Here is a 57671-nt window from a genome sequence, read left to right as displayed (position 1 = left end):
CTGAAGGTAGACCAGCACCCGTGATTGAGAAATTAGCTAATTATAGTAATGTGATTTTAGCCACTGGTCATTATCGCAACGGTGTTTTACTCGCACCTGCTACAGCTTCAATTGTGCAGAATATGATTATGGATCAAGGTTCTTAATATTAGGTGACAGGTGACAGGTGACAGGTGACAGGTGACAGATTAATTAATCAATTTTTCCATCCTGATTTAATCCTGTAAATCCTTAAATCCTGGACATCCTGATTCTGACAAATAATATTTAATTAATTATTTACTGACGTTAATCATCAAGTTCATCAGGATTAACGCCTAATTGACGCAACCTTTGGGCTAGTATTTCCGCTTTTCTTTTTGCTTGAGTTGCTTCTTGTTCAGCAACAATAGCTCTTTCTTTAGCAGCAGCAGCTTCTTCTTTAGCATTAGCAGCTTCTTCCGCAGCAACAGTAGCTTCTTCTGTAGGTTCAGGAATTAATTCTCCATCAAGAGTAAACCACCTTAACCACAACTTAGAAATACCACGAAATGAACCTGACCATAATCCTAAACTTAAACCTAACTCTGGCATTGGTAAAAGTCCATCAATTAAATTCATTGGTTCATAATGACCACCCACTAAATGAAATGCGCGGAGTTCATTGGTATAACGACTAAAAACAATATAGTAAGGAATCCGCAGAATGCGTTCATAAACTTCCCATTTTGTAGGAGGTTTATCTTTTTGACTTTGCTTGTTACCTAAATCTTCATCTTCTGTCCCAGGAGATAATAATTCCACTACCACAAAAGGATTTGCTGTTTCTTGCCAAGTCACATAACTTAAACGTAAATCTTCACCTTTATATAACCTAGAAACACCAACTACACCAAACCAATCTGGCCGTTTATACCATAAAGGATGCTCTAAATCATAATAAAGATTCAGGTCAGCAGCACTATAAACAAGTTCTGGAGACCAGTTTATAGGTTGAAAAGTTAGATATAAAAGTAATGGTTGTAAAAAATGAAATTCGTCTGGCAAACCTTTTTCCTCTGGGTTCTCACTAGGTAAATCATACATTGTGGGGAGGCTTTCCCAAGGAGGAAGGGGTGGATCTGATTGAGAAGTTAGGGGAGGGGATAAAGTCATAAATAGATGAAATAACCCACGTTGCTAGTTAGGAATAGGAGTCAGGAGTCACGAGTCAGGAGAAAGAATCAATTGCCATTTTCTAGCCTTTCTTGCATAACTGGCAAATTACGTTAATAGGTAATCGCTTATAAGTATTTAGTGATTAAATTCCTTTTTTCATCCTGTAAATCCTAAAATCCTGGACATCCTGATTCTGACAAATAATATTTAATTAATTATTTACTGACGTTAATCATCAAGTTCATCAGGATTAACACCTAACTGACGCAATTTTTCTGCTAGTATTTCCGCTGTTCTTTTTGCTTGAGTTGCTTCTTGTTCAGCAACAATAGCTCTTTCTTGAGCAACAGCAGCTTCTTCTGTAGGTTCAGGAATTAATTCTCCATCAAGAGTAAACCACCTTAACCATAACTTAGAAATACCACGAAATGAACCTGACCATAATCCTAAACTTAAACCTAACTCTGGCATTGGTAAAAGTCCATCAATTAAATTCATTGGTTCATAATGACCACCCACTAAATGAAATGCGTGGAGTTCATTGGTATAACGACTAAAAACAATATAATAAGGAATCCGCAAAATACGTTCATAAACTTCCCATTTTGTAGGAGGTTTATTTGTAGACGGTTTATCTTTTTGACTTTGCTTGTTACCTAAATCTTCATCTTCTGTCCCAGGAGATAATAATTCCACTACCACAAAAGGATTTGCTGTTTCTTGCCAAGTCACATAACTTAAACGTAAATCTTCACCTTTATATAACCTAGAAACACCAACTACACCAAACCAATCTGGCCGTTTATACCATAAAGGATGCTCTAAATCATAATAAAGATTTAGATCAGCAGCACTATAAACCAATTCTGGAAGCCAGTTTATAGGTTGAAAAGTCAGGTATAAAAGTAATGGTTGTAAAAAATGAAATTCGTCTGGCAAACCTTTTTCCTCTGGGTTCTCACTAGGTAAATCATACATTGTGGGGAGGCTTTCCCAAGGGGGAAGAGGAGGATCTGATTGAGAAGTAAGGTAAGGGGATAAAGTCATAAATAAATTAAATAACCCAAGTTGCTAGTTAGGAATAGGAGTCAGGAGTCGTAGGGGCGAAGCACTGGGAAAATAACCTGTTCATAAAATTGATAATTGGTCGCCCGAATGCTTCGCCCTTAGAGGAAAATTTGCTACTTTAATGTAGTCACTCAATGTAGTAACTCCTCTACTTGATGCTGACTCCACAATTTTTGATATAATCCTGACTGTTCCACAAGTTCTGAATGTTTACCAATTTGCACAATTTTACCATGATCCATGACCATGATTCTATCAGCAGTCGCCGCTGCTGAAAGTTGATGAGTAATGAAAATCACGGTTTTTTGTTGTGTACCGCTAGAGAGATTTTTCAGAATTTGGGTAGCAGTTTGATTATCAACGCTGGAAAGAGCATCATCTAAAATTAAAACTGGAGCATCAATTAACATGGCTCTAGCTAAAGATGTACGTTGTCGCTGACCACCGGAAAGGGTAATTCCTCTTTCACCGACAATTGTTTCATATTCCTGGGGAAAATGATTAATTTCGGCAGCTATTTGAGCGAGATTAGCAACAGCTTCTACCCTTTCTTGTTCACTAATGGGGTCGCCATAACGGATATTATTTTTAATGGTGGTACTAAACAAAAAACTATCTTGAGGAACGTAGGCGATCGCACCTCGTAAATCATTTAATGCTATTTTTGTAATATCCAAACCATCTAAAAATAACTGTCCTTCCTGAATATCCAACAACCGGGGTAAAGCATTAGCCAAAGTAGATTTTCCGCAACCGATAGCCCCGACAATTGCTACCACTTCCCCTCGTTTAATAGTAAAGTTAATATCATCTAAAGCCGGGATATTAGCACCAGGGTAGGTGTAACTAAAATTTTTGGCTGTAACTTCACCTTTAACTGTATTTGTGGGTAGAGAAATAGCATCAGGTGGATCTTGAATTTTGGGAGTGATGCTAAAAATTGATTCTAACCGATCAATACTCACCTCACCTCTTTGGTAAGCAGTAATGGTAAAACCTAATAAAGCCGTGGGGAAAACTAAACGCTCTACATAAATCAATAAAGCCAAAAAATCACCCACAGCCAGATTACCAGAAGATATCCGCATAGTTCCCAACCAAATAATAATTAGGGAACTAATATTAGCTAAACCACCAACGAGGGGAAATAGAGTACTGCGCGTTTTAGCTAATGTCAAATTAGCTGTTAATAAAGCCTGATTTTTCTTTTGAAAAGCTCGACGCTCATTTTCTTCTTGAGCGTAAATTTTAATCAAAGAAATACCACTGATATCTTCTTGGATCAGTTCGCTAATATCCGAAAGTTGTTCTTGGACAGCAGCTTGTTGTGTGCGTAGGCGATCGCTAAAAAAATGCACCAACAAAAACATAAACGGATAAACTGCCAGAGAAGCTAAAGTCAGATCCACACTAATTGATAGCATTACTGGCAGCGTCAGAGTATAAGCAAAAAAAGTATTTGCTAAACTCAATACCGCAAAACCCAACAACCTCCTGATATTGTCCACATCGCTAGTAGCCCGACTAATAAGATCACCAGAAGTATTACTAGCAAAATAAAACGGTTCTAGTTGGAGTAAATGCTCAAAAATTCGCTGTTTCAGTTCAAATTCTACCTGACGACCCACACCAAAAATCCAGATGCGAGAAGCCATCCGCATCATCCACATTGCGGAACTGAGGGCGATAATTATCACTACATAACGTAGTACCTGATCCAAGCTAAAAGTTGTGGAAAGTGTATCTACCCCAGAGCGAATCAGCAAAGGGATATAAACGCCCAACCCATTGACAGACAATAAAGCAATAATGCCCAAAGCAGTCTCTCGCCAATGGGGACGTAAGTAACTACCGAGTTTAGCAAGCCGTCGAGATTGTGCCATTTAAGCAATTGTACACTTTGTGATCCTAACTGGCAAAAGGCATGGGGCAAGATCAAATCAAAAGTCAAAATTGAAAACAGGGAACAGGGAACAGGGAATAGAAGGCAAAAGGCACTCATGCAAAAGGCAAAAGATAAATATTCTCCCCCTGCGCCCTGCCCCCTTGCCTCTTCTGCCTACTGATCATGAGCGCCCACGTAAGAAAACGTAAATTTGATTAAGATAACTTTCCCAAACTTGGGTTGTGAGTTGCAGAGTTTCCGCATTAGGTACAAAGTCTTCTACACGCAACCCTCTTGTACTGATAGCTTGAGGATTTTGTAGTAGATAAGATGGGATGTTCACATCACCCACAGGTAAGATGCCAGCAGTCATCACATCGGAGATGGTATTGGCACTGTTAATAGCTAGGTTAATAGCTGGTACTGTTGCCACCAATGCAGGAGGAGGCAATATAGCTGCAACCGGTGATCTAACTAAAAAGTAAGCAATAGCGGGTGTACTCGACAATAACAAAATTGTCAGCGCCCAACCCAACAAGTATCCCCCTGGTTTTTCTATGCCACCACCTTTAATTTTTTGGGCAGCAAGCATCAACATTAAAGCGGCTGCGCCCAGAGGTTTGAGAGGAAACGAGATAAACCGCCACAGGGAAGCCACCGCAGGTTCACCAGGATTAAAAAATGCCAAAGCTAAAACAACCAGCACAATCCCTAACACAAATCGGCCAACAAAGCTTACTGTTGGGTAGAATCTTTGGAACAAAGAATAGGCAACAACGCCAATTAATAGCCACAGTAAGACCCGGCTGAGTAATTGAAACATAGATTAACTCTCTAATTTTCTTGTGCGGCTAGTCTATGAGAATAAGATAAGTGGGTTTATTTTATCGTCAAACTGCAATTTATCACTGACTTAAAAATAACTCTCACCTCACGCACACAGACTACCGTCGTAGTGATTTTAGAGCAAATTTTTGACACTGAGTGTATTATTTGGAATTTTTCAAAAGACTAACCTAACACCAGTGGCATAAATTAATTGAGTAGTCGTCGTCAACTCGTTGAAAGGAAAAATTATGTCAACGCAAAACCCCACCATCCTAGTCACAGGGGGAGCAGGATACATCGGTTCTCATGCTGTGAAAGCCTTACTGCAAGAGGGTTATCAGGTATTAATCTTGGATAATCTGGTCTATGGCCATCGAGATTTGGTAGAACAGGTTTTGCAGGTAAAACTCATTGAAGGTGATATAGAAGATCGTCCCCTGTTGGATCATCTGTTTCAAACTCACAACATTGAAGCAGTTATGCACTTTTCTGCTTATGCCTATGTGGGTGAATCCGTAACTGACCCGGATAAATATTACCGTAATAATGTTGTGGCAACTTTGACGTTATTGGAAGCGATGCTGGCAGCGTCTATTAAAAAATTTGTCTTTTCTTCTACCTGTGCTACTTACGGAGTCCCAAAATTTATCCCTATTACTGAAAATCATCCCCAAAATCCCATTAACCCCTATGGTGCTACTAAGTTAATGGTAGAAAGGATACTCTCGGATTTTGATGTCGCTTACGGTTTAAAATCTGTATGTTTCCGTTATTTTAATGCTGCTGGTGCTGATCCTAGTGGTTTATTAGGAGAGGATCATAATCCCGAAACTCATTTAATTCCTTTGGTATTACAAACAGCTTTAGGTAAACGCCAATCAATTTCTATTTTTGGTACTGATTATTCCACTCCTGATGGTACTTGTATTCGTGATTATATTCACGTTTCTGATTTAGCTGATGCCCATATTTTAGGTTTGGAATATTTGCTTCAAGGTGGTGAAAGTAATGTTTTCAATTTAGGTAATGGTAATGGTTTTTCTGTGAAAGAAGTTATTGCTGCTGCCCAGGAAGTGACAGGAATAAATATATCAGTTCAAGAATGCGATCGCCGTCCTGGTGATCCTCCTTCTCTCATTGGTAGCAGTGAAAAAGCCAGAAAAATCTTAGGTTGGCAACCTATATATCCTGATATCAAAAATATTGTCACTCACGCCTGGAACTGGCATCAAAAAAGGCATAAGTAGGTGATTGGTGATTGGTGATTGGTGACAGAAAAAGGCAAAAGGCAAAAGGCAAGAGTTTATTCTTACCAATTATCAATTATCAATTATCAATTATCAATTATCAATTACCCATTACCCTCTTTTCAGTGTTTTTACTACAAAAACTACAATCCCTATAGATAAAAGTAAAATTGCTACGATAATTATAGGTTGTACAAAACCTATAACCGCATTTTGTTGTTGATTATTCTGTTGATTATCTTCAATTACATTTTCTACTACTTGTGGTGTTGCTATTGCTTTACCTGCTGCCACAGTAACTTGAAAATTTAACTCAAAAGGTCGAAAACTCTCTGCTGTTGCTGGTTTCCCTCTCAGTTGCAGTTCATAAACTCCTGGTTTGGGAAAAGTTATTTCTGCTCCTGGTATGCCTTGATAACGTTCAGCATCAACGGGTTTTAAAGGAGGTTCAAGCAGCGCCGGTTCTCCTGGTGTATGGGGTTCTGCATAAATAGCCAACTGACAATCACAGTCTTTTAAAGGTAAGACTTTACCACCTTTACGAGTCAAAGCAAACCAAGTTGCCGCAGGTTCACCAGCACGGGGATTATCATTAGGTTCAATGTGGATAGTACCACCAATATCACCGGATATTTTTACAGTATGAGCAGAAGCAACAGGAAGAGATGTAAATGTTATAAATAACAAAAGTAGGAATAATTTGTAATTCATAATTGAAGGCAGGAGTTTTCAATTTTCAATTTTCAATTTTCAATTGATTTATCACCTTTTTTTGGGGTAACATATAATTTTTCTAATCTTAAAATTGACCAAAACCAGCGCGATCGCACTAACAAAACACCCAAAGTAATTATTACCAATAACAACGCTGCTAATCTATTACCCCAAGTTAATCTTAAAGCCCCCAAATAATGAGAACCAATTAATACTACATGAATAGTAGCCAACAGCAAAGCCGGAACACTCAAAAGATGGATTTGTCGCCAACGCTTACCTAATGACTTTTGCAGAAAATCAAAACTTGTGCAAGCTGCTGGACTCATCAATACTAAAGCTACAGCACCCGCACCCATCGCCCATTGAAATTCTAGCGGTAAGAACCAAACAGCAGCAAAATTCCATTCTAAAGAGTGTTCTATATTATGAATGGTATGTACCACCGATAGCACAAACGCCCCTACTCCTAAAGCACGACGGTAGCGCATGGGTGATGGCCACAAACTACTGAGAGGACGAGCAACTAAGGCCAAAATTAAGCAAATTAGGGCAGCGTGTCCACTGTAGTCTACCATTGTATCACCCGTTCGCAATAGGGTAAGGATGCCAATGATTAATGTCACCCAACCACCTAAGCGAAATAACTGACTGCGCCTATCTTTACTCATTAAGGAAGTGGAAACACCTACTCCTAACATCGTCGGCAAAGTTCCCACACCAAAAGCTAACATGGTAATTGCACCTTGCCATAAATTACCCGTAGCAGCAGCTTTGATTTGAGCAGCGTATAAAAAGCCACAAGGCATTAAACCCCAGGTCATACCCAAAAGTGCTGGTGTCCACCATTTTGTATGTAAAGATAGTTTCACCATTCCCGCACTTAAACGGTTATGTAAATTACCTTTTAACAAAGGGTGTAATAAGGGAATATGCGGTATTAAGTCTGGTCTAACTTGTCCTAAACCAAACCAAATTAACATAATACCAGTAATTATAGCTATCCAGCGGCGTAAATCACTACCCACACCTGCTAATTGTCCACCTTCAACCAGTGCCGAACCAAGAGCGCCAATACCTGCACCTACTAGGGTATAGCTTAACAGTCTTCCTAAATTTAACAGAGTATGAAATTTTACTTGCTGTTGCCAATTTTGGGTTTTTTGTTGATGGGAAAGGGAAAAAGCAACTGCTAAAGGTCCACACATCCCAAAGCAATGTCCAAAACTTCCCAAAAAACCCAGGAGCGATATAAGTAGTAAATCTAACATCATCTGATGATATATTATATGTTTTCAAAAATCAAATAGGAGTCCTATATTAATTAAGAGTTATTAATTCATAATTCATAATTGTAAAGGTTTGATTCCCCTACCTTGGTAGACAGATCGGTTTCATCTGGGGTTGAAATCCTCATTTGAAACCTAATTATCAATTATCAATTATCAATTATCATTGATGTTGTTTACTGGAAAAACTTAATGTATATTGACAAATTTGTCAAAAGACAAGCTGTCAAACTTGCCTTTATTGGCTATTGGCTGATTACCGATAACTGAATAATTACTTTTTAGGAAAAGTTAAAGTCCAGTTTTGGGGATTATTTAGTTGAAAATATAAACCTTGAAATATCATTTTCACAGCAATGCGAGTTCTGATATATCTTCTAATTAAATGTGTTCCTGGTTCGGCAAAAACATCATCATAATTTTGGCGATGTCCAAAAGGACGAGAACAGTATTTGCGATCGCCTGGAATTGATAACATAAAAAATTGGCTTTCTTTGTATTCATCAGGAACTTGAAATATACCATATACATTATGTTCACCCAGCCAAGGTTTAACCATCACCTGTTTAGCTTGCACTTGGAAATTTTGTTTTTTTAATTTGAGTACAGTTACAAGTCCGCAATTAGAATCATTAACAGGCCACCAAATAATAATCATGATCAATGAAAACAAAAAAAGTAAACTATAGATCAAGGGAGGACGCATAAATTAACTACATCATTCAAGAAAAACAAAAGCCACCTATTTACCAGAAATTTGGTTATAATTACTATTAATCTATTCAACTTAAATTATTATTCACCCGGCTATTTTAAGTAGGGCTTGCTGATAGCGTAGCGTGGCGTTAGCCATATAAATCTGAAAACTTTACAGGTAAAGGGTTTTAGCTATTTTGACTTTCAAAAAGTGCAAGCTTTTATGAGGTGGCAATTGAAAAACCTTGCACTTAATTCCTACTTAAAGAAAAAATCGTTCGTATCCAACTCTTGAAACTGTCACCTGTCACCTGTCACCTGTCACCTGTCACCTTGACTCCTGACTAAATAAATACAAAAAAGGCTTGGAAGGGAACCCAAGCCCAGACTTCACTCAGGGTAAAATATGTAATTAATATATAGATTTTCAGTAATTTAAGCATCCATCTAAAGGAATAAACTTGAACGAAGTCAGTATTTCTCCCGTTAAAAATATGCTACCTCAACAGTTGATCCCGTAATAACTCATCTGCCCAAGCTGCATCTGCTTTTGCAAGTGCTGGTACTGGTTCTTGACTATAATCTATGACCAAATCATAATCATAAATCTCATAGACCTGATTTAACAAGGCTTTCAAATCTATTACTGGTTCACTATCACCTACACGCAAAGGTAAAGAAAAAACTGGAATTATATCTTGTATATTAAAAGCATATAAATCTGCTTGAGGACGGCGATTTCCACGACACACTAAAATTCGATAATCACTTTCAATATTATCACCAAACATGGGCATGGGTTCGCCTTTGCTTAGTAAATCAATTTCTACTAAATTACTACGACTACCTAATACTTGTTGCCGTTTTTCTTGATATGCTTCTCTTCCTTTACCTGAACGTTTATTAGTAGGATAAAGAATTTCAATTGTGGTAATTAATTTCTCTGTTCCAACTTCTTTAACTTCTAAATATCCTTCTTTAATATTAATTGGCATTGGTACGGTAACTGTTACAGATTTTGGTGCAGGTGCAGCAACAGCAACATTTGTATTTTTGGTTTCACTGACATTTTGCCGACTTTTCACGATCACATCAGGAATACCTACTAATAACGAACTATCATCTATGGTTTCATAGGTTCTCACTTCTACGGCAACTCGATATTTAGGACGCAGTTGAGGTGATAAAAATCTGGCAATTTCGCTAATTAATAAGTGATGTAGTCCAGGAAATAAGTCTGGGTGTTCTAAATATGGGTTCATTCCGGGAAAGATAGAAGTCATTTTTTGAACTCCTTTGACAATTTTAGATTTTGGATTTTAGATTTTAGATTGGGAAATTATTTCTCTATCAGCTTGTGCTTTTCATCTACATTAAGAAACTTCTGTTCCAAAGGCTATCCTCAATCCCCAAAATACAATTAAAATTCCTATAGCTACCCAATCACCTGTTTTTAATTTTAATTCTTGCCATTTGACTTGATGTTCGTTAGGACTGGTAAAACCTCTTACCATCATAGCATTTGCCATTTGTTCGGCTCTTAATAACAAATTTTCTAATAGTCTTTCTATCACTATTAACCAAACTTTTGCACCTCCTTTTAATCCTAGCTTTTTCCAGTTAATTGCTCTTGTCATTACAGAACGTACTAGGTTTTGAATCTCTTCTAAAACTAAGGGAATAAACCGCAAAGATAAAGTTAAAGTGAGGGTTATTTCTGTAACTGGAATTTTGAATTTTCTCAGCGGTTGCATTAAGCTTTCCATCCCAGATGTAATTTCTTCTGGTGCGGTTGTCAGTAAATATAAATTAGTGCTGTAAATTAAACTAAATACTATTGTACTCAAGCTAATTGCTAAATCCAAAGAACGACGATTTACTTTTATTGGTCCTTGATGAAATAGCACATAACTATATTCTTTGTTACTATCTACTATTTCTGAACGCGCTTTGTTTTCTTTAGCAGTTGGTCGTTGAGTTAAAATTTGTTCATTGGCTGGTAGGCGTGGTTGATAATTTATACTGTATCCGTCAGGGCTGATCGAACCGATCGCCAATACCATAAATGATAGCACTAGCAACCAGCCCATTTGTTGCCGCCATACTCTTAGGGGAATTTTGGCAAATAGGGTAAAAATAATTAACATTATTACCAGTAGTACCCGCCAATAGTTGTTAGCAACTACATAGCTGGTGAGAAAGCTTAACAACCAAACTAACTTAACTCGTGGGTCTAATTTATGTAGCCAAGTTTGCGGTTCTTCTAAATATAATCCGAGTGGGAGCGATCGCAATAAGTCCATATTTAGTCATTAGTCATTGGTCATTAGTCATTAGTCATTGCTGAGAATGACCTCTGAATAATGACTACTATTACACGCGAGTTGCGCGGTTGACACTACCAACTTCCATTTCCCGGACTTTTTTACTCCGCCATAATACGCGAATTGGTGTACCTTCAAAACCCAATTGTTTGCGAAACTGTCTTTCTATGTACCGTCGATAATTGTCATTGAAGCGTTTAGCATCGTTGACAAATAAGGCAAATGTGGGCGGTTGGGTACTCACTTGCGTACCATAATAGATTTTACCTTGTTTACCGCTGCGTGACGCTGGTGGGGAATGCCAACTCACTGCGTCTGTGAGAACTTCATTCACTACGGAAGTGCTAACACGGCGTTTGTGTGACTCAGCAGCTTTATTCACCAATTCTAAAATCTTTTCTACCCTTTGACCTGTCATGGCACTAACAAAAATTGTATCTGCCCATTCGGTAAAGTGCAAACGTGCTTCTAAACTCTTTTCATAATCATAGATAGTGTAAGAGTCTTTTTCTACCGCATCCCACTTGTTAACGACGATGATGCAAGCGCGTCCATCTTCAATAATGCGCCCAGCTAGTTTTTGATCTTGTTCTGTGACTCCATCTAAAGCATCTAAAACCAATAAAACCACATCGGAGCGACGAATGGCTTTAAAAGCGCGGTTAATACTGAAAAATTCAGTACCGTAATCTATGTGTTTCTTTTTACGGATTCCCGCAGTATCAATTAAGCGGTAAGTTTGTCCATCCCGTTCGACTAAAGTATCAATTGTGTCGCGGGTAGTTCCTGAAATGGGGCTAACTATTGCCCGTTCTTCACCCACAAAAGCATTTAATAAACTCGATTTTCCAACGTTGGGACGGCCAATAATGGCAACTTTAATTTCTGTATTTTCCTCTAGGTCTTGAACTTGGGGAATGTATTTGATTAACTCATCAAGAATATCACCAGTACCACTACCATGAATGGCAGAAATCGGGTAAGGTTCTCCTAATCCTAATTCCCAAAATTCACTGGCTTGAATCATACCTTGTTCTGGTGATTCACATTTATTCACAGCCAGTAATACGGGTACTTTTTGTTGCCGTAACCATAGCGCAATTTCCTCATCTGCTGGTGTTAAACCTGTTTGCCCATCAACTACAAATATTGCTGCACAAGCTTCTGAAAGTGCTGTCATTGCTTGTTGACGAATCAAAGGCAGAAATTCGGTATCATCGTTAAATACTAAACCGCCTGTATCAACTACGACAAATTCCCGATCTTGCCAAAATGCTGGTCGATAAGTGCGATCGCGTGTTACACCAGGTTCATCATGAACTATTGCCGTTTGATCTCCGGCTAAACGATTTACAAAAGTGGATTTGCCCACATTGGGGCGACCGATAATTGCTACAATTGGCAATGCCATAAACTAAACTTTGTTGTGCTGAGTGTGTAGATGTGCTGAGTTTTCTATCTACGTTCTTCACCCAGCACGGTTTTCGAGAACTACTTATCGTATCATATTTATTAGATTATAGCAAATTTGGGACTGGGGACTGGGGACTGGGAAGAGAGCAAAAAATGATTTATGAAAACTGCGAATATTCTTTTTTTTCAATTTGTCTTAAATTAATTTAACCAATTTAACTCTTGACAATAACCTTTTTGCATAAATATACTGAATGAATAGTATTATTATTCAGAATAATGAGCAAACGTCAATGGCTAGAAATTAGCGCGTATGTTTATTTGGGTTTAGTAGTGTTGGGAACTATCGCTGCAACTTTCACTCAACAAGTGGTTTATGCAGTCATTCCCTTAATTTTAATTATAGCAAATATAGCAACTCGTTCCCAGTTTAATTATTCTCAATCACAACAACAAATTGCAGAATTACAAACAAGTCTGGAAAATATCACAGATAAAACAGATCAATTTTACCAACTAAATGAAACTATGAATACATCCATAAACTCATCCAATGATCGGTTACAAAAAATAGAAGCTTGGAAACAACAGATAAACCAACTTATTGACAAAAAAATTGAAGCATTAATCCAAAAATTACTCACAGAAATTAACAATTTTCCTCAACAAATTCAAAATCTTAATCATCGTTTAAATCAATTAGATAATTCTCTGCAAAATTTACATGAACAGATTCAGCAACAAGGTGTAAAATTAGAGATTGTCCAAGAAATCCAATCGGAAGTTTTGCAGATTAATGAAAAAATGCAAAACATTGAAGTTGTTAATTCGCAATTAATTCAGATTGAACAAATTGAGACATCTTTGAAAAATTGGAGTGAAATTAATCAACAAGAATTAGCAGAATTAAGAGAAAATCAAAAACATCAAAGTTTAGAATTTACCCAACTTAGTCACCAACTTACTGATATTAATTCTCGCTGTGAAAATATGGCTAATTCCATTCAGCAATTAAATCAAGCTTTTGCTACACAAGTTGAAGATTTTGATCAAGTTAAACAAAATCAAAACAGTGAAAATTCTAGATTCAATGATATTTTTGATTCTGTACATGAATCCTTAAAAGTATTAGATACTTCATTTGATGCTTTAATCACATTTGATTCTTTATTTGATTCTTTAATCAGACCGCTGGAGAAACCAAATCAATCAAATGTTCAATCAGATGTTCAAACAGGACAAAATTCTCCCGTCAACATCGAATTTAATCAAGCAATTACTACTACATCTGCATCATCAGAAAACACCGACAAATTATTATTTGTAGGAACTTTAAAAGGTCATGAATATAAAGTTTCTTCAGTTGCTTTTAGTCCTGATGGTAAGAGTTTAGCTAGTGGAAGTGATGACAAAACTATCAAAATTTGGGATTTAACAACTCAACAACATCGTACTTTTGCAGGACATAAAGATTCTGCTTGGACTGGAGGTATTAACTCAGTTGCTTTTAGTCCCGATGGTAAAATATTAGCAAGTGTAAGTAATGATAAAACTATTAAATTGTGGGATGTAAATACAGGAATAGAACTTTTCACTTTTATAGGACATGAAGAGAAGGTTAACTCAGTTGTATTTAGTCCCTTGGGCAAAATTTTAGCTAGTGGTAGTAAAGATAAAACAGTCAAACTTTGGTCTTTAGAACAAGGAAAAGAAATTTACTCTTTTAAAGGTCATACAGATGATGTTTTGTGTGTAGCTTTTAGTCCAGATGGAAAAATTTTAGCGAGTGGGGGAGGTAATAATGATAGAACAATTAGGATTGTACAATTAGCTGAAAACAAAGTGAAAACTTTAACGGTAAGTTCTGATTGGTTTACTGGTGCGATTAATGCTTTAGCTTTTAGTTGTGATGGTAAGATTTTAGCAAGTGCTGGTAATGATAAAACTGTGAAATTGTGGAATGTAGAAACTGGTGAGGAACTTAAAACTTTAACAGGACATTCTGAAGCTGTTTATTCTGTTGCTTTTAGTCCCAATGGTCAGATTTTAGCTAGTTCCAGTCAAGATAAAACTGTGAAGTTATGGGTTGTAGATAGTGGGGTGGAAATTTCCAGTGTCAAATGTGCTGATGATGGAGTTTACTCTGTTGCTTTTAGTCCCGATGGTAAAGTTTTAGCTGCTGGAAGTGCAGATAAAACCATTACTCTGTTTCCTTGTAAATGATTTGATCCCCCCAACCCCCCTTAAAAAGGGGGGCTTTAGGTTCATTGTGTATCTAATAAATGGGGTTATTTAATAGGGAAAGATTACTCTGCCACCTGGTCTGATGTCAGCATGGAAAAATCCCTTATTTCTACCCATAAAAACAGCATCTCCTAAACCAGAAAATTGAGAAGCTTTTAGCACATCCCAAAGTTTTCTAAAATCTCTGTTCATTGGTATCATATCTATGGCACGGAAGTAGAGATGCTGACTATTACGAGCGCCTCCAACTGCTCTATTGACAGCGGGTGGACGATAACCAGATGTAATACTAATAGGTGAACCAAATTTTTCTCTCACTGGTCCCCAAGTTCTTGCGACTTTAATTGCATTTGCTACATATTCAGAACTGGTAGGAACACGAGTACAATTTTTGGTAACTTCACCCCAGGTTAAAGGAACACCCTCAACAATATATTGGTTGGCATAGACTATTTCACCTCCAGGAAGTTTCATAGTCGCGCCTGTACGTGATCCGGCATTGGTATTAACTTTGATTTCTGAGGTATTAGTTTCTTCTTTGTCTCCTGCTGTTTCTTCTTTATCTTTTAGTTCCAGTAATTCCTTAGCGGTGCTGACTCCTAAACCCAAGGGATATTCTAATTGTTGTAATGCTTTAAATTCAGAAAATGCTTGTTTGGTGATTGGTCCGACTTTTCCATCTGCTTCTATTTTCAGGAGTTGCTGTATTTCTTTCACCAAGTCTGGATGAGCATCAGTGATAAATATAGCTGGAGAGTTAAGTTTTACAAACTCAGTGAGAGATGTGATATTTGCGGGATTGGATGTCATAAGTTTTTGTCAGTAGATTTCGGTAGTTTTCTACATTATTCCTATCCAACTTTAATCTACACATAAAATAAGCGTGATTACTGTGGTCAATTCTTAATTTGAAATTAAAATTTACTAAATTTTACTAAATTTTACTAAATTTTACAGATTGCTGATAGCTTCACTGATTTTGATAGATTTACCACCTTGCTGGAGGGATGTAGTTAACGCACTCAGAATTTCTACTAACTCTCTTTACTGTCACCTGTCACCTGTCACCTGTCACCTCTTCAGTAATTGCTAAATAAGCTACTTTAGCCGCAGCTTGTTCAGCAGCTTTAATAGAGCGTCCCTTACCTTGTCCTAACATTTTCTCATGTAACCAAACTTCAGCTACAAAACGTTCATGACTACGGTGGGGTTGATTAACTTCTATCACTCGATACTCTGGTAAAACTTTAAATTGTGCCTGTGTCCATTCTTGTAGAGCCGCTTTATAGTTTAATCTAGCCGGATCAAGGCGAATTTCTCTTGCTAGGTCTTGAAAGTGAGGATCTAACCAAGGACGAATGAGGTCTAAATTATGAGTGCTGAGGTAAAGCGCCCCCAGAACAGCTTCAAAAGCATCTGCTAGACGTGACTCTTGACCAACAAGATCAGCAGTAGCACTACCAGCAACTAATAAGTATAATTCTAAACCATATTCTCTGGCTAATTTAGCGAGAATGCGATCGCTCACCAACACCGAACGAATAGCCGCAAAATCTCCCACAGCACAGTCGGGATAATTTTCCCATAACACCACAGCGGACACCAGGCGCACAACTGCATCACCGACAAATTCCAACTGTTCATAATTTGCTGACTCAGAAACAGTGGCGTGAGTTAGCGCCAAGTCCAGTAACGGCCACTTGATGGGGCTATCTGGTGATAAACCTAACTTTTGGACTAAACTTTCAAGTTGCCGTTGACGGCGAGGATAAACGCGGGACATTAAAACAAGATAGTAAATATGTGCAACTAACTAGATCGGCGTTAAAAATTGTCGTTATGACAGGCAAGAGGCAAGAGGGTTTGGGTGAATTTACTTTTTTGTACTTGGGTTGGTTTTTTCCCACCTATGTACTTAAATCATTAATAACTAATGACTAATAACCAATACCTAATGACTAAAAAAGAGAGAGTAGGACATAAGCCGGATTCTGTTCTCTTGCGAGGGTGGTTATCTATCTGGGATGTTTGTTACCAAACACCTCTAGCGGCGCTCATTTCCCGGAACTGGTAAAAGACCAACCGTAGTTCCTCCGGCCTTGCTCCCAACCGGGGTTTACCGAGCCAACGCCTCTCGACGTTGCTGGTGCGCTCTTACCGCACCTTTGCACCCTTACCAACTAATTTTTGATTTTGGATTTTGGATTTTAGATTTTCAATTCAATCCAAAATCTAAAATCTACAATCTAAAATTGGTTGGCGGTATCTTTCTGTGGCACTATCCTCACGATCGCTCGCACTGGACGTTATCCAGCAAGTTTGGTCTTTCGGGAGTCCGGACTTTCCTCAAACCAATCTTAATGACTGATCCGCAACCACCTGCGCCTACTCTCTCCCATATCTAGTTTAAGCTTTAATCGCCCGTTCTGTGTTATTCAGTTATCAAGGAATAGGGAACAGGGAACAGGGAACAGGGAGTAGGTAAAGAAGTAAGTATTCGGCTATCAGTAATCAGTAATCACTAATCAGCTTTCAGATGTAAGTAGACTAGCTGCTAATAAAATCAGAATTTTACTAGATTACATAGGCTTTAAGCAGAGAAATTTACAGGCTGAGATTTGTGTTTTTTGTGAGTTTTGCCGATAGCTGACGGCTGAATGCCTACGTAAAGAATTTTTTCCCCATTTCCTCATCTTCATCACCGTGTCTTGTTCCAGGGTAGAGCATAGGTCCAAGGAAGTTTCTCGATAGTGAAAGGACAATTGATAATGGAGATAGGAGGAACATTCACACCCGGAGCTAAACCCACACGCAATTCTGATATTCTTAATACCAGTTGAAAAGAAAATTCTACTTTCTTTTTACCATCCATAAAATCTTTATACAAACCCTTAAAAGGCTTTTGATCTTTCATGGCAACTATATCAATTAAAGGTTCTCCAGGTTGATATGTTCCTGTTTCTTTGTCTCTTTTTAAAATATCTTCTGCTGTCACACTTTCAGAAATTGTTTTCTTAGGAGCAATAATCGTAGGAACTTGTGGTATTGCTAAGTCGCGGCTGAGGTCTGGAGATTTGCGAATCACACGGCGAGATTTTTTGCTATGTTCAATGACCCAAGAACTATTATCCCAGTCAACATATACAGCTAAACCTTCTGATTTATTATCAATGCTAATTGATAATTCTTTCAAGTTGTCTTTTAATTTCTCCAAAGAATACCTATCTGTTTTAAAAGAAATCCCAATTTTTTCATCTAGATTTTGTTCTTTCAATTGTTCTTCAACAGCACTCTTTTGGAAATTTAACACCACCATGTCATCTACAGATTCAATCATGCGATTGAATGTGTAATATATCCCCAGGATATAAACCATCAAAACAAGAAGATTTTGATCGCCACTTTGTACTGCCATAAAACTACTAATAACTCCTTGGAAAATTCGCAAACTTTATTTTTGATTGATTTCAAATGAATTGTCAAGCCAACCCCGTCTCCAAAAAAAGAAAATTAACCCACCAGCAATTACTGCCATTAATCCCAAGCATAGCAGATAACCCCAATACCAATTTAATTCCGGCATATTATATGGTGATTTTTCGGTATTGAAATTCATTCCATATATTCCCGCCACAAAAGTTAAAGGGATAAAAATTGATGAAACAACAGTGAGTAATTTCATGATTTCATTCATTTTATTACTAACCGCTGACAGATAGACATCCATTAATCCCGATGCCAATTCTCGGTAAGTTTCCACCATATCCATAACTTGTACCGCATGATCATAACAATCTCTCAAATAAATTCTCACCTCCTCACTAATTAATTTACTACTATCACGAATCAAAGAATTAATCGCATCTCTTTGTGGCCAAATAGCTCTTCGTAGTTGTAATAATTCTCGCCTAATTTGATATATTTGTTTTAGTGTTTGGGGATTTGGACTAACTATTACCTCTTCTTCTAATTCGGCAATGCGTTCTCCATACAATTCTAAAACAGGAAAAAATCCATCAATAATTGCATCTAACAAAGAATACGCTAAATAATCACTTCCTTGTCGGCGAATAATTCCTTTACCTCTGTCAATTCTCATCCTCACACTATCAAAACAATCATGCTCAGGTTCTTCTTGAATTGTCAATAAATAATGTCTACCTAAAACTAAGCTGACTTGTTCACTATAAAAACTACCATGATTGGGATTAGGCACAACCATACGAGCAATAATCACTAATTGGTCTTCATAATCTTCAATTTTTGGGCGTTCCCCCATATTGAAAACATCTTCTAAAATCAGAGGATGTAAATCAAAAGTTTGCCCCAAACGGTGAATAATCTCTTTGTTGCCTAAACCTTGTACATCTACCCAAGAAACAGATTCTGTATCCAAGTAATTGCTGCATTCTTCTGGATATTTTATTTGTGTTTGAGTGAGGCTAGTTTGGTTATAGTCAACTAAGAAAATATTTGGTTGTTCAGCATTTTCATCAATGATGATTGTACCTGGAACAGTTCCTGGTTCATGATAGTATGTTTGGTCAAATGGCTTGTTTACTTTTTCTTGGTTGATGACTTTATTTATGAGTTTGGGTAGCTGACGATGTTTTTTAGCCATTAAATCTCACCTTAATATTTATCTTGCTGAAAAAGTTTTTTTGTCAAGGGCTAGGAGTCAGGAGTCGTAGGGGCAACCCCCTGTGGTTGCCCTCTGAAGTCTGGAGGAGGCAGTGTGGTACATTGCATATAATATTTATTTTTACAAAATTTAGGATGCTCTCCTATTTGATAATTTGTAAGTATTCAGCTATCAGTAATCAGTAATTAGCTTTTACCTACAGTTAGATAGATTTGTCTGAAAATGAGCAGAATGTTGTCAAATTTCACAACTGTTAATAAGAGAAAGCTACAGGTTAGTATTGATGTTTTTTAGGCTCTTGCTGATGGAAACCGATGGAAACCGACGGCTGAATGCTGACGATAATTTACTAATTTACAGCAGATTGCTGGTAAATAAGACATAGGATCTAAATTCACAGCCAAATTCCTAAATTTTGACAAAAAAAGTTTGTCTTTTGGTAAAGACAAACTGTAAAAAAAATTAAAATTTACTGATGGCGATTGATTTGAGAAAGTGGTAATTAGAACATACCCATACCACCCATACCACCCATACCACCCATACCGCCCATACCGCCCATGCCGCCCATGCCGCCCATGCCAGCGTCAGGTGCAGCAGCAGCTTTCTTTTCAGGCTTTTCTACTACTATTGCTTCGGTGGTTAAAACCATACCCGCAATAGAAGCGGCGTTTTGCAATGCAGAACGAACAACTTTAGCAGGATCAATAATACCTGCGGCGATTAAATCTTCAAATTCTCCGGTAGCAGCATTGTAGCCGATGTTAAAATCGGTGTCTTTGACTTTGGAAACAATGACAGAACCTTCTGCACCAGCATTATCTGCGATTTGGCGTAAAGGTGCTTCTAGGGATCTTTGTACAATGTCAGCCCCAATTTTTTCTTCGGCATCAAGGCTGTCCTTAATTGCATCTACTTTTGTAGACAGGTGAATTAAGGTTGTACCACCACCAGGAACGATACCTTCTTCTACTGCGGCTTTGGTGGCATTGAGAGCGTCTTCAATCCGCAGTTTACGATCTTTGAGTTCGGTTTCTGTGGCTGCTCCCACTTTAATTACTGCTACACCACCGGCTAATTTGGCAATACGTTCTTGCAGTTTTTCTGTATCGTAGTCAGAATCAGTTTCTTCTAACTGTTTGCGAATTTGGGCAATGCGCTTTTGTACTTCTGGTTTGTTGTCAGTACCAGAGACAATGGTGGTGTTTTCCTTGTCAATGGTGATTTTCCGGGCTGTACCCAGCATTTCTAAGGTAGCTGTATCCAAGCTCAAACCAATTTCTTCAGAAATCATCTGTCCATCGGTGAGAATGGCAATATCTTGTAATAAGGCTTTGCGACGTTCGCCAAAACCAGGGGATTTAATGGCAGCAACGGCTAAAACTCCCCGTGCTTTGTTGACTACCAAGGTTGCTAAAGCGTCACCTTCGATATCTTCAGCAATGATTAATAAAGGTTGACCTAAACGGGCTACTTTTTCCAGTACAGGTACTAAATCTTGAATGGCGTTGATTTTTTTGTCGGCGATGAGGATGCGGGCGTTTTCAAATTCTACTGTCATCCGGTCGTTGTTGGTGATGAAGTAGGGAGAAATATAACCACGATCAATTTGCATCCCTTCTACTACTTCTAGTTCGGTAGTTAAGGATTTGGATTCTTCAACGGTGATCACACCATCTTTGGTGACTTTCTCCATTGCTTCGGCCAGCATATTGCCGACTTCTTCATCGTTACCGGCGGAAACTGTGGCAACTTGAGCGATCGCACTTCCTTCTACTGGTTTGGCTATCTTGGCAATTTCTGCTACCAATGCTTCAACGGTTTTATCTATACCCCGTTTTAAGGCAATGGGGTTTGTACCAGCAGCGACGTTCTTGAGTCCTTCTTTAACTAATGCCTGTGCTAAAACTGTGGCGGTTGTAGTTCCATCACCTGCGGTATCTTTGGTTTTAGATGCCACTTCTTGGATCAGTCTTGCGCCAGTGTTTTCTAAAGGATCTTCTAGTTCAATTTCCTTGGCAACGGTGATACCGTCGTTGACAATTTGGGGTATACCAAATTTTTTTTCTAACAGGACGTTGCGGCCTTTTGGTCCCAAGGTGATTTTAACTGCATCCGCTAAGGCGTTAATGCCTTTTTCTAGCGATCGCCGTGATTCCTCATCAAATGAAATAATCTTAGCCATGTTTGTTGTCTCTATCTCTTCCATTAGACAATTTAGCACTCACAAGACAGGAGTGCTAACTATTCCAACTATTGAATTTAACAAATAACAATAAAAAATTGATTAAGATTACAGGTGATAATTATTTTGGACATTAGCACTAATGATTGTATCGGGAGATGAATTTAGACAACTCCCTTAAATCCCTTGGCATTGCTAACCCTAGCGGCTCCGGCTGGTTGGCGGTAGTATTTACTTTTATTTTGGCTTGGCTGGTTACATGGCGTTTAATTCCGACTATCCGTCAATTTGCTTTGCGGGTAGGTTGGGCTGATCAACCAAACGCCCGACGACTTAACCGAGAACCTTTACCTAATGCGGGAGGTTTGGCTATCTATGCCGGTGTTATTGCGGCTGTGGTCGTTGCTAGTCTGCTACGACCTATTGAACTTCAAGGTGTATTGGCTCAGGTACTAACAATTTTGCTGGGCGGTTCTATTCTCGTCTTGGTTGGCTTTATTGATGATCAATTTGGCTTACCTCCTTCTGTGCGTTTGTGGGCGCAAATGATCACAGCCCTTTTGTTGGTGGCTAATGGTATCAGTGTGAAAGTTACTTTTGGTACTCCTATTGACTCCTTGCTGTCAATGGCTTTAACAGTTTTATGGGTAGTGGGTATTACCAATGCTATTAACTTGATGGATGGGATGGATGGTTTAGCCGGCGGGATCAGTTTTATTACGGCCATGAGTTTGTTGGGAGTTTCTGCTCAGTTTGATAATCGAGCAGCAGCAACCCTGGTATTAGCTGCTTTGGGTGGTGCTGCACTGGGCTTTTTACGCCACAATTTTCATCCTTCACGGATCATTATGGGTGATGCGGGGGCGTATTTTTTCGGTTATGTTCTAGCTGCCACTAGCATTTTAGGCAAGTTGCAACAAAGTACAGTTTTTGCGCTGATACCAACGGTTTTATTTTTGATGTTGCCAGTTTTAGATACTACTCAGGTTTTTATTAGGCGACTTTTAGCCGGCAAAAACCCTTTGAGTACACCCGGTAAGGATCACCTACATCACCGCTTGCTGGACTGGGGTTTTTCCCAACGTCGGGCGGCTTTTACTTTGTGGTCTGTCACCTTGTTTTTTAATGTACTGGCTATGACGGTACAAGGTATGACTTTACCTGTGATCCTGGCTTCTGCTGCTAGTATTGTTCTGCTGTTAGGTGCTACAGTGTTACAAAGAATACATGGTAATTCGTAATTACAATAGGAGTCAGGAGTCAGGAGTCAGGAGTCAGAATGAAGATTTTTCTATTTCCTATTCCCTATTCCCTCTTAACTGTCACCTGTCACCTGTCACCTGTCACCTTCTTTACATAACCATCCCACCATCGACGTTAAAGACTTGACCTGTAATGTAAGCTGCGGCGGGATCAGCTGCTAAAAACCTCACCATACCAGCAATTTCTTCTGGTTCACCAAACCGCCCCAAGGGAATAAATTGTAATATGTTATCAGCTTTGATATCGCTGGTCATGTCAGTTTTGATAAAGCCTGGTGCTACGGCGTTAACGGTGATACCACGGGTAGCTAGTTCTTTGGCGACGGTTTTGGTAAAACCAATCACACCTGCTTTGGCGGCGCTGTAGTTTGCCTGTCCTGGATTGCCCATTTGTCCGGATACAGACGCAATGTTGATAATTCTGCCAGAACGTTGTTTGAGCATGATTTTACTGACGGTTTTTGTACATAAAAATACACCTGTTAAGTTGAGGTCTATAACAGCTTGCCAGTCTTCTAGTTTCATTCTTAATAACAATGTATCGCGGGTAATACCTGCATTGTTGACTAAGATATCAATGCGGTTAAATTTTTCTATGGTTGTGTTGATCAGTGTATCTACTTGATCTGCTTGGGAAACATCTGCTTGGAGGGCGATCGCTTCTCCTCCTGCTGCTGTAATTTCTGCTACTACTTGTTCTGCTGCGGTGCTGGAACTGGCGTAGTTGACTACAACTTTTGCGCCTTGGGATGCTAGTTGGAGAGCGATCGCACGTCCAATACCTCTGGATGCTCCTGTTACAATTGCGACTTGGTTTTGTAATAATGTCATTGAATTTTTCTCTGGGAAATACCGCGTTAATTATTTTATGGTGATTTGGGGATGATTTAAGTATTTAGTTTCCGATTCTCAGCCGTTGAGGTTAATAGGTCAAAAATTAATTGAACGCAGATAAACGCAGATAAACGCAGATAAAATTGTCGGAATCAGGATGTCCAGGATTATAGGATTAACAGGATGAAAATAGAGATTTCATCCTCTCTCAATTAACCATTATCCTAGTTATTTACCTTCCCCAAGATTGAGATATTCCCGAATATACTTAAATGGAAAAGGAATAACTGTACTTTGTCCAGTGCGAACAAAATCAACATCCATCGTCGGAAGGAGTTCTTTAAATATTAATTTTGATCCATTTACTGCTACTATTTGGCGTAAATGACAAGCATCTTTAAAGGAAAATTGTAACTGTTCTTTTCTGCTACCAACACAATAATAAGCCAGGTTTTCAGTTTGTTCAAAATATTTAATATTAAAATAAGGATCAAATAAATCATCTTTAGTTTGATTATCTTGGGGAAACTTTAACCTAATTTGATGCTTTTCTAAAAGGTAATCCCTAAAACTAATAGCTTCTTTGGTGATACTAACATTAATTTCTTTATCTTTCTGTTTCCTTTTTGTTCCTAAATATTGGCCAATTAAAGAATATAAATATGCTTTTGATATAGTTTCACTTCCTCTTTCCCTGAGTTCTTCTGAAAATAGATTAAACTTTTCCTGATCAAGTTCAGATGATACTTGTAAAAACTCCTCCACTATATCAGCTAAATCATTTGCAGTACGTTGATTTTCAAGAAGTTCACTTTCCAATTCATCCAGAATTTGTGCAATTTCAGGAAGATTAGGAAGAGAAATTTCATCAGTTCTAAATATCTGATTGATTTCACCAGTATCAGAGATAACTAATCCTTCCAAATTCCTAATTTTCTTGTTCTCTGCAGAATTGCTATCTATCATAAATTGTTTATATTTTTCAAATTCCTGCCAGTTCCATAGACTAATCTTTTCTTTTGTATGAAATGTAAACTCTCCATTTGGTTTAATTTTCATAAACACAACATGACTTTGTGCCTCATTTTCTTCTTGATCCCAAGCCGCAAAAGTCCAATCTCCTGTGGTGTTGAGTTTACACCAATCAAACAAAGTTATTTTTTCAGCACGAAGATCACGTTTGATAAGTAATTCTTTAATACTTGTTTTGACAATATTTTTCCATCCTTTTTCATCTGATTGTCTATAGGATTCTAGGGTAATATTTTGACGTTGTATTTGATGATCAGATTTTTTATATTGATCTGTGAGTTTATTTTCTTGGTAATAAGACTCATCATGAATAATTCTCAAATTTAAAGCGGGTTTTTTCTCTATTTTCCGAGAATCTGTAATCAACTTTTCATCAGTGATATAACAAGGATATAAAAACTGTTTTAACTGAGCTACTAATTCATGAGATTCTTCACTATCAACTTTATCTATTATATGTATTCTCTCCCCATCAAGTAATTCCTTAATTTTTTCAGAATCATTCATTAATCTTGTATCGAGTGGGATATCAATATCTATTTCACGACTACAAAATTCAACAGTCATGTATTTCGATAGGTTCTTTTCAATGTTATTCATTACATTGTGTAAAATACCCGCAGGGCTACCGTCAAAATCTCTACGACTACGAAAACTCAGAAAATCAACATGACGTTTCGTGCCTTTTTCACGACATTGGATATAAGATTTGTTCGGATCTGATTTTTCTTTAGGAGAAGAAGGAAGCCACCTTTTTAGAGACGGTGGGTTTGTACCATCATAAATAATATATTCTGGTCTTTTCAAAATTTTTGCTAGTTCCTCACCTTTATATTCGTTTAAAATTACTCCTTTTTTTCTATAGTTAGCAAAACTAACATTTAATAAAAACTCATCTTGTTCCGCAGGAATACGATCAATACTAATTTCAGCTACTGCAATTGATTTCAAAAGTCTCTCTGTAAATAAGGGAACTCTAAGTAATGATCCAGTAAGATTAGAGAAATGAAGATGCTTATGTTTTGAACGTGATGAACCTAAAGAATTAATCAATAAACGTGCAAGACTCGCTTCACATATACATTCATTATTTCCGCTATAAATTGCTTCTGGTTGTACCTCAATTGCTACTACTTTGGAAAATTGAGAGTCATTATATAGTCTATTTTTCAACTCGTCAATATTATTTGATTTTCTTTCAAACATAGCATAAGCAAATTGAGCATAGCCAACGGACATGGCTTGATAATCATCACCAATAATACGATCTAGTTCTTCTGCACCCCACCACTTTCCATCGTAGTCTCGTTTGAATCTAATAAATGCAAAATCTTGTTTGATAGCATCAATATGAAAAGTGATTTTTACACGATTTGTAAGAATATTCATTTTGAAAGCTCCTTGAAACTGTTGGATATAAATTCAATTGCTTGATTATCAACTTGATTATTTTTGCACAGATACGGTACTTCAATTATTTTTCCGTGATCTGAAATAATTGGTTTAAACTCTCTATCTGAACTACCAAGTATATTAATTATATAAACTCTTGCTGCTTTCACCTCCTGCATTTTTTTACGAATCTTATCAATTTGGGGATCAGATTCTACTATAACTGTATCTTTCCATAGTTTAAAGTCTATATAAATATTTGGCTTTATTTTAAAATCAAAACGTTCAAACTCCTTAGCATCCAATTCTGATAAAGAAATATTTAACCAGGTTTTCAAAATATGTTCACCACATACTTCCCCTAATGCACCTTTATAAATATTATTAAAAATTGGAGGTGTGATAATGAGTTCAGATTCAGGAAATTGCATTGCATAACCACAATTAATAAATAATTCCCTAAGAATATCTATTCTCATTAATTCTGTAAGACGAGCATCGTTTTCACCTACTGTTCTAACTTTTTTCTTGCCGTATTCATTATTAAAGAAAACCTCTATTTTTTTATAATCATTTTCCTGTGAAAAATAATAGGAATTACCAGGTTGAGGTAATTTAACATAAATATTATGCCATTTGTGATCACATTCAAATTCTTGAATAAGAGTAGGATGGTAAAGAACTTGCTGTCTTAACTCTTTCCATTCTTTTACACTTTGAGCATTCCATGTTTTCTCAAGTGTACTGATAATGTAAGCAGCACTGACTTCACTTCTATTGACAGCATCAATTTCTGCTGCTTTAATCTCTTGAGATTTTTCACTTGATGTAGCAGCTTTTTTCAAAAGAGCAGTATATTCACGCACTGGAATTACACCTTGAGGTAAAGAAAATTCTGCTAAATGTTTACTAATACCATCATCAGCCAAAATATGAATCGTGGGAAATTTCATATTAGTTCTACATATTCTCCCTATTGCTTGCATAATTACTTTATTCAGAAAATATGAATATCCTCGTGTATCATATAAGCTGATATCGCCCGGTTTTTTCTCATACTTACCTATTCCCACATATCTTTTAAAAGCCTCATTTAACTTAATATTGAATGTCATTCCTGAAAAGTCTCTATTTGCTCTTAGAAACTCTAATTGAAAAATGTATTTGATAAAATCAGAATCATTATTCTTGAATTGTTCGTTGTAAATATTAATAAGTAAATTCGTAGGGTTATCTAAATAAATACCATTAATATCTATATTTTCACTTTTTTCTCTGTTATTATTAATAGGTATTATTTTTGAAGCTAAATTAGCAGGAATAGGAAATTGTAAATTTTGCCCTACTCCTATAGTTTGGTATGCAGAGATAATAAAACGGCGTTTGTTATCTTTTAAATCCTTAGCAATTTTTTCTTTAGTCTCCTCAAAATTGTTGCTAGTTAGAGGAACTATAGTTTTTTCTATATAACTATCTTTTTGTTTTTCATCAAGTTCAGGATCTAGTATATATTTCGCGTACTTTTTCAGTGTCTTAATATTAAAAGTTGGATCATTATCCTTGGGAAGTTTATTGAAAAAGCAAAGAAAACTATGACATTCAGGATGTTCTATAAAATATTTCCATACAGTCAACGCTTTTACATAACGACAAAATGCAAATTCAATTTGCTTATTATTATCCTCTGTATCATTACCATTATTAGTGTTATCTTGAATCTCACGCAATAAGCCATTAACTACAGAATTAGCTAAGTCTTCATCGTCCAAAATTTCTTGAAGCTGTTTTATTGCATCCTTATGTGACTCTGTACGAATAAAGTGAGGTATTATCTCAACTTGATCATATCCCTGAGTTGCTTCATCATACTTATTTTCTAGCTCCTTAATTTCATCTGGTTCTAGTTGTTTAAATGAATCAGATAAGCGAGATTTTAAATACTTAATATCATAATTGCCAATATTAGTATCAAGTCCAGCAGTGGCAGAAATTCCTACTACCATCGCTTTAGAACAAACTTCCGCTAATAATGATTCTGGTGTATGATTAAAATTGAACATATATATCTTCGATAAGGTATCATGTTCATCACTATCAACTATGTCATAATAACGAAATCCCCGATCATAAAAACATTGAAGTTTGCTAATAGGTTTTTCTGATGCAAATTTGTATGGTAATTCGTCATTTAAAATATTATTGGTTAATAAATCTACGTCTTTCTCATCTTGGCAAAAATGATTAAGCACACTTTTTATAGCAAATTCAAAATCAAACTCAATACCTTTATTTTCCTTCTTTAACCACCGATAATTATCAGCTAAATTACTAACTCCTTTCTGAAAATATGTCAAGAAACCAGCTATTTCAGCCAGTAATGAATAAATATTGTAAATATTATCAGATTGTACTTCTGATGAATTTTCTTTAAAATCAACTGCTTTAATCCAATTCGTTCTTTTTCTTGAATCTTGATGAATTTCAATCCTTTTATTAAGGTCTATAACATTATGGAATTTGTAATCATAAAACAGAAAATTCCTTTTTCTAGTAAAAGATTTTGGATCAGATTTACAGATGTATTGTAATTTATATTTTTTGAATATTTCCTGAGCTTTTGTCTTTAAATCTTTTATTTGTTCTTTTGGTGATAACCAATTTTTACCTTGTGCTTGTTTTTTCTCCCAATGTTTTGAAGGTTTAGTTAAATCTTCAGAATCTGTGAGTTTTGCCAAATGATTATGAATACTTAAAAATAAATCAATAAAATCTATTTTTCTCTGTAACCCTGATTCAATAATCTTATCGAGAATACGTTCTTTAGTAGAATCAAATTCATCAATAAAAATAAGTGAATTTTTGAATTGACCTTGACTCAATCTTTCATAAAAGTAATAAGAAGGCTCAATTAATGTGGAATTTTTGACTATAAACTTATCCATACTCAAAAATAAAACAGTTTTCTCATCTGTAAACACTGCTGGATAAAGTTTACCAATCCATTGATAGTCTGTATTATTTTTGATAGCTTGTAATTTTGCTTCCTTGCTGGGGAATTTTTCTTTTAGTATTTTTTGTATATCTCCTCTAAATGCTCGTTCAATGTCTTTGCGAATTTTATCTTTAAAATTATCTTGAGCTTTTTTAGGAAGTTTGGGAATATTATATAATTCTATATAGTTCTTTAAATTTTTGTAGCTGTCTTTATTTTTAAACTCATCAGGAATTTCATCATCAATCTCAACTAAGTTCTTAATTACAGTCTCAGAATTAGAGTCTATAAACAGAACATATTGATCATAATCATCTTCATTACCATTTTTGATAAACATTTCCTTCAGCGTCTTAACTTCCAGATTTTTCTTGAGGTTGGTAAGAAAGATAATTTTTCTGTTGTTCTCAGCAAATTCTTGATAATTCTCATATATGAAATTAAACACATTGTAAGTTTTACCAAACCCTGTTGGCATACTTAACAGCAATAGTCCGTGATGGTTTTGACAGTATTTTTTTAAAATTTCTTGCATATCCCTGAGCAATGTGAGTATATTTTTAAACTTTATTTTGCTTTTAGGGATATTATCATAACTTTAGCTAAAATACAAACAGCATACATAATTTGTTACAAAGTTTGTTTACCCATTATCACTAAAATTTTATTTAGTATTATTAATGGGAAAGGAAAAACGTTCACAACAACGTTTAAAAAATTCCCAAGTGCAAATAATAAATGGCTTGTTAGGTACAATGTACACATTAGCTATACTCAATTTTATCCTGGGTAGCCTCTACATCATACAGAAAGAATTGAAAATAAATTCTTTTGCATACAGCAGTTTTCCGTATTCTGAGGTACAGATGTTAATGATAAAACCCTTGTGGAACAGGCATCCTGCCTGTTAACCTTGTACCTCATTTACCTCGAAACTGCTGTATCACCAAATTGAAAAAGTTAGAGAGTCTTTAAAATAGAATTGTCAAATTTAAAATACAGCAAATTGGCAGGAAATAGCTTCCAGACTTCTCAAAAAAGTTGCATATCTGGATATGACATTGTTGAGAGTCTGAGCAAGACTCCTGTACTAATAAAGCTTACCAAAAGTAACACTTAGTATTTTAATAGACGAATTTAAACAGATATTGCAGATTTTCTCTATCTAATGGAGGAATAAAGATACAGACAATAAATACTAAATAATTAAATATTCCGATCACCTGACGAACTTTAATACAATATTCCCCCGTTGATATCTGACAGCGGGGGCTTTTTTTATCAATTTTTTATCTAATGATACCAACAGATAATTTTCTCTAAAAATTTATCTGTCTAAAGGAGGACTTGATAAATAGCTAATAATTATTAAATATTAAATAGCCCGATTACCCTACCGGACTTTAGCTCCAAACCCCTTCTTGTTATTAACCGTTCAAGAGGGGGCTTTATTCAGATATCAATTGATAATTGATAATTGATAATTGATAATTGTTTGATTGCAGTTTAAAACCTATCCTTTCCAAGATAAGCAAGAAAAAACATATTTATAATTCTTTTCCTCCCAGGAAAAGGTAATTGTTGATTTTCCATTTTTTAACAGTTATAATTTATTAGTTGTAATTCAAGGATTACAATATTCACATAATCCCGGATCTGCAAACTTGTTCCCATCAGGATATAATTTTTTCTCGATGAAATTACATTTTCGACATTGATAAATTACAGCCTTAGTTAATAAAGTTGGTTGATGGCAACTTTCACAAGGTAAACCTTTGATTTTTTCTGTTATACTAAATCCAGGTGTAGAACATTGTGGACAACAACTATTAATTTTATTCAGCAAATCTTGGGTAGCTTTTTCGATATTTTTCATCCGCATTGGATTATAAAGCGCCCGCATATCAGTTTCTATATGTAAATTACCATCGGGGGAATTATTTAACGCGAAATTCACCGCTTTATGTAATTTTTCTCTTGTGGTTATACCTTTAATAATTTCAGGATTTTCAGGATTTGATTTTTCAAACCAAACCACTAAACCATGTTCAGGGAAACCGACTTTTTCAGCAAATTCTTCTGCTTGGGCTAAATTCTTAATAACTCGATGATTAAAGTTAGTTTCAGTAGAAAAAACCTCGCCAACAATTTCTAATTCTTTTTCTTGATCTAAAAAAACAATGATTTCTCTGTTAGCATAAATATAAGGAAAACTGGGATGAGGTGCAAAACTTCCTTCACTAGCAATAGCTATAGTTTCCCCTGTCATCTCAAGAGCTTTTTGGGCTTTTAATTTCGCGGTGGCAATTTGTGTATCTGGGCGTTTTATTTCTCTGGTAAATGTGCCAAAAACATCGGTGTTAAAATCCTGTGGTACAATAACTTTAATTCCTAATTCTTGTTGTAATAATGGGGCAATTACTTTTTCTTTATGGTGCATTGTTGCGATCACAGCCACACGGTTATTAAAGAGATTTTTCAATAATTGCGTTGTCATTACTGTTGAGACTCCCTGATACATAATATTACAGAAGATTGCAGATTAATCAGTTACAGAATCAAAGGTGAAACATAGACATAAAGAGAGAGGGCAACCACAGGGGGTTTGCCCCTACTGACTCCTGACTCTTGAATCTTACATTTTTATGGTGGGCATTGCCCACCTCAAAACTTAACTTTGCGCTTGGGGAACTTGATTATTTTGATTAACTTGATTCATTTCTGCCAACATTTTTTCTTTATTGCGTCTGCGAATTTTGGCATACATCTGAATACTAGCAGCCATGAAAATCACTAAACCAAAAATCAGCCAAGCAGTAATATCTGTGGGTAGATTATTCTTGAAAATAGCCAACATGACAATGACAACTAATAACAAAGTCGGTGCTTCATTTAAAGCCCTTAATTGTTGTCCACTCCACTTACATTCATCGGCGGCTAACTGTTTCATTAATCTACCACAATAATGATGATAGATTAATAAAATACCCACAAAGCCTAATTTAAAATGTAACCAAGTTTCTTTTAACAAGTCTGGGTTAGTGGAAAGAATACCAATGGCCATCGCTACGGTGACGATCATTCCGGGGATGGTGATAATATGGTAAAGACGTTTTTCCATCAGTTGATACTGATTTTTCAGTATCGTTTTTGCGGGTTCTGGTTCTTGGTTTGCTTCTACATGATAAATAAACAAACGCACCAGGTAAAATAACCCTGCAAACCAAACGACAAAACCAATAATGTGAAAGGCTTTAAACCACGAATAAGCCATGAATTGTCACCTACCTTAGTCAATTTACAGATGATTGTATTTACTCTTATTATCAGGTTACGGCAATAGTTGACAAGGTTGCAAATTATCGAAGTAATTGTTAACTACAGCAGGGAACAAGGAAGATGGAGATATGGGGAAGAAAATTTTAGATTTTTGATTGAAGTTGACAAAAACAATCTAAAATCCAAAATCCAAAATCCAAAATTGCATTACCTGTCACCTGTTGTTACAACGCACAAAGGGTAATAGGTCTTGTAAAATCACTTCATGATAATGTTCTTGGGGATAATGTCCCACATTATTTAACTTAATTATGTCCCCATCAGGAACATTTTTCACAAAACTTTCGGCTATATCTACAGATAACCAAGGGTCTATCATTCCCCATTGTACTAAAATTGGTTTTTGCCATTCTTTAAAACCTGGTTCTATTTCTTTCATTGCTGTTTCTAGTTGCAAATTTCTGATTGTTGATAGTAAAGCGCGACCAGATGCAGAAGTTTTCAAGAACGGTTTTCTATAAACATCTAAATCTTGATCTTCGATGCGGTAACGACATCCACCTTCTAAGGTTCTATCCACTAATAATGGATCTTGTGTCATCATTTCCCCTGCCAATGGTAAACCCATTTGTTGAATTTTCCAAGGTAATTTAGCAGATGTAGAAATGGGAGCATTTAAAATGACAATGTTGGCGATTTTTTCAGGATTTCTCAAAGCGTATTGTAAACCAACTGAGCCTAAAAATCCTTGCACAACTAAGGAAAATTTTTCTAATTCTATAGCTTGAATAAAGTCATCTAAAGCTTTGATAAATGCGTCGGGAGTGTAAGCAAAATCGCGTTTTTCTGGTTTTCCAGAAAATCCGTATCCTATCCAATCTGGTGCGATCGCTCTTGTTCCCTGTGCTGCCAAAGCTGGTAAAATATTGCGAAAGCTATAACTTTGGGAAACTATGCCGTGTAGTAATACTACTGGCAATAAATCACTTCTTCCAATGGGTTGGGCTTCCCGATAATACCATTCTAAGGAATTTACTGTTATTTTATGTTCTTGAATTGACACTTTATTTTCCGATCCTGAAAATGCAATGATATAGATCCCCGACTTCTAACATCAATTTATCATTTATTGTCAAGACTAAAAAAGAAGTAGGGGATGATTGACTTTTATTTGACAACCTGATAAAATAAGCAATCAAAAAATATCATAAAACAGTTAAATATTTTTTGTCTGAATCAGGATATCCAGGATTATAGGATTTTCAGGATGGGGTATTTTGTCTGAATCAGGATATCCAGGATTATAGGATTTACAGGATGTAGGAATTTGTCTGAATCAGGATGTCCAGGATTATAGGATTTTCAGGATGTAAGAATTTGTCTGAATCAGGATGTCCAGGATTATAGGATTTTCAGGATGTAGGAATTTGTCTGAATCAGGATGTCTAAGATTATAGGATTTTCAGGATGAAAAGAGATAAAAATAATTGAAAATCAAGTACCATCAAGTACCAGAGAATAGCTAATTTTTATTAATAGAACGCAGATAAACGCAGATAAACGCAGATGAACACAGATGAAATACAGATGAGTTGATTAATTTTATGATTATGTGCAGTTTAATATAAAATAGGTTGATTTTGCGAAAATATCCTATTTTTAATTTCTTCTATCCTGAAAATCCTTAAATCCTGGATATCCTGATTCAGACAATCTGCGTTTATCCGCGTTTATCTGCGTTCTTATCCTGAAAATCCTTAAATCCTGGATATTATCTGAACTTACTTCGACTTCGCTCAGTACAAGTCGCTCGATAACCACCTGATTCTGACATGGGAACGAGAAAAGCTAGTTTTACTCCTTGAACTCCTGACTCAAGAGGGCAACCACAGGGGGTTGCCCCTACGACTGACTCCTGCTGTAAAAGAAGATTGTTCTAGAATTACAATTAACTGTGTTCTCTAATTTAACCGAATCTGTGACTACTACTCCCCTTTCCCCCAACTTCTCACAAACCGCTGCTGTTCCCGATAGCTTAGGACGTTTTGGCCGCTTTGGTGGTAAATATGTTCCTGAAACTTTAATGCCGGCTTTAGCTGAACTAGAAACAGCTTATTACCAATACCGTAATGATCCTGATTTTCAAACCGAATTACAAGGTTTACTGCGAGATTACGTAGGACGCGCTACCCCTTTATACTTTGCTGAAAGACTCACCGCCCATTATGCCCGTCCCGATGGCACGGGAGCGCAAATTTACTTAAAACGTGAAGACTTAAATCATACAGGCGCTCATAAAATTAACAATGCCCTTGGTCAAGTTTTATTAGCCAAGCGCATGGGTAAACAGCGCATTATTGCTGAAACCGGTGCAGGACAACATGGAGTAGCTACAGCTACCGTTTGCGCTCGTTTTGGTTTGCAATGTATTATTTACATGGGTGTTCACGACATGGAACGCCAATCCTTAAATGTGTTTAGAATGCGCTTGATGGGGGCGGAAGTTCGTGGGGTGGCTGCCGGTACGGGAACTCTTAAAGATGCCACTTCTGAAGCCATCCGCGACTGGGTAACGAATGTAGAAACTACTCATTATATCCTGGGTTCTGTGGCTGGTCCCCATCCTTACCCGATGATAGTCCGGGATTTTCACGCGGTTATCGGCCAGGAAACCCGCGCTCAAGCAATGGAAAAATGGGGTGGTTTACCTGATATTCTCATGGCTTGTGTGGGTGGTGGTTCTAATGCAATGGGACTTTTTCACGAGTTTGTTAAAGAACCATCGGTGCGGTTAATAGGTGTAGAAGCTGCTGGTGAAGGTGTGAACACTGGCAAACACGCCGCCACCTTGACAAAAGGACAAGTTGGTGTATTGCATGGGGCAATGAGTTATCTGTTACAGGATAACGATGGACAGGTGATTGAACCCCATTCTATTAGTGCTGGTTTGGATTATCCTGGTGTTGGTCCAGAACACAGCTATATGAAGGATATTGGCAGGGCTGAATATTACAGTGTTACCGATGCTGAAGCTTTAGAGGCATTTCAACGCCTATCGAGATTAGAAGGAATTATACCTGCTTTAGAAACTTCTCATGCGATCGCCTATTTAGAAACTTTATGTCCACAACTTACAGGCAGTCCCCGGATTGTGATTAACTGTTCTGGTAGAGGTGATAAGGATGTGCAAACAGCAGCCAAGTTCTTAATTCAGGGTTGATAATTAATCATGTTGAGAAATACTATTTCAGCTATTGGTGCAGGTTTCTTAGTTTTAGTCAGTGGTGGGATGGCTAGTTCTACTCCCAGTCAATCTTTTGTATTCAATGACAACTACAAAGTAGCACAAACTAATGTTAATAATGCTGCCATAGAAGCTGCGGTTTTCCAACAAATAAACCAGTACCGATCCTCCCAAAATTTACCCCCACTGACTCGTAATTCTCGTATTGATGAACAAGCTAGAATTCACAGTCAAAACATGGCTAGTGGTAAAGTTCCCTTTAGTCATGATGGATTTCAAGCACGAGTCAGAGCAATTGGTATTCCTTTCAGTCGAGTTGCGGAAAATGTGGCTTACAACCAAGGTTCTAGAGATCCCGCAACCACCGCTGTACAAGGTTGGCTAAAGAGTTCAGGACATTTAGCTAACATTAGAGGTAATTATAACCTCACAGGAATTGGTGTGGCGAGTAATAGCAAAGGACAAATTTTTTTCACCCAAATTTTCCTCACATCAAGATAAATTTTCGTGACTGATTGGTGATTGGTAATTGGTGATTGGTAATTGGTGATTGGTGATTGGTGATTGGTAATTATTTGGTTTCGTAATCCCAATAATCTCAGTTGTCAATTATCAATTATCAATTATCAATTATTCTTGCATCTGTCAGTGGATACTATTTTTTATATATTTTTTTGACTAAAAATGTAGTGACAATAACACTTTATGAGGTGAAGCATCTACCATAGGCATATACTGGATACTGGATTTTTTAAAGTTATTAAATTTGCAGACTTTTAAAAAAGAAAATGTCATTTTCAGGAAAGTGAACTCAAAAATATGAATTATAGAAGGTAACAGAAAATGGGTAATAGGAAATGGGTAATAGGTAATATTCTCCTGACTCCTGACTCCTGACTCCTGACTCCTGACTCCTGACTCCTTGAACTCCTGACTCCTGACTCCTGACTCCTACTGTAATTCTTCAGTTCACAAATACTTGACAGTATCCTGGTACTTATTCTGTAGATCAGAAGATAGAGTATATGTCTGATAAATCCATACACTACCTAATTCTCTATGTTCCGACAAACTGCTTTTGGCATGGCTTTAAGTACGCTTGTCCTTGCTAGTGGATTGATGACTGATCCTGTTCCCAGCAATAATTCTGCTAAAAAAATCACTCACACTCAGTCATTTAATACTTCTAGTCAGGCGGCTATTTTGAATCTTGGTTCTGAAAATACTACTTTAGAAAAATTAGTTTTTGAGCAAATTAATCAATATCGTGTTTCTCAAGGATTATCAAAGCTCACCTTAAATGCAAGTATCACTCAGCAAGCAAGAATTCACAGTCAGAACATGGCTAATGGTATAGTGAAATTTAGTCATCATGGATTAGAACAACGAGTTAAAGCCATTCCTCTTAAATATGACAATGCAGCCGAAAATGTGGCTTTCAACGTGGGATATAGTGATCCAGCAAAGCAAGCTGTGATTGGTTGGCTCAACAGTCCTGGACATTTGAAGAATATTCAAGGAAATTTTAAATTGACAGGGGTGGGAGTGGCGACTAATGCCAAAGGTGAAGTTTATCTCACACAAATATTTATCAATACCAAATAGATTCTCTTACTGATTTTTTGCACAATTTGCATAATAATAAATTAGTGTCTGATCCAGTAATTTAACTGATAGACACTATCATTCATTTGGGAACGATTGATGAGATTAGATGATTTTCGGGTTAGTGACGGTGATATAGATGCTGCTACCCTCTCGGAGTATTTAAAATCTGAAGCTCTGGCTGTGGACACGGAAACAATGGGATTATTACCACAACGCGATCGCTTGTGTCTCGTTCAGTTGTGCAACCCAGAAGGAAAAGTCACCGCTATCCGCATTGCTAAAGCACAAACAGAAGCTCCCAACTTAAAACAACTGTTGGAAGCAACTCATATCCTCAAAGTATTTCACTTTGCGCGGTTTGACATTGCTACTTTACGTTACAATCTCAACATTCAGGTTCAGCCTGTTTTTTGTACTAAAATTGCCAGTAAGTTAGCCCGCACCTACACTAACCGTCATGGTTTAAAAGATGTAGTACAGGAATTAGAACAAGTAGAACTAGACAAAAGCTCTCAAAGTTCTGATTGGGGGAATGCTGCTAATTTATCTGAGGCTCAATTAAGTTACGCTGCTAATGATGTACGCTACTTATTGAGCATTCAACAAAAACTAACGCAAATGCTACAACGAGAAGAACGTTTGCAACTAGCACAAGAATGTTTCCAAGTTCTACCAACATTGGTTTCTTTGGATTTATTACAATTCAAAGATTTATTTGAACATTAAGAGTAATTCGTAATTCGTAATTCGTAATTACCAATTACTACCCAATCACCAATCACCAATCACCAGTCACCAGTCACCAATCACTTCTGTTGATTTTTCAAATGATTTTGAATGCGAGAGACAATATTGTAATCATCTGCACCTGCGGGAGTTCTTGATTCAATGATACCTTCTGTTGGTCCACCAATTGCTTTCCATGCTCCCAAACCACCTTTTAATTCTGATACCTGTAAAAATCCCGCAGCACGCAATTTTTGGGCAGCTTGAGCAGTTTGTCCCTCATCAGTGCCGTAAACGTAAATATCACGGCTTTTTTGCAAAGAAATTTCTGCACGATCTGTTAGTTCATCTATAGGCATAGGCATTGCCCCCATAATATGACCTTGGTTATAGGTTGAGCGATCGCGGACATCCAAAATTGTAAATGCTGGTTCGCCCCATTCTAAACGAGACTTAACTACATGAACATCCGATTCTACTTCTATGGGTGGCTGTTGAGGAATAATCCCACCCATCAAATTATTAGTCATAAGTTTTATCCGTTTTAACCTATTCAATTTCAATCAACTTAGTCAACAATAAATTAACAAACAAAGTCTAGTGAATTTGTCTGGCTTGAGTATGAAAATATAAAAATTTTCCTGAATAAATCCTGAATAAATCTTGTAAAAATCTATCTTTAGATATATTCAATTCCTCATATTGTCATCAGTAATATTTCAGTACAGATACTTCGGTATAACACCACAATTGATTTATATTTTATACAATTTTTTTTTCAAAAAATACCAAAATCATACATTACCGATACATTTTATAAGGATTATTATAAAGTTTGCATAAACTTCAGGAAAAATTCAGTGTATACAAGGACTAAAGCATTTTTCCTACTTATTTCCTACTTATTTATTTAGCCAGGAGCTAAGATATTCCTTAAACACAACATCTGAAAGCATCTGTCGCCACAGAAAATCGCCAAATCAATCAATAAACTGCATTGGACTATGGATAAGCTTGACACGAATATTCCCAAGATTATGATTGTAGATGACGATTTCAGTGTGAGAAATCTCGTCTACCGTTTTTTGAGTCGAAAATACCAAATAGAATCGGCCTCAGATGGTAAAAGTGCTATGGCATTATTTGATCAATTCAATCCAGCCTTGGTAATTCTGGATTGGAATTTGCCAGATGCCAATGGCTATAAACTTTGTCAAGAAATGCAAAGCCGCACCAATGTTTTAGTTTTGATACTCACTAGCCGGAATGATGAAGCTGATAAAATTAAAATTCTGGCCGCAGGTGCAGATGATTTCATGACTAAGCCATTTAGCCTAGCAGAAGTGGAAGTCAGAGTTGAAGCACTTTTAAGACGCATTCGTTATATCCATCCTCATCAATCACAACGTCTTGTTTTTCAGCAATTAGCAATTAACCCAGAAGGTAGAGAGGTAAAATTGAATGATAAACCTTTAGCTTTAACGGCTTTAGAGTTTAATATTTTACATTTTTTAGCTAGTCATCCAGGACAAGCTTGGAGTCGTCCCCAACTAATTCAGAAAATTTGGGGTTGTGACTATGTAGGAGATGGAAGGGTTGTAGATGTCCATATTGGTCAATTACGTAAAAAAATGGAAGTTGATTCGAGTACACCAGAGTTTATCAAAACGGTACGCGGCTATGGTTATAAGTTTGAACCACCAGAAGGTAACAAAGTTTAACCTCTCCGTAAGTATTCAGCTATCAGTAATCAGTAATCAGCCAATAGCCAGGATTCAGACGTTTTAATTTTAGGAATGTTATCTGCATCTGCTTTTTTTCATTCTTTGTATTTCAATCTTTCAGGTACTGACGGAAACCGATGACTGAATGCTGAATGCTGACACTCCAGAGCAAAAACAAATCATTAAAATATTGGTGCGTTTATCAATTAACAATCTGGTTGTACATCTGAATTTACTAAGGATTTTTATTGGGGCTTGATCACACATTTAGCATGAGTGGGAATTATTAAAGCTAAAGTCGGTCAGGGAATTTGTATCTACTCAAGCCTCAGAGCAATTTTAGATTTTAGATTTTGGATTTTGGATTTTGGATTTTAGATTTTGAAGATTTTTAAAATTTCCGCTAATAAGTTATTCTAGAACTATAAAATCTAAATTGACTATATACTATATATTCTTATCAATATAGATGCCATTAAAGAAAGTAATGAAAATCACAGTTATGACTTTTAACCTCCGCTGCGATAAACCAGATCCGGGGGTACGTCAGTGGGAAAAGCGTGTAGGTGCGATCGCTTCTGTTATTCAACATTATCAACCAGATTTAGTCGGTACACAGGAAGGTAAACCCCATCAACTGAAGGACTTACAAGCACTTTTACCAGAATATAAATTTGTTGGTGGCGATCGCTCTGGTACAGGAGAAGATGAACACTGTGCAATTTTCTATAAACCTGAACTTTTAAAACTGCAACAAACTCAAGATTTTTACCTCAGTGATACTCCAGAAATTCCTGGTAGTATTACTTGGGGAACTCGTTTACCAAGAATGGCAACTTGGGCTAATTTTACATTTGGTAATCCTGGTATTTCCCTAACTATTGTTAATACTCATTTAGATCATGAAATTGCTAAAGCGAGGGAGTTAGGCGCAGGTTTGCTGAGTCTACTTTTAATGGAATTTCCTGCTGAAAATTATTTACTGTTAACAGGAGATTTTAACGCCAATTCCAGAACTTTAGAAAGAATAATTTTAGCTGATAATTTTAGAATACAAGATACTTTAGCAAATCTGCCGTTAGCAGAACAAAAAACTTTTCATGATTTTACTGGTGAACCTGTGGATGCTAGAGATACAATTTATGGCGATCGCCGTTTTCACATTGAACAAGTAATTATTGACAATAAACAATGGGAAGGTATTTGGCCTTCTGATCATTTTCCGGTGATTGTGAAATTAAGCATCAGGAATAGGGAATAGTAATCGAAAATTAAGCATATTTAACGGATACTGCTAAATGTAATCCCAAAGCATCCAATAAGGTACTTAAACTATAAAATTCAATTTCTCCTTGCTCAGATAATTTCTGGGCTAGGTTCTCATAACATTGCTGTATAGGTGTTGATAGTTTTTCAATTCCACCTTGAGCTTCAATTATATTTTTAAGTGCCTTATTTAACATTTTAGGATCGCCTTCTTCTAAAACAACTTCAATATAAGCTGCTGCTTCCAGTGGATCTTTTAAGTCTTGGATTAGTTTTTCATGGTAGCTAGTGCTTTTAGACATCCTTTTCCTCTCCGCGTCTCTGCGCCTCTGCGTGAGGTAAACTTTGCCTTTGCTTCACCAACTCCACCGCTAACTGAATCGCTGCTTTCATACTTGTTGCATCAGCAATACCTTTTCCGGCAATATCAAACGCAGTTCCATGATCTGGGGAAGTTCTCACAAACGGTAAACCAATAGTAGTATTTACCGCCCGATCAAAAGCCATTAATTTTACCGGAATTAAACCTTGATCATGATAAAGTGCTAAATAAGCATCCGCAATGTTTTTAACATTAGAATCACTATACCAAGCCTGACCCGGTTTAACCCACATTGTATCTGGTGGTATGGGTCCTTCTAGTTGTAAATGGGGTCGTTTTTCTCTTTCTGCTTTTAACCAAGGGATTAACCAATCTATTTCTTCTGTTCCTAATTGTCCCATTTCTCCACTGTGGGGATTTAAACCAGCGATCGCAATTCTCCCATTTTTAATCCCAAAATCTCTTTCTAAACATTCTTCTAATAAATCTAATTTTTTTGTTAATAATTCCGGTGTTAAAGCTTGGGATACTTGACATAAAGGAATATGTGTGGTAGCAAGTAAAGCCCGCAAAGTCCAACCAGTAAAAGGCGATCGCCCGACAAACAACATTCCAAAACGCTCTACACCTGCTTTCTCGGCTAAAAGTTCCGTTTGTCCCGGATAATCAAAACCAGCCGCTTTCCAAGCTGATTTAGCGATAGGTGCTGTGACAATACCATCAAAATCACCAGCTAAAGTTTGAGCGATCGCATATTCCATATAGGCAAAACTCGCCGCACCACTAGCCGCATTACCCACCCCGGTAATAATTTCACCTGAGTTTGGTACATCAACATCAATGACATTTAACTCATCTGGATTTGCCAAAGCTAGTAAATTATCAGTATTATCTGTCAAACTTTTATAAGTTTTAGTGAGTAAATCCCGATTACCCACAACGACAACATAACAGTTTTGGCTCACTTCTGAATCAGCCAAAGCCTTTAAAATTACTTCTGAGCCAATTCCTGCGGGATCTCCTAGTGTGATTGCCAAACGTGGACGTTGATTAGTCATTGGTGATTGGTGATTGGTGATTGGTGATTGGTGATTGGTGATTGGTGATTGGTGATTGGTGATTGGTGATTGGTGATTGGTGATTGGTGATTGGTGATTGGGAAAATAGCTTTCTTACCTGGAAGCTACCCAGTCCCGATTTCAATTAGTTGCTAAACTATTTTAGAATTATTTACAAAGGTCTAAACCCAAAAGTCTAAACCTCAAGGTAGTTGAAGACCTGGTTTACCCTATAATCAACCATTCACTTCACAAAGGAGAATCACAGCAAATGGGCGGCGAAATCTTAAATGCAGCTATGTTATCTTTCGGCTTAATCTTCGTAGGTTGGGGTATCGGCGCTTTATTGCTGAAAATTCAAGGCGCTGAAGAATAAGCATGGGGCATGGGGCATGGGGCATTGGGTTATTAATCTTCCCCTACTTCCCTGTTCCCTGTTCCCTGTTCCCTGTTCCCTGTTCCCTCTCTTCTGAAAAAAATGTAAAGTTTTATTTGCATAACTAAATTCTGTTAAGATTTTTATCATAAAACATTAAAATATATAACGACCCTCATGACATTATTAATTGTCGGTGCTACTGGCACATTAGGAAGACAAGTAGCTCGTCGTGCTATTGACGAGGGGTACAAAGTACGCTGCTTAGTTCGCAGTACCAAAAAAGCTGCATTTCTCAAAGAGTGGGGTGCAGAACTGGTGAAAGGCGACTTGTGCTATCCCGGAACCCTGGTAGGAGCATTAGAAGGTGTAAACGAAGTCATTGATGCTTCCACATCTCGCGCTACAGATTCATTAACAATTAAACAGGTAGATTGGGAAGGTAAGGTAGCATTAATTCAAGCTGCAAAAGCTGCGGGTGTAGAGCATTTTATCTTTTTCTCTATTCTTGATGCTGATAAATATCCCAATGTACCGCTAATGGAAATCAAGCGATGTACAGAATTATTTTTAGCTGAATCTGGCTTAAATTACACTATTTTAAGATTAGCTGGGTTTATGCAAGGCTTAATTGGTCAATATGGCATACCCATTTTGGAAAATCAGCCGGTGTGGGTGACAGGTTCATCTTCCCCGGTAGCTTATATGGATACTCAAGATATTGCTAAATTTGCGATTCGGGCATTGAGTGTACCAGAAACCCAAAAACAAACTTTCCCTGTGGTGGGTACTCGTGCTTGGAGTGCAGAAGAAATAATAAATATTTGTGAACGTTTATCAGGAAAAGATGCCAGAGTCACACGGATGCCTATTGGCTTGTTACGTGGTGTTCAAAGCTTACTGCGGTTTTTCCAATGGGGATGGAATGTAGCTGATAGACTGGCTTTTTCAGAAGTATTAGCCAGTGGTAAACCCTTAAATGCGCCAATGGATGAAGTATATACAGTATTTGGCTTGGAGCAACAACAGACAGCCACAGTAGAAACTTACTTGCAAGAGTATTTCAGCCGGATTATGAAAAAGCTGAAAGAGCTAGACTACGAGAAAACCAAGAGCAAAAAGAAAAAAGATAAAAAAACGCCTTTTAAACAGTCATCAAAAGCTAATAGTCAATAAAATCCCAGATGTTGATTACAATATCCCAAAATATGTAACCATTACTAAAGAAAAAGCATAGCCTACTTGGATATTTGAATGTGCCGAAAGCTGGCATTATCTACAACGACGTTAAACCGATAGCAACTAGAACCGCTATCGAACTGAAAGACCAGTTAACCGCAGCTGGTTGGGATGTGTGTGTGACAACAAGCATCGGTGGTATATTGGGCTACTCGAACCCTGATAGTCCTGTATGTCACACTCCAGTGGAAGCTCTCACACCTCCCGGTTTTGACTCAAGTATGGAGTTGGCAGTGGTATTAGGAGGAGATGGAACTGTTTTAGCCGCTTCCCGCCAAGTTGCCGCCTGTGGCATACCATTGTTAACTGTGAATACTGGTCACATGGGATTTTTGACAGAAGCTTACCTTAACCAGCTTCCCCAAGCCATAGAACAGGTAATGACAGGTAAGTATGAAATCGAAGAACGAACCATGCTCAATGTCAAAGTGCTACGGGGGGAAACTGTTTTATGGGAAGCCTTATGTTTAAATGAAATGGTGTTGCATCGAGAACCATTAACTTCGATGTGCCATTTTGAAATTCAAATTGGTCATCATGCAACAGTGGATATTGCAGCCGATGGTGTAATTGTTTCTACTCCTACGGGTTCAACTGCTTATTCATTAAGTGCTGGTGGACCTGTGATTATTCCCGGTGTACCTGTGTTGCAGCTAGTACCAATTTGTCCCCATTCTCTGGCTTCGAGGGCTTTAGTATTTCCTAACAATGAACCTGTGAACATCTATCCAGTCAATGTACCCCGGATGGTGATGGTGGTAGATGGTAATGGTGGGTGTTATGTATTTCCAGATGATCGGGTATATTTGGAGCGATCGCAATATAAAGCTAGGTTTATTCGCTTACAATCACCAGAGTTTTTCCGCGTTTTACGGGAAAAATTAGGTTGGGGACTACCGCATATTGCTAAACCCAATTCTGTAGAATTGCCATAATTATCAGTAGTCAATTGTCAGTTGTCAATACAGGTTTTCTTCCAGAATCGGTATTGAGGCAATTGTATTGGGAGTGAAATTTATGGCACAACGTAATAGGTAATATGGGATGAAACAAGGTTTTTACCAATTACCCATTACCAATTACCCATTACCAATTACCCATTACCCATTACCCATTACCCATTACCAATTGATATGATCCCTTCTCACAGTGCCTGCGTTCTGGTGATTGAACCCGATGGTAGTTTAGCTAATCAATTAGCTTTTGATTTGCAAGAAGTCGGCTATGATGCTGTTGTGGCTCATGATGCGGCTAGTGGTTTGCAAAAATGCCGCGATTTGCAACCGGCTTTAATTGTTGTAGATCGGATGCTGACGGGAGAATCTGGTCTTTCTTTGTGCAAAAATCTCCGCAGCAGTGGCCATCGTTCCCCTGTTTTAATTTTAATGGCCAGAGATACAGTTGATGATCGTGTCGCTTGTCTGGAAGCTGGTGCTGATGATTATATTCTTAAACCCTATCGCTCAGAAGATTTTCTCAAGCTGATTCGTCTATATCTCAAACCTGATGTCGATACCAATGAACAGTTGCGTTTTGGAGATTTGGTGCTAGATATTGGCATCCGTCGCGCTGTCTATAATGGTACAGCTATCGACTTAACTATGAAAGAATTTGAACTATTAAAGTTTTTTATGGAGCATCCCCGTGAAGTATTAACCCGTGAGCAAATACTGGAGAATGTCTGGGGTTATGATTTTATGGGTGAGTCAAATGTGATTGAAGTATACATTCGCTACTTGCGGTTGAAAATTGAAGAGGAAGGGCAAAAACGCCTAATTCAAACGGTGCGGGGTGTAGGATATGTTTTAAGAGAATCTTAAAAATTCTGTAGCAGGAGTCACTCGATTTTGGATTTTGGATTTTGGATTATCCTCCAATGTCCCAGTTGCGTAATTCCTGGATAAATTTCAACACCCAAATACTTACTCTGTCTACGGTTATAAAATTCAGATAATGAAGACGGTAGGGGAGCAGGGGCTAGTAACTGAAGTACAGGAAAAAAATACTGCCTATGCAACCAACCTAATATTTCTTTGTGCTAATATTCCCAATACCTTCAAATCTTTGATTTTGCAGGAATTTTATTTATTGATTTTTGTTTAGTTAAATATAGTTGACAATTTTTTAATTTTATACTGTAGTCATGGTTAATCATCCTAAAGGAAATCTCTGAGCGTGTTAGCTTTTTTTCTGCCTTGTTGTTTTTTACCAGCATCAATAGTTATTAGGAATGTAGAATGAAAAGATTAACTTTTTATATAGTTGTGTTACATAGTTTATTTTTAGGCATGGAAACTGCTTGCGCCCAGTCATTAGATGCAAAAGCAAAGGAAAATCTGCCAACCGCACATCAAACAACCTTACCAACATCGCAACTATGGGTAATTAATCAAAATAAACAGGTACAAAAACAACCTTTTATGTGGGTGGTGGAAGATCCAAAAAAAGCCAGACAACAACCATTTTTACAACTTGCAAAAAATGCCAATAAACCAACTAAAAAACCTGGAGATATCACTAAACCATATAAAAATGAGAATTTAGAAGAATTTGATGATGTTGTCAAAGAAACTCAAAAATTAGAGGGTATATTTACTCTTTATCGCCAAAAAGAAAATAATAAAATATATTTAGAAATTAAACCAGAACAACTAAATAAAAACTTCTTAGCTACAGCTACTTTGGAATCTGGTATTGGTGAAAAAGGTATTTATAGTGGTTTACCGTTGCAAGATTTTCTATTTTATTTCCAACGCATAGATAATACTTTGCAATTTGTGGTGCGGAATGTGAATTTTCGGACTCGTGAAGGAGATCCACAAGCTCGTTCTTTGCGGCGTTCTTTTAGTGATTCTGTTCTGTATAATTTGCCGATTAAAAGTATTCATCCCCAACGGAAAACAATACTCATTGATTTAGGTGATTTACTCTTAACAGATTTAGCAGGATTATCTGCGAGTTTAGAATTATCAGCAAGTCCAGAACAAGCCTATTTTGGTAATGCTAAAGTTTTTCCCCATAATCTAGAAGTGCAATCAATTTTCAATTTTACAGGCGCTGGCGGAAATCTGAGTGTACTAGCTGATAGTCGTGGCTTTACTCTCAAGCTGCACTACAGTATTTCTCAACTGCCTAATAATAATTATCAACCGCGTTTAGCAGATGAGCGTGTGGGATATTTTCTCACTGCATATCAAGATTTATCTAGAGATGATCGTCATGATAATTTTGTCCGTTATATTAATCGCTGGAACTTAGAAAAACAAAACCCCAAAGCAGAAATTTCTCCTCCTAAAAAACCGATAGTTTTCTGGATTGATAACGCTGTTCCTTTGGAATATCGTGATGCCATTAGAGAAGGGGTTTTGATGTGGAATCAAGCTTTTTTGAAAGCGGGTTTTAAGGATGCGATTGAAGTTAAACAAATGCCAGATAATGCTACATGGGATGCGGCTGATATTAGGTATAATACAATTCGCTGGATTAATACGGTAGATGGTTATTTTGCCCTTGGTCCATCTCGTGTTAATCCTTTGACGGGAGAAATTTTAGATGCTGATATTCTGGTAGATGCTAGTTTTGTTAGGGCTTTAAAAAATGAATATTGGCAAATTATTTTACCCAAACAAACACAAAAACAAACACAAACTACTTTATCTGCATTGATGCAAAATCGCCTTCTTTGTGGTAAAAATGATCAAAAAAATAAAGGGCTAATTGGCAATTTATCTAAACTAGCGGGAGAGTATGATTTATGCTATGGGATAGAATCTGCTAACCAATTTGCTTTTGGTGCTTTGGCTATGTCACTATTAGCAAATACTGTTCCTAGTCGGGATCAGATGCAAGATTATATTCATCAATATTTACGTTTAATTATTGCCCATGAAGTCGGCCATACTTTAGGTTTGCGTCATAATTTTCGCGGTAGTCATCTTTTACCACCAGAGGAGATGAATAATCGAGAAATTACTAGCACTAAGGGTTTAACTGCTTCGGTTATGGATTATATTCCTCCTAATATTGCCCCTCGTGGTACAGTTCAGGGAGATTATTTTCCTGATAAAGTGGGAAGTTATGATATTTGGGCAATACAGTATGGTTATACTCCTTCTGGGGCAAAAAGTACCATTGCAGAAAAATCATTTTTGGCAGAAATAGCGAAATTATCAGAAAACCCAGAGTTGAGTTATTCTCCTGATGAAGATACATCGGAAATTGATCCTACATCTGCACCTTGGGATAATAGCGGTAATGTGCTAGTTTACTCTCAGTGGCAGTTGGATAATTCCCGTGTGATGTGGGATCGTTTAAATCAAGGTTATTTAATGTATGGTGACAGTTACAGCGATTTAACTAATCAGTTTAGTACCATTTTTGGCAATTATTTACAGCAATTAAGTTACACTATTAAATACATTGGTGGTCAGTCTTTTTACAGAGTTAATCCGGTTGATAATAAAGGCAGATTACCATTTGTGGCGGTTCCTGTGGAAAAACAAAGACAGGCATTAGCAACTTTGCAAGAGTATGTTTTTGATGAAGAGGCGCTGAAATTTTCACCGAAACTACTGAATAAATTAGTACCTTCTCGTTGGTATCACTGGGGAAGTACACCTGTCACGGGGCGTTTAGATTTCCCGGTTCATGATTTGGTGTTGTTTGTACAGAGTGCGGTTTTGAGTGATTTACTTTCTGGCGATCGCCTGACTCGTATCAAGGATATTGAACTCAAAAGCAAACCCGGTGAAGCACTGACTTTACCTGAAATATTTAATACTTTACAAGATGGAATTTGGACGGAAGTTTTACAACCAAAAGGAAAACCAGAAATTTCTAGTTTGCGTCGGGGTTTACAACGGCAGTATGTCAATTTTTTAACAGCGATGGTATTACGGAAAGTAGATGTACCAGAAGATGCTCGCACTTTAGCATGGTATAAACTCAAACAATTAAATCAACAACTCAAACGAGTGAGGTCTGATGATGAGTATACAAAAGCGCATTTACTGGAAACCCGCGATCGCATTGAAAAAGCTTTAAATGCTCCATTGCAGGGGAATTAGGTGACAGGTGACAGGTGACAGGTGACAGGTGACAGGTGACAGGTGACAGGTGACAGGTGACAGGTGACAGAAAGAAGTTTACCTATTACCAATTACCTATTACCAGCCTAAACAAATAATATATGTATTTAAACAGACATGATTTCACCTATTAATTTATTTGAATATGAACAGTTAGCAAAAGCCCATCTACCCAAAATGGCGTTTGATTATTACAGTAGTGGTGCGTGGGATGAAATCACTTTAAAAGATAATCGCGCTGCTTTTACACGGGTGAAACTGCGTCCTAAAATGCTCGTTGATGTCAGTGAAATTAACTTGACAACTGAAGTTTTAGGTGCATCGTTGCAGTTACCTTTGATGGTTGCACCTATGGCTTTTCAGTGTTTAGCTCATCCAGATGGGGAAATTGCTACAGCCAAAGCCGCAGTTTCCGCAGGTGTGGGTATGGTGTTGAGTACCTTATCTACCAAGAGTTTAGAAGATGTGGCAATGGTTGAGAATGGTTTGCGCTGGTTTCAACTTTACATCCACAAAGATCGGGGTTTAACTCGTGCTTTGGTAGAAAGAGCTTATGCAGCAGGTTATAAAGCCCTTTGTTTAACTGTAGATGCGCCAGTGTTGGGAAAAAGAGAACAAGATCAACGCAATGAATTTACCTTACCCCCTGGTTTACATCCTGCTAATTTAACGCAAATGTCAGGTTTAGATATTCCCCAAGAAAAGGGGGAGTCTGGTTTATTAACTTATTTTGCCCAGCAGATTAATCCAGCTTTGACTTGGCAGGATTTAGAATGGTTAAAATCTCTTAGTCCTTTACCGTTGGTTTTGAAAGGAATTTTGCGGGGTGATGATGCGGTGAGGGCGGTGGAATATGGCGCACAGGGGATTGTGGTTTCTAATCATGGTGGTAGACAATTAGATGGGGCGATCGCTTCCTTGGATGCTTTACCGGAAATAGTCGCCGCAGTAGAGGGTAAAGCGGAGGTTTTGTTAGATGGGGGTATTCGTCGGGGTACAGATATCCTCAAAGCTTTAGCGTTAGGAGCGAAAGCGGTTTTAATCGGTCGTCCGGTATTATGGGGATTAGCGGTATCTGGAGAAACGGGAGTAGCTGACATTATCAACCTACTCAAAGAAGAACTAACCACAGCAATGGCTCTCAGTGGTTGTGCTAGTCTAGAGGATATTGATTCTAGTTTGGTGGTTTGTCGTTAGTGGTTTTGAGAAAAAAAATTTTTCAAACCCTATTGCCAAAATAGAAGAATAGGTTATAATAGAAAAGTTGCTACCAAGGGCGAGTGGCGAAACTGGTAGACGCACCACACTCAAAATGTGGCGACCTTGCGGTCATAGGAGTTCGATTCTCCTCTTGCCCATTGCTTACTAGATAAGGGTTTTAGGGTTTTACCTGAAAACTATCAAACATCAATCAATCGAATTGTATCCCAAAATTGCCCCAAAAAAAATTACATCTGTGTTAGTAAGTAGAAAATACTAACTAACATAGCTATACTAGATAATTGAAACCTTTACTATGTATACATTGTAGGTATTTTGGCTACAAGCTAGGATAGATACCTAGTCAGTGTATATAATCTTGATATAAGGTATTATATAAAAAACATGGTGCGGTTGGTTTTGACAGGAATTTTGATTTTCTTAACAGCTTGTAGTAGTATTGCATTGCAACCGACTTATGAATTAGTTGAAAAAGCCATTGCTATTCAAATAGAACAAACTCAACAGCAACTTAAAAAAAAGTTAGATTTAGACTTTCAAAAGTTTGATATTCAGCGAGTAGCAATTACTCAACAACAACCTTTAACCATTGAAAATTTACCCGCTTATCATGTCCAGGGAACTTATGATTTAACTGTCAAATTACCCAAAAAACAAATCACCCAACCACAAAAACCTTTTGACATTTATTTACAAATTCAACGAGAAGGTAAAAGTTGGCGGTTGTTATTACCAGAAAAAACTAATAATGATAAACCATCAATTTGGCATAGTTATCAATTGATAATTGACAATTGATAATTTCTCGTTCGTAGTCTGAGACTGGGAACAAGATAAAACGAGAGAGATAAAATTCTGACTCCTTGGTCAACCACAGGGGGTTGCCCCTACTCCTGACTTCTTAATAATTCTAATTTTGATAAACTCTACCTTTCCAAGCACCTCCTTTTCCTTGCCAATGTCGGTTAGCAGAATCTAATGTCATTAAAGTATATAAAAAGGCAATGATAGGTAAACAAAAAGCTAACCAAAGAGGACATTGATAAAAGGCGATCATGGGGAAATATGCGAATGCCATTAATAGCGATATGACTAAAGCTGTGATGATAATTAGTAAATTTCCTATGATTAAACCTAAGATAATTCCTAAAATTGGCAGCATATAAAGTAAAACCATTCCTAACACACTTCCCACTAACAACAAAGGAGAATAATTTAGTTGTGTGTAGGCGCTACGAGCTACCATATTCCAAATAGTTTCTAGGGAATCATAAGGACGTAAACTATAAGTTAAAGCATCTAATCCCACCCAAATTTTACCTTGATGAGATTTCACGGCTTTAGCTAAAGAACAGTCATCAATTAATGCTTGACGAATTGTGTGTAGTCCGCCTATTTTTTCTAGGGTTTCTCTACGAATTAAAATACAACCAGCAGCAGCAGCAGCAGTTGATTTTTTCGGGTTATTTACCCAACGAAACGGGTAAAGTTTTTGAAAGAAAAAGACAAAGGCAGGTATTAATAATTGTTCCCAAAAACTTTGACAGCGCAGTTTTACCATGAGAGATACTAAGTCTAAATTCTCTGTTTCTGCTTTGGCAACTAATCGCCGTAAATTACTAATATCATGTTCTATATCTGCATCTGTTAATAATAAATAGTCGGGTTGTAATTGATTGGCTTTTTGTACACCTTGTTCCATCGCCCACAATTTACCAGTCCAACCATTAGGTAAATCTGCACTATAAATAATATGTAATTGTTCGAGTTTATCAACTGCGTAAGCTACTCCTTGGGCAAAATTGGCTGTACCATCGGTACTGTGATCATCTACTAAAAATACATGAAAATTACCAGGATAGTCTTGTAAAAGGAGCGATCGCAAACTCACAGGAATCACATCAGCTTCATTCCTAGCTGGAACTATTACACACACCATAGGTAAGGATTTTAAATTATTGGTTGTGGTTTTTAACTGTTGATCTACTCGCCAAAACTGTCCCCACAATAACAATAAAAATAACCAAATTGTTAAAGATAAAACCATCAAACCCGCTAAAATTTCTACCATAACTGCTGAGGTCAGGATTTCATGCAAACACAAGACAGGGTAAAAGTCAAGGAAATTACAGAAGCGATCGCCGCTAGTCAACAACATCTGCTGTCAATTCAAAAACCTGATGGTTACTGGTGGGCGGAATTAGAATCAAATGTTACCATCACTGCGGAAGCTGTACTGTTACATAAAATTTGGGGAACAGATAAAACTCGACCTTTGCATAAAGTTGAAAACTATTTGCGATCGCAACAAAAAGAGCATGGTGGATGGGAACTATTTTATGGTGATGGGGGAGAACTCAGTACCACTGTAGAAGCTTACATGGCCTTGCGTGTGTTAGGTGTACCTGCAACAGATCCAGCACTAATAAAAGCTAAATCTTTAATTCTCCAAAAAGGTGGAATTAGCAAAACCCGCATTTTTACTAAATTACATTTAGCATTAATTGGTTGTTATAATTGGCGTGGACTGCCATCATTACCACCTTGGGTAATGCTATTACCTGAAAATTTTCCCTTCAATATTTATGAACTTTCTAGCTGGGCGCGTTCTAGCACCGTGCCATTATTAATTGTCTTTGATCAGAAACCTGTCTTTGAAATTGACAGCCCCATCAACCTAGATGAATTATATACCGAAGGTGTGAATAATGTCAAATGGGAATTACCGAAAAATAATGATTGGTCTGATATATTTACCATTTTGGATGATGGGTTTAAATTAGCAGAAAGTTTAAATTTTGTACCTTTTCGAGAAGAAGGAATCAAAGCCGCTGAAAAATGGATTTTAGAACGTCAAGAAGCTACCGGAGATTGGGGGGGGAATTATTCCCGCAATGTTAAATTCTTTGTTAGCTTTAAAATGTCTAGATTACGATGCTAACGATCCAATTGTCTACCGTGGTTTAAAAGCAGTTGATAATTTCGCTATTGAAACAGAAAATAATTACTGTGTTCAACCTTGTGTTTCTCCTGTATGGGATACAGCGTGGGCAATTCGCGCCTTAATTGATTCAGGTTTTGAGGCAGATCATCCAGCAATTGTCAAAGCTGGACAATGGTTAATAGACAAACAAATACTTGATTATGGTGATTGGTTCGTCAAAAATAAACAAGGAAAACCCGGTGCTTGGGCGTTTGAATTTGATAACCGCTTTTATCCCGATGTGGATGATTCCGCTGTAGTTGTCATGGCTTTACATCAGGCAAAATTACCCAATGAAAACCTGAAAAAACAAGCTATAAAACGGGCTTTAAATTGGATAGCTTCAATGCAATGTCAACCGGGAGGATGGGCAGCTTTTGATATTGATAATAATCAAGAATGGCTTAATTCTATTCCCTATGGTGACTTAAAAGCCATGATAGATCAAAATACCGCCGATGTCACCGCTAGAGTAATAGAAATGTTGGGTGCTTGTAACTTATCAATTCCCGCAAATAAGTTAGAAAAAGCATTGAATTATCTTCTCAATGAACAAGAAACAGAAGGTTGTTGGTTTGGACGTTGGGGAGTAAATTATATTTATGGAACAAGTGGAGTTTTATCAGCATTAGTATTAATAAACACCCAAAAATATCGCAGTGAAATAGAACGAGGTGCAGCTTGGTTAGTGAAAGTGCAAAACGCTGATGGTGGTTGGGGTGAAACTTGTTTTAGTTACAATGATCCGAGTTTAAAAGGTCAGGGAGACAGTACCGCATCTCAAACAGCTTGGGCGATAATTGGATTAATAGCAGCAGGTGAAGCAACGGGAAAATTTGATTTTCAGAGTCTTGAAAAAGGGGTTAATTATTTGTTAGAAACTCAAAGTTCAGATGGTACTTGGGATGAATCTTACTTTACAGGCACAGGTTTTCCTTGTCATTTTTATCTCAAGTATCACCTTTATCAACAGTATTTTCCCTTAATTGCTTTGGGAAGATACAGCAGAATTTAGTAGTCAGGAGAAGGCACTGCGGTGAAGAGTAAAACTTTCGTGCTGTATAAGTTAGATTCTGTACTTGCTTGATTGATCTGCAATTTGCTGTATCACTGAATTAATAAGTGTATTGACACTCTGTTAACCTAAGCATGAGAGTAACCCCTCATGCTCGGCTTCAAAACCGTGGGTGATGTTTTCAGATCACCTGGCTTTTTTCTAAGTTAACCTTAACTAAGCACAAATTTGTTTATATTTAGCCTTTTGTAACTCGATTTTCAAATTCGTTGCAAGTATTTTCGACTATAGCAAGAGCAGATGAATAAATACTATTATGCTCTTCTTTCAGCCAGGCTAAAAGTCTAGCAAGCTGGGCGTTCCGTAAATCTAAGTCTGTCTGAAAAATTATTGATGTTGCCATTGCTTGAGCATATTGAGGTGGATGACCTTGCTGCACTAAAGCATCAATCAGAGCGGCTAAGGCTTGCTGTGACACAGAAGCAGAAGTATTTTCTATAGACATAATTTAGAGAGAAATAATTGAATTTGACTAATTATGATAATAGATTTCACCTAATATTTCCATTCCTATTGTTCAGTAATTTTAAATTACTCAGTACCTAGGGTTTGCTGAAAAAGTCTTGTCGTGGAGACAGGGAACTCTTAACAGGGAACAGTTTCAAGAGTTCGATGGGAGCGATTTTTCCTTTGTGTACAAATTAAATGTTAAATGCAAGGTTTTTGAGTTCCCACCTCGTAAAGTCTTGCACTTTTTTAACGTGAAAACGGCTCAAACCCTTTACTTGTAATATTTTCACATTTATTCAGCAACCCTTACCTACATCTTGGGAATGCCAGCCTTAATAATTCCTCGTAATTTACTTAAATAAAAATACTGATTATATAAGTTGAAATCTCAGTATATATTCACTATTAAGCCTTTAACCGTAAATCAATGCTTTTCAAATTGATTAGTCTGAATTGATTATACTTAAATAAGTTTTGCTCACGAAACCAACTGCAACCCATACAGAAAAAGGTGAATAGAATAAATACTTAAACATAATGTACTTTTATTATACAAACTTTTGGCTATTTACAGATTACAGATACTGATATGTTTAGATTTAGGTAAGTTACAAAAAATCTAGTTTACTCCTAATATATTTATTTTTGTAACATTTTTGTTAACACAAGTTACAATTAGAACACTTTTTTATAAAAAAATTACGTAAAAATCTGTAAATAATGTAACTTAGAATTAAAAAAATATCACTTAGGAGGAATTCCACGTAAGGACAAAGACATACTTTCCTTAGCCATAAATTTCTTTATTTTTAGTTTTTTAGCCAGGTTGGCATTAAAAATTGTCATTGTCACAGTCAGGAAGGATCAGGGAAGAGACTCAAGAGAAAGGTTTTGGGCGAATTTAACTTTCGTTACAATACGTTACATATTGAGTTATAACTTAGTAATACTAACTGACTTTATTCTCTACTACTGATTTTTTTGCCAGGCTATTTACAAATAGTAAAACTAGTGATATTAGTATAAAGAGTTCAAGCGAGTGTATAACTTACTATCTTGTAAATGTTAAATGGCTCCAGTAAGCTAGGTTAACATCAGAAAATTCTGGGACTAGACAAACTGGAATTTCCTAGTGAGACTAACTATATAGTGGTTTAACCACTTACATAAATTGTCTCTGTATAGCCTAGTAAATAAAAGATCAACCTTTATAAACCTTCCTGTAGTCATATTTACAATGAAACTATTACAAGATATAAGTAAATACTCAAATCAACAACAATGAATTAAGGTACAAAACAATGGCAGTTGAAAAAACTAATTCTTCCTCCAGCTTGGCAGAAGTTATTGATAGAATCCTAGACAAAGGTATCGTTGTAGATGCTTGGGTTCGTGTTTCCTTAGTTGGTATTGAATTACTAGTAGTAGAAGCTAGAATCGTAATTGCATCTGTAGAAACCTACCTGAAATATGCAGAAGCTGTAGGTTTGACTCAATCTGCTGCTGTACCTGCTTAATTTTGAAGTAGATATGCAATGAGCAGAATAATTATCCAATTAAAGGTAATTATTCTGCTAAACTTAGCTTGGCAATGCCAGAAAAATCAACAACAATAAATTAAGGTGCAAAACAATGGCAGTTGAAAAAACTAATTCTTCCTCCAGCTTGGCAGAAGTTATTGATAGAATCCTAGACAAAGGTATCGTTGTAGATGCTTGGGTTCGTGTTTCCTTGGTTGGTATTGAATTACTAGCAGTAGAAGCTAGAATCGTAATTGCATCTGTAGAAACCTACCTGAAATATGCAGAAGCTGTAGGTTTGACTCAATCTGCTGCTGTACCTGCTTAATTTTGAAGTAGATATGCAATGAGCAGAATAATTATCCAATTAAAGGTAATTATTCTGCTAAACTTAGCTTGGCAATGCCAGAAAAATCAACAACAATAAATTAAGGTGCAAAACAATGGCAGTTGAAAAAACTAATTCTTCCTCCAGCTTGGCAGAAGTTATTGATAGAATCCTAGACAAAGGTATCGTTGTAGATGCTTGGGTTCGTGTTTCCTTGGTTGGTATTGAATTACTAGCAGTAGAAGCTAGAATCGTAATTGCATCTGTAGAAACCTACCTGAAATATGCAGAAGCTGTAGGTTTGACTCAATCTGCTGCGGTACCTGCTTAATTTTTAAGTAGATATGCAATGAGCAGAATGATTATCTAATTAAAGGTAATTATTCTGCTAGACTTAGCTTGGCAATGCAAAAAAAAATCAACAACAATGAATTAAGGTGCAAAACAATGGCAGTTGAAAAAACTAATTCTTCCTCCAGCTTGGCAGAAGTTATTGATAGAATCCTAGACAAAGGTATCGTTGTAGATGCTTGGGTTCGTGTTTCCTTGGTTGGTATTGAATTACTAGCAGTAGAAGCTAGAATCGTAATTGCATCCGTAGAAACCTACCTGAAATATGCAGAAGCTGTAGGTTTGACTCAATCTGCTGCTGTACCTGCTTAATTTTGAAGTAGATATGCAATGAGCAGAATAATTATCCAATTAAAGGTAATTATTCTGCTAAACTTAGCTTGGCAATGCCAGAAAAATCAACAACAATAAATTAAGGTGCAAAACAATGGCAGTTGAAAAAACTAATTCTTCCTCCAGCTTGGCAGAAGTTATTGATAGAATCCTAGACAAAGGTATCGTTGTAGATGCTTGGGTTCGTGTTTCCTTGGTTGGTATTGAATTACTAGCAGTAGAAGCTAGAATCGTAATTGCATCTGTAGAAACCTACCTGAAATATGCAGAAGCTGTAGGTTTGACTCAATCTGCTGC

The 57671-nt window shown here is 37.0% G+C and carries 48 protein-coding genes, 1 tRNA gene, 1 other RNA gene and 1 pseudogene (1 of these 51 running past the window's edge); 24 read left to right on the top strand and 27 right to left on the bottom strand.

The window, feature by feature from the left end; all coding sequences use genetic code 11:
- A protein-coding gene (locus IQ237_RS14345) for an FAD-binding oxidoreductase (protein WP_194056255.1) crosses the window boundary here: on the top strand, window positions 1-146 show its 3' end. The gene continues 1003 nt to the left of window position 1, outside the view; only the last 146 of its 1149 coding nucleotides appear in the window; its start codon lies beyond the left edge, outside the window; the stop codon is at window positions 144-146.
- Window positions 147-288: 142 nt separating this feature from the next.
- On the opposite strand, the gene IQ237_RS14340 is transcribed toward IQ237_RS14345, so the two are convergent.
- From IQ237_RS14340 to IQ237_RS14325, 4 genes are all read right to left on the bottom strand, one after another.
- Window positions 289-1134, bottom strand: a complete 846-nt coding sequence (locus IQ237_RS14340; RefSeq protein WP_194056253.1) for a Uma2 family endonuclease — start codon at window positions 1132-1134, stop codon at window positions 289-291.
- Between the two features lie 231 nt (window positions 1135-1365).
- Window positions 1366-2184 carry a Uma2 family endonuclease gene (locus IQ237_RS14335; RefSeq protein ID WP_194056252.1) on the bottom strand — a complete coding sequence of 273 codons (819 nt, stop codon included), beginning with the start codon at window positions 2182-2184 and terminating at the stop codon, window positions 1366-1368.
- Between the two features lie 152 nt (window positions 2185-2336).
- Window positions 2337-4088: an ABC transporter ATP-binding protein gene (locus IQ237_RS14330; protein WP_194056250.1), complete on the bottom strand. Its 1752-nt coding sequence runs from the start codon at window positions 4086-4088 to the stop codon at window positions 2337-2339.
- Window positions 4089-4271: 183 nt separating this feature from the next.
- Entirely contained in the window at window positions 4272-4913 is a 642-nt protein-coding gene (locus tag IQ237_RS14325; RefSeq protein WP_194056248.1) for a hypothetical protein, read from the bottom strand.
- A 253-nt stretch (window positions 4914-5166) separates the two neighbouring features.
- Between IQ237_RS14325 and galE the strand changes: the two genes are divergently transcribed.
- Entirely contained in the window at window positions 5167-6165 is a 999-nt protein-coding gene (galE, locus tag IQ237_RS14320; RefSeq protein WP_194056247.1) for a UDP-glucose 4-epimerase GalE, read from the top strand.
- A gap of 111 nt (window positions 6166-6276) precedes the next feature.
- Here galE and IQ237_RS14315 read toward each other — a convergent pair whose 3' ends face one another.
- From IQ237_RS14315 to der, 6 genes are all read right to left on the bottom strand, one after another.
- The gene (locus IQ237_RS14315) at window positions 6277-6876 is read right to left on the bottom strand and encodes a hypothetical protein (protein WP_194056245.1); all 600 of its coding nucleotides are present in this window, start codon (window positions 6874-6876) and stop codon (window positions 6277-6279) included.
- A gap of 32 nt (window positions 6877-6908) precedes the next feature.
- The gene (locus IQ237_RS14310) at window positions 6909-8150 is read right to left on the bottom strand and encodes a sulfite exporter TauE/SafE family protein (protein ID WP_194056309.1); all 1242 of its coding nucleotides are present in this window, start codon (window positions 8148-8150) and stop codon (window positions 6909-6911) included.
- Window positions 8151-8442: 292 nt separating this feature from the next.
- On the bottom strand, window positions 8443-8874 hold the full coding sequence (locus IQ237_RS14305) for a hypothetical protein (protein ID WP_194056243.1): 432 nt from the start codon (window positions 8872-8874) through the stop codon (window positions 8443-8445).
- 487 nt (window positions 8875-9361) lie between these two features.
- Window positions 9362-10147 carry a DUF4058 family protein gene (locus tag IQ237_RS14300; RefSeq protein ID WP_194056241.1) on the bottom strand — a complete coding sequence of 262 codons (786 nt, stop codon included), beginning with the start codon at window positions 10145-10147 and terminating at the stop codon, window positions 9362-9364.
- A 90-nt stretch (window positions 10148-10237) separates the two neighbouring features.
- Entirely contained in the window at window positions 10238-11167 is a 930-nt protein-coding gene (locus IQ237_RS14295; RefSeq protein WP_194056239.1) for an energy-coupling factor transporter transmembrane protein EcfT, read from the bottom strand.
- Between the two features lie 70 nt (window positions 11168-11237).
- A complete protein-coding gene (der, locus tag IQ237_RS14290) occupies window positions 11238-12599 on the bottom strand; it encodes a ribosome biogenesis GTPase Der (protein ID WP_194056237.1) in 1362 nt (453 codons plus the stop codon).
- 281 nt (window positions 12600-12880) lie between these two features.
- Between der and IQ237_RS14285 the strand changes: the two genes are divergently transcribed.
- A complete protein-coding gene (locus tag IQ237_RS14285) occupies window positions 12881-14824 on the top strand; it encodes a WD40 repeat domain-containing protein (RefSeq protein WP_194056235.1) in 1944 nt (647 codons plus the stop codon).
- Window positions 14825-14893: 69 nt separating this feature from the next.
- On the opposite strand, the gene IQ237_RS14280 is transcribed toward IQ237_RS14285, so the two are convergent.
- The 6 genes from IQ237_RS14280 to groL form a co-directional block, all read right to left on the bottom strand.
- Window positions 14894-15655, bottom strand: coding sequence for a D-Ala-D-Ala carboxypeptidase family metallohydrolase (locus IQ237_RS14280; RefSeq protein WP_194056233.1), 762 nt, complete (start codon window positions 15653-15655; stop codon window positions 14894-14896).
- 247 nt (window positions 15656-15902) lie between these two features.
- Window positions 15903-16628, bottom strand: a complete 726-nt coding sequence (rnc, locus tag IQ237_RS14275; RefSeq protein ID WP_194056231.1) for a ribonuclease III — start codon at window positions 16626-16628, stop codon at window positions 15903-15905.
- Window positions 16629-16809: 181 nt separating this feature from the next.
- Window positions 16810-17238: RNase P RNA component class A (rnpB, locus tag IQ237_RS14270), an RNA gene on the bottom strand.
- Window positions 17239-17543: 305 nt separating this feature from the next.
- Window positions 17544-18260, bottom strand: coding sequence for a hypothetical protein (locus tag IQ237_RS14265; RefSeq protein WP_194056229.1), 717 nt, complete (start codon window positions 18258-18260; stop codon window positions 17544-17546).
- A gap of 36 nt (window positions 18261-18296) precedes the next feature.
- Window positions 18297-19466 (bottom strand): magnesium/cobalt transporter CorA, encoded by a 1170-nt coding sequence (gene corA / locus IQ237_RS14260; protein ID WP_194056227.1) that lies wholly within the window; start codon window positions 19464-19466, stop codon window positions 18297-18299.
- A 523-nt stretch (window positions 19467-19989) separates the two neighbouring features.
- Window positions 19990-21672: a chaperonin GroEL gene (gene groL / locus IQ237_RS14255; RefSeq protein ID WP_194056225.1), complete on the bottom strand. Its 1683-nt coding sequence runs from the start codon at window positions 21670-21672 to the stop codon at window positions 19990-19992.
- Between the two features lie 158 nt (window positions 21673-21830).
- Between groL and IQ237_RS14250 the strand changes: the two genes are divergently transcribed.
- Window positions 21831-22913 (top strand): MraY family glycosyltransferase, encoded by a 1083-nt coding sequence (locus IQ237_RS14250; protein ID WP_194056223.1) that lies wholly within the window; start codon window positions 21831-21833, stop codon window positions 22911-22913.
- Window positions 22914-23024: 111 nt separating this feature from the next.
- On the opposite strand, the gene fabG is transcribed toward IQ237_RS14250, so the two are convergent.
- The 6 genes from fabG to IQ237_RS14220 form a co-directional block, all read right to left on the bottom strand.
- Entirely contained in the window at window positions 23025-23765 is a 741-nt protein-coding gene (fabG, locus tag IQ237_RS14245; protein WP_194056221.1) for a 3-oxoacyl-[acyl-carrier-protein] reductase, read from the bottom strand.
- A 231-nt stretch (window positions 23766-23996) separates the two neighbouring features.
- A complete protein-coding gene (locus IQ237_RS14240) occupies window positions 23997-26189 on the bottom strand; it encodes a hypothetical protein (RefSeq protein ID WP_194056219.1) in 2193 nt (730 codons plus the stop codon).
- A complete protein-coding gene (locus tag IQ237_RS14235; RefSeq protein WP_194056218.1) occupies window positions 26186-29719 on the bottom strand; it encodes a hypothetical protein in 3534 nt (1177 codons plus the stop codon). The genes IQ237_RS14240 and IQ237_RS14235 overlap by 4 nt, the downstream gene beginning before the upstream one ends.
- Before the next feature lie 1089 nt (window positions 29720-30808).
- Window positions 30809-31681, bottom strand: a complete 873-nt coding sequence (locus IQ237_RS14230) for a DUF6671 family protein (RefSeq protein ID WP_194056216.1) — start codon at window positions 31679-31681, stop codon at window positions 30809-30811.
- Between the two features lie 174 nt (window positions 31682-31855).
- Window positions 31856-32458: a protoporphyrinogen oxidase HemJ gene (hemJ, locus tag IQ237_RS14225; protein WP_194056214.1), complete on the bottom strand. Its 603-nt coding sequence runs from the start codon at window positions 32456-32458 to the stop codon at window positions 31856-31858.
- Between the two features lie 219 nt (window positions 32459-32677).
- Window positions 32678-33526: an alpha/beta fold hydrolase gene (locus IQ237_RS14220; protein ID WP_194056212.1), complete on the bottom strand. Its 849-nt coding sequence runs from the start codon at window positions 33524-33526 to the stop codon at window positions 32678-32680.
- Between the two features lie 915 nt (window positions 33527-34441).
- Between IQ237_RS14220 and trpB the strand changes: the two genes are divergently transcribed.
- The 4 genes from trpB (at window position 34442) to IQ237_RS14200 (ending at window position 38041) form a co-directional block, all read left to right on the top strand.
- Window positions 34442-35683 carry a tryptophan synthase subunit beta gene (trpB, locus tag IQ237_RS14215; RefSeq protein ID WP_194056307.1) on the top strand — a complete coding sequence of 414 codons (1242 nt, stop codon included), beginning with the start codon at window positions 34442-34444 and terminating at the stop codon, window positions 35681-35683.
- Window positions 35684-35692: 9 nt separating this feature from the next.
- Window positions 35693-36208 (top strand): CAP domain-containing protein, encoded by a 516-nt coding sequence (locus tag IQ237_RS14210; protein WP_194056210.1) that lies wholly within the window; start codon window positions 35693-35695, stop codon window positions 36206-36208.
- Between the two features lie 558 nt (window positions 36209-36766).
- Entirely contained in the window at window positions 36767-37312 is a 546-nt protein-coding gene (locus IQ237_RS14205) for a CAP domain-containing protein (protein ID WP_194056208.1), read from the top strand.
- A 99-nt stretch (window positions 37313-37411) separates the two neighbouring features.
- The gene (locus IQ237_RS14200; RefSeq protein WP_194056206.1) at window positions 37412-38041 is read left to right on the top strand and encodes a ribonuclease H-like domain-containing protein; all 630 of its coding nucleotides are present in this window, start codon (window positions 37412-37414) and stop codon (window positions 38039-38041) included.
- A gap of 80 nt (window positions 38042-38121) precedes the next feature.
- On the opposite strand, the gene IQ237_RS14195 is transcribed toward IQ237_RS14200, so the two are convergent.
- A complete protein-coding gene (locus tag IQ237_RS14195) occupies window positions 38122-38571 on the bottom strand; it encodes a rhodanese-like domain-containing protein (protein WP_194056204.1) in 450 nt (149 codons plus the stop codon).
- Window positions 38572-39045: 474 nt separating this feature from the next.
- Here IQ237_RS14195 and IQ237_RS14190 point away from each other — a divergent pair, with 474 nt between their 5' ends.
- Together IQ237_RS14190 and IQ237_RS14185 are read left to right on the top strand one after the other, a co-directional pair.
- Window positions 39046-39762 carry a response regulator transcription factor gene (locus IQ237_RS14190; RefSeq protein ID WP_194056202.1) on the top strand — a complete coding sequence of 239 codons (717 nt, stop codon included), beginning with the start codon at window positions 39046-39048 and terminating at the stop codon, window positions 39760-39762.
- A gap of 490 nt (window positions 39763-40252) precedes the next feature.
- Window positions 40253-41026, top strand: coding sequence for an endonuclease/exonuclease/phosphatase family protein (locus IQ237_RS14185; protein WP_194056200.1), 774 nt, complete (start codon window positions 40253-40255; stop codon window positions 41024-41026).
- A 10-nt stretch (window positions 41027-41036) separates the two neighbouring features.
- Here the strand turns inward: IQ237_RS14185 and IQ237_RS14180 are convergent, their stop codons facing one another.
- Window positions 41037-41333 carry a DNA-binding protein gene (locus IQ237_RS14180; protein WP_194056198.1) on the bottom strand — a complete coding sequence of 99 codons (297 nt, stop codon included), beginning with the start codon at window positions 41331-41333 and terminating at the stop codon, window positions 41037-41039.
- The gene (gene pdxA, locus IQ237_RS14175; RefSeq protein WP_194056305.1) at window positions 41326-42411 is read right to left on the bottom strand and encodes a 4-hydroxythreonine-4-phosphate dehydrogenase PdxA; all 1086 of its coding nucleotides are present in this window, start codon (window positions 42409-42411) and stop codon (window positions 41326-41328) included. Before pdxA ends, IQ237_RS14180 begins: the two co-directional genes overlap by 8 nt.
- A 271-nt stretch (window positions 42412-42682) precedes the next feature.
- Here pdxA and IQ237_RS14170 point away from each other — a divergent pair, with 271 nt between their 5' ends.
- From IQ237_RS14170 to IQ237_RS14135, 8 genes are all read left to right on the top strand, one after another.
- On the top strand, window positions 42683-42787 hold the full coding sequence (locus IQ237_RS14170; protein WP_194056196.1) for a PetM family cytochrome b6-f complex subunit 7: 105 nt from the start codon (window positions 42683-42685) through the stop codon (window positions 42785-42787).
- Window positions 42788-42964: 177 nt separating this feature from the next.
- Window positions 42965-43963, top strand: coding sequence for an SDR family oxidoreductase (locus IQ237_RS14165; protein WP_194056194.1), 999 nt, complete (start codon window positions 42965-42967; stop codon window positions 43961-43963).
- A gap of 80 nt (window positions 43964-44043) precedes the next feature.
- Window positions 44044-44961 (top strand): NAD(+) kinase, encoded by a 918-nt coding sequence (locus tag IQ237_RS14160; RefSeq protein ID WP_194056192.1) that lies wholly within the window; start codon window positions 44044-44046, stop codon window positions 44959-44961.
- 198 nt (window positions 44962-45159) lie between these two features.
- Complete coding sequence (nblR, locus tag IQ237_RS14155; RefSeq protein WP_194056190.1) at window positions 45160-45846, top strand: response regulator transcription factor NblR; 687 nt, start codon at window positions 45160-45162, stop codon at window positions 45844-45846.
- 417 nt (window positions 45847-46263) lie between these two features.
- A complete protein-coding gene (locus IQ237_RS14150; RefSeq protein WP_194056188.1) occupies window positions 46264-49092 on the top strand; it encodes a zinc-dependent metalloprotease in 2829 nt (942 codons plus the stop codon).
- Window positions 49093-49230: 138 nt separating this feature from the next.
- Window positions 49231-50310 carry an alpha-hydroxy acid oxidase gene (locus tag IQ237_RS14145; RefSeq protein ID WP_194056186.1) on the top strand — a complete coding sequence of 360 codons (1080 nt, stop codon included), beginning with the start codon at window positions 49231-49233 and terminating at the stop codon, window positions 50308-50310.
- 77 nt (window positions 50311-50387) lie between these two features.
- Window positions 50388-50471 (top strand) — tRNA-Leu (locus IQ237_RS14140).
- A 247-nt stretch (window positions 50472-50718) separates the two neighbouring features.
- Window positions 50719-51132 carry a hypothetical protein gene (locus IQ237_RS14135; RefSeq protein WP_194056184.1) on the top strand — a complete coding sequence of 138 codons (414 nt, stop codon included), beginning with the start codon at window positions 50719-50721 and terminating at the stop codon, window positions 51130-51132.
- A gap of 112 nt (window positions 51133-51244) precedes the next feature.
- On the opposite strand, the gene IQ237_RS14130 is transcribed toward IQ237_RS14135, so the two are convergent.
- On the bottom strand, window positions 51245-52405 hold the full coding sequence (locus IQ237_RS14130) for a glycosyltransferase (protein ID WP_194056182.1): 1161 nt from the start codon (window positions 52403-52405) through the stop codon (window positions 51245-51247).
- A gap of 21 nt (window positions 52406-52426) precedes the next feature.
- On the opposite strand from IQ237_RS14130, the pseudogene shc reads away from it, so the two are divergent.
- Window positions 52427-54332, top strand: a pseudogene (shc, locus tag IQ237_RS14125) (squalene--hopene cyclase).
- Window positions 54333-54570: 238 nt separating this feature from the next.
- Here the strand turns inward: shc and IQ237_RS14120 are convergent.
- The gene (locus tag IQ237_RS14120; RefSeq protein ID WP_194056180.1) at window positions 54571-54837 is read right to left on the bottom strand and encodes a hypothetical protein; all 267 of its coding nucleotides are present in this window, start codon (window positions 54835-54837) and stop codon (window positions 54571-54573) included.
- A 1306-nt stretch (window positions 54838-56143) separates the two neighbouring features.
- Between IQ237_RS14120 and gvpA (IQ237_RS14115) the strand changes: the two genes are divergently transcribed.
- From gvpA (IQ237_RS14115) to gvpA (IQ237_RS14095), 5 genes are all read left to right on the top strand, one after another.
- Complete coding sequence (gene gvpA / locus IQ237_RS14115; protein ID WP_194056178.1) at window positions 56144-56359, top strand: gas vesicle structural protein GvpA; 216 nt, start codon at window positions 56144-56146, stop codon at window positions 56357-56359.
- A 115-nt stretch (window positions 56360-56474) separates the two neighbouring features.
- Entirely contained in the window at window positions 56475-56690 is a 216-nt protein-coding gene (gvpA, locus tag IQ237_RS14110) for a gas vesicle structural protein GvpA (RefSeq protein WP_057178839.1), read from the top strand.
- 115 nt (window positions 56691-56805) lie between these two features.
- Window positions 56806-57021: a gas vesicle structural protein GvpA gene (gvpA, locus tag IQ237_RS14105; RefSeq protein WP_057178839.1), complete on the top strand. Its 216-nt coding sequence runs from the start codon at window positions 56806-56808 to the stop codon at window positions 57019-57021.
- 116 nt (window positions 57022-57137) lie between these two features.
- Window positions 57138-57353: a gas vesicle structural protein GvpA gene (gene gvpA, locus IQ237_RS14100; RefSeq protein ID WP_057178839.1), complete on the top strand. Its 216-nt coding sequence runs from the start codon at window positions 57138-57140 to the stop codon at window positions 57351-57353.
- Window positions 57354-57468: 115 nt separating this feature from the next.
- The coding region (gene gvpA, locus IQ237_RS14095) for a gas vesicle structural protein GvpA (RefSeq protein ID WP_194056176.1) at window positions 57469-57671 on the top strand (203 nt) is incomplete at its 3' end.

Origin of the sequence: Sphaerospermopsis sp. LEGE 08334, assembly GCF_015207205.1 — a bacterium.
In the GTDB taxonomy this organism is placed as follows: Bacteria; Cyanobacteriota; Cyanobacteriia; order Cyanobacteriales; family Nostocaceae; genus Sphaerospermopsis.
Note: the sequence above shows the minus strand (reverse complement) of the source record. Positions and strands in the feature narration are given on the sequence as shown.

Excerpts from the sequence above, each read along its gene's own strand:
- IQ237_RS14300 (WP_194056241.1), bottom strand. The coding sequence starts at position 10,147 with ATGACTTCTATCTTTCCCGGAATGAACCCATATTTAGAACACCCAGAC.
- fabG (WP_194056221.1), bottom strand. The coding sequence starts at position 23,765 with ATGACATTATTACAAAACCAAGTCGCAATTGTAACAGGAGCATCCAGA.
- IQ237_RS14135 (WP_194056184.1), top strand. The coding sequence starts at position 50,719 with ATGGTGCGGTTGGTTTTGACAGGAATTTTGATTTTCTTAACAGCTTGT.
- IQ237_RS14265 (WP_194056229.1), bottom strand. The coding sequence starts at position 18,260 with ATGGCAGTACAAAGTGGCGATCAAAATCTTCTTGTTTTGATGGTTTAT.
- der (WP_194056237.1), bottom strand. The coding sequence starts at position 12,599 with ATGGCATTGCCAATTGTAGCAATTATCGGTCGCCCCAATGTGGGCAAA.
- IQ237_RS14170 (WP_194056196.1), top strand. The coding sequence starts at position 42,683 with ATGGGCGGCGAAATCTTAAATGCAGCTATGTTATCTTTCGGCTTAATC.
- IQ237_RS14165 (WP_194056194.1), top strand. The coding sequence starts at position 42,965 with ATGACATTATTAATTGTCGGTGCTACTGGCACATTAGGAAGACAAGTA.
- IQ237_RS14250 (WP_194056223.1), top strand. The coding sequence starts at position 21,831 with ATGAATTTAGACAACTCCCTTAAATCCCTTGGCATTGCTAACCCTAGC.
- IQ237_RS14210 (WP_194056210.1), top strand. The coding sequence starts at position 35,693 with ATGTTGAGAAATACTATTTCAGCTATTGGTGCAGGTTTCTTAGTTTTA.
- IQ237_RS14240 (WP_194056219.1), bottom strand. The coding sequence starts at position 26,189 with ATGAATATTCTTACAAATCGTGTAAAAATCACTTTTCATATTGATGCT.
- IQ237_RS14200 (WP_194056206.1), top strand. The coding sequence starts at position 37,412 with ATGAGATTAGATGATTTTCGGGTTAGTGACGGTGATATAGATGCTGCT.
- IQ237_RS14145 (WP_194056186.1), top strand. The coding sequence starts at position 49,231 with ATGATTTCACCTATTAATTTATTTGAATATGAACAGTTAGCAAAAGCC.
- IQ237_RS14305 (WP_194056243.1), bottom strand. The coding sequence starts at position 8,874 with ATGCGTCCTCCCTTGATCTATAGTTTACTTTTTTTGTTTTCATTGATC.
- IQ237_RS14335 (WP_194056252.1), bottom strand. The coding sequence starts at position 2,184 with ATGACTTTATCCCCTTACCTTACTTCTCAATCAGATCCTCCTCTTCCC.
- IQ237_RS14185 (WP_194056200.1), top strand. The coding sequence starts at position 40,253 with ATGAAAATCACAGTTATGACTTTTAACCTCCGCTGCGATAAACCAGAT.
- pdxA (WP_194056305.1), bottom strand. The coding sequence starts at position 42,411 with ATGACTAATCAACGTCCACGTTTGGCAATCACACTAGGAGATCCCGCA.
- IQ237_RS14130 (WP_194056182.1), bottom strand. The coding sequence starts at position 52,405 with ATGGTAGAAATTTTAGCGGGTTTGATGGTTTTATCTTTAACAATTTGG.
- IQ237_RS14195 (WP_194056204.1), bottom strand. The coding sequence starts at position 38,571 with ATGACTAATAATTTGATGGGTGGGATTATTCCTCAACAGCCACCCATA.
- IQ237_RS14285 (WP_194056235.1), top strand. The coding sequence starts at position 12,881 with ATGAGCAAACGTCAATGGCTAGAAATTAGCGCGTATGTTTATTTGGGT.
- IQ237_RS14310 (WP_194056309.1), bottom strand. The coding sequence starts at position 8,150 with ATGTTAGATTTACTACTTATATCGCTCCTGGGTTTTTTGGGAAGTTTT.
- IQ237_RS14230 (WP_194056216.1), bottom strand. The coding sequence starts at position 31,681 with ATGACAACGCAATTATTGAAAAATCTCTTTAATAACCGTGTGGCTGTG.
- IQ237_RS14330 (WP_194056250.1), bottom strand. The coding sequence starts at position 4,088 with ATGGCACAATCTCGACGGCTTGCTAAACTCGGTAGTTACTTACGTCCC.
- IQ237_RS14325 (WP_194056248.1), bottom strand. The coding sequence starts at position 4,913 with ATGTTTCAATTACTCAGCCGGGTCTTACTGTGGCTATTAATTGGCGTT.
- gvpA (WP_194056178.1), top strand. The coding sequence starts at position 56,144 with ATGGCAGTTGAAAAAACTAATTCTTCCTCCAGCTTGGCAGAAGTTATT.
- IQ237_RS14150 (WP_194056188.1), top strand. The coding sequence starts at position 46,264 with ATGAAAAGATTAACTTTTTATATAGTTGTGTTACATAGTTTATTTTTA.
- IQ237_RS14295 (WP_194056239.1), bottom strand. The coding sequence starts at position 11,167 with ATGGACTTATTGCGATCGCTCCCACTCGGATTATATTTAGAAGAACCG.
- hemJ (WP_194056214.1), bottom strand. The coding sequence starts at position 32,458 with ATGGCTTATTCGTGGTTTAAAGCCTTTCACATTATTGGTTTTGTCGTT.
- IQ237_RS14235 (WP_194056218.1), bottom strand. The coding sequence starts at position 29,719 with ATGCAAGAAATTTTAAAAAAATACTGTCAAAACCATCACGGACTATTG.
- nblR (WP_194056190.1), top strand. The coding sequence starts at position 45,160 with ATGATCCCTTCTCACAGTGCCTGCGTTCTGGTGATTGAACCCGATGGT.
- gvpA (WP_057178839.1), top strand. The coding sequence starts at position 56,475 with ATGGCAGTTGAAAAAACTAATTCTTCCTCCAGCTTGGCAGAAGTTATT.
- galE (WP_194056247.1), top strand. The coding sequence starts at position 5,167 with ATGTCAACGCAAAACCCCACCATCCTAGTCACAGGGGGAGCAGGATAC.
- IQ237_RS14340 (WP_194056253.1), bottom strand. The coding sequence starts at position 1,134 with ATGACTTTATCCCCTCCCCTAACTTCTCAATCAGATCCACCCCTTCCT.
- gvpA (WP_057178839.1), top strand. The coding sequence starts at position 57,138 with ATGGCAGTTGAAAAAACTAATTCTTCCTCCAGCTTGGCAGAAGTTATT.
- IQ237_RS14315 (WP_194056245.1), bottom strand. The coding sequence starts at position 6,876 with ATGAATTACAAATTATTCCTACTTTTGTTATTTATAACATTTACATCT.
- gvpA (WP_057178839.1), top strand. The coding sequence starts at position 56,806 with ATGGCAGTTGAAAAAACTAATTCTTCCTCCAGCTTGGCAGAAGTTATT.
- IQ237_RS14190 (WP_194056202.1), top strand. The coding sequence starts at position 39,046 with ATGGATAAGCTTGACACGAATATTCCCAAGATTATGATTGTAGATGAC.
- groL (WP_194056225.1), bottom strand. The coding sequence starts at position 21,672 with ATGGCTAAGATTATTTCATTTGATGAGGAATCACGGCGATCGCTAGAA.
- IQ237_RS14205 (WP_194056208.1), top strand. The coding sequence starts at position 36,767 with ATGTTCCGACAAACTGCTTTTGGCATGGCTTTAAGTACGCTTGTCCTT.
- corA (WP_194056227.1), bottom strand. The coding sequence starts at position 19,466 with ATGGCTAAAAAACATCGTCAGCTACCCAAACTCATAAATAAAGTCATC.
- IQ237_RS14120 (WP_194056180.1), bottom strand. The coding sequence starts at position 54,837 with ATGTCTATAGAAAATACTTCTGCTTCTGTGTCACAGCAAGCCTTAGCC.
- rnc (WP_194056231.1), bottom strand. The coding sequence starts at position 16,628 with ATGTCCCGCGTTTATCCTCGCCGTCAACGGCAACTTGAAAGTTTAGTC.
- IQ237_RS14280 (WP_194056233.1), bottom strand. The coding sequence starts at position 15,655 with ATGACATCCAATCCCGCAAATATCACATCTCTCACTGAGTTTGTAAAA.
- IQ237_RS14180 (WP_194056198.1), bottom strand. The coding sequence starts at position 41,333 with ATGTCTAAAAGCACTAGCTACCATGAAAAACTAATCCAAGACTTAAAA.